52 protein-coding genes, 5 tRNA genes and 1 riboswitch (1 of these 58 cut by a window edge) are annotated in these 56116 nt (G+C 74.1%); of the genes, 28 read left to right on the top strand and 29 right to left on the bottom strand.

Annotated features, from left to right (window positions below):
* From fxsT to V6U88_RS26565, 5 genes are all read right to left on the bottom strand, one after another.
* On the bottom strand, positions 1-69 hold the 5' portion of the coding sequence (fxsT, locus tag V6U88_RS26585) for an FxSxx-COOH system tetratricopeptide repeat protein (protein ID WP_334457089.1). 3846 nt of this gene lie to the left of the window's left edge; only the first 69 of its 3915 coding nucleotides appear in the window; it begins with the start codon at positions 67-69; its stop codon lies beyond the left edge, outside the window.
* Positions 66-1232: a TIR-like protein FxsC gene (locus tag V6U88_RS26580; RefSeq protein WP_334457087.1), complete on the bottom strand. Its 1167-nt coding sequence runs from the start codon at positions 1230-1232 to the stop codon at positions 66-68. The genes fxsT and V6U88_RS26580 overlap by 4 nt, the downstream gene beginning before the upstream one ends.
* Entirely contained in the window at positions 1219-1899 is a 681-nt protein-coding gene (locus V6U88_RS26575; protein WP_334457085.1) for a TIR-like protein FxsC, read from the bottom strand. The genes V6U88_RS26580 and V6U88_RS26575 overlap by 14 nt, the downstream gene beginning before the upstream one ends.
* A gap of 130 nt (positions 1900-2029) precedes the next feature.
* The gene (locus tag V6U88_RS26570; RefSeq protein ID WP_334457082.1) at positions 2030-4363 is read right to left on the bottom strand and encodes an FxsB family cyclophane-forming radical SAM/SPASM peptide maturase; all 2334 of its coding nucleotides are present in this window, start codon (positions 4361-4363) and stop codon (positions 2030-2032) included.
* 258 nt (positions 4364-4621) lie between these two features.
* On the bottom strand, positions 4622-5524 hold the full coding sequence (locus tag V6U88_RS26565; RefSeq protein ID WP_334457080.1) for a DUF4231 domain-containing protein: 903 nt from the start codon (positions 5522-5524) through the stop codon (positions 4622-4624).
* Positions 5525-5771: 247 nt separating this feature from the next.
* On the opposite strand from V6U88_RS26565, the gene V6U88_RS26560 reads away from it, so the two are divergent.
* The 4 genes from V6U88_RS26560 to V6U88_RS26545 are packed head-to-tail and all read left to right on the top strand — an operon-like array spanning position 5772 to position 8867.
* Positions 5772-6191 carry a TOBE domain-containing protein gene (locus tag V6U88_RS26560; protein WP_334457078.1) on the top strand — a complete coding sequence of 140 codons (420 nt, stop codon included), beginning with the start codon at positions 5772-5774 and terminating at the stop codon, positions 6189-6191.
* Between the two features lie 8 nt (positions 6192-6199).
* Positions 6200-6976, top strand: coding sequence for a molybdate ABC transporter substrate-binding protein (modA, locus tag V6U88_RS26555; RefSeq protein WP_334457111.1), 777 nt, complete (start codon positions 6200-6202; stop codon positions 6974-6976).
* On the top strand, positions 6973-7800 hold the full coding sequence (locus V6U88_RS26550) for an ABC transporter permease (protein WP_334457076.1): 828 nt from the start codon (positions 6973-6975) through the stop codon (positions 7798-7800). Before modA ends, V6U88_RS26550 begins: the two co-directional genes overlap by 4 nt.
* A complete protein-coding gene (locus tag V6U88_RS26545) occupies positions 7797-8867 on the top strand; it encodes an ABC transporter ATP-binding protein (RefSeq protein WP_442934701.1) in 1071 nt (356 codons plus the stop codon). The genes V6U88_RS26550 and V6U88_RS26545 overlap by 4 nt, the downstream gene beginning before the upstream one ends.
* A 34-nt stretch (positions 8868-8901) precedes the next feature.
* Here the strand turns inward: V6U88_RS26545 and V6U88_RS26540 are convergent, their stop codons facing one another.
* Both V6U88_RS26540 and nhaA read right to left on the bottom strand, forming a co-directional pair.
* Complete coding sequence (locus V6U88_RS26540) at positions 8902-10185, bottom strand: cation:proton antiporter (protein ID WP_334457074.1); 1284 nt, start codon at positions 10183-10185, stop codon at positions 8902-8904.
* A gap of 140 nt (positions 10186-10325) precedes the next feature.
* Entirely contained in the window at positions 10326-11654 is a 1329-nt protein-coding gene (gene nhaA, locus V6U88_RS26535) for a Na+/H+ antiporter NhaA (protein ID WP_334457071.1), read from the bottom strand.
* 297 nt (positions 11655-11951) lie between these two features.
* On the opposite strand from nhaA, the gene V6U88_RS26530 reads away from it, so the two are divergent.
* Positions 11952-12605, top strand: coding sequence for a universal stress protein (locus V6U88_RS26530; RefSeq protein WP_334457067.1), 654 nt, complete (start codon positions 11952-11954; stop codon positions 12603-12605).
* A gap of 141 nt (positions 12606-12746) precedes the next feature.
* Here the strand turns inward: V6U88_RS26530 and V6U88_RS26525 are convergent, their stop codons facing one another.
* A complete protein-coding gene (locus V6U88_RS26525) occupies positions 12747-13418 on the bottom strand; it encodes a transglycosylase family protein (protein WP_334457065.1) in 672 nt (223 codons plus the stop codon).
* Positions 13417-13589, bottom strand: a riboswitch (cyclic di-AMP (ydaO/yuaA leader). Its footprint overlaps the gene before it by 2 nt.
* Positions 13590-14031: 442 nt before the next feature.
* Here V6U88_RS26525 and V6U88_RS26520 point away from each other — a divergent pair.
* Complete coding sequence (locus V6U88_RS26520; RefSeq protein ID WP_334457063.1) at positions 14032-14157, top strand: hypothetical protein; 126 nt, start codon at positions 14032-14034, stop codon at positions 14155-14157.
* Between the two features lies 1 nt (position 14158).
* On the top strand, positions 14159-15043 hold the full coding sequence (locus tag V6U88_RS26515; RefSeq protein ID WP_334457061.1) for a peptidoglycan-binding protein: 885 nt from the start codon (positions 14159-14161) through the stop codon (positions 15041-15043).
* A gap of 52 nt (positions 15044-15095) precedes the next feature.
* Here the strand turns inward: V6U88_RS26515 and htpG are convergent, their stop codons facing one another.
* Positions 15096-16982 (bottom strand): molecular chaperone HtpG, encoded by a 1887-nt coding sequence (htpG, locus tag V6U88_RS26510; protein WP_334457059.1) that lies wholly within the window; start codon positions 16980-16982, stop codon positions 15096-15098.
* Between the two features lie 80 nt (positions 16983-17062).
* Positions 17063-17734: a class I SAM-dependent DNA methyltransferase gene (locus V6U88_RS26505; RefSeq protein WP_334457056.1), complete on the bottom strand. Its 672-nt coding sequence runs from the start codon at positions 17732-17734 to the stop codon at positions 17063-17065.
* Positions 17735-17914: 180 nt separating this feature from the next.
* Here V6U88_RS26505 and smpB point away from each other — a divergent pair, with 180 nt between their 5' ends.
* From smpB to V6U88_RS26480, 5 genes are all read left to right on the top strand, one after another.
* Complete coding sequence (gene smpB / locus V6U88_RS26500) at positions 17915-18397, top strand: SsrA-binding protein SmpB (RefSeq protein ID WP_334457054.1); 483 nt, start codon at positions 17915-17917, stop codon at positions 18395-18397.
* 77 nt (positions 18398-18474) lie between these two features.
* Entirely contained in the window at positions 18475-19050 is a 576-nt protein-coding gene (locus tag V6U88_RS26495) for an ArsR/SmtB family transcription factor (protein WP_334457053.1), read from the top strand.
* Positions 19047-20318 carry an MFS transporter gene (locus V6U88_RS26490; RefSeq protein ID WP_334457052.1) on the top strand — a complete coding sequence of 424 codons (1272 nt, stop codon included), beginning with the start codon at positions 19047-19049 and terminating at the stop codon, positions 20316-20318. The genes V6U88_RS26495 and V6U88_RS26490 overlap by 4 nt, the downstream gene beginning before the upstream one ends.
* Before the next feature lie 115 nt (positions 20319-20433).
* The gene (locus tag V6U88_RS26485; protein WP_334457051.1) at positions 20434-21258 is read left to right on the top strand and encodes an MEDS domain-containing protein; all 825 of its coding nucleotides are present in this window, start codon (positions 20434-20436) and stop codon (positions 21256-21258) included.
* Positions 21255-22217: an anti-sigma factor RsbA family regulatory protein gene (locus V6U88_RS26480; protein WP_334457050.1), complete on the top strand. Its 963-nt coding sequence runs from the start codon at positions 21255-21257 to the stop codon at positions 22215-22217. The genes V6U88_RS26485 and V6U88_RS26480 overlap by 4 nt, the downstream gene beginning before the upstream one ends.
* A gap of 70 nt (positions 22218-22287) precedes the next feature.
* Here V6U88_RS26480 and V6U88_RS26475 read toward each other — a convergent pair whose 3' ends face one another.
* The gene (locus tag V6U88_RS26475) at positions 22288-22701 is read right to left on the bottom strand and encodes a type II toxin-antitoxin system Phd/YefM family antitoxin (RefSeq protein WP_334457049.1); all 414 of its coding nucleotides are present in this window, start codon (positions 22699-22701) and stop codon (positions 22288-22290) included.
* A 108-nt stretch (positions 22702-22809) separates the two neighbouring features.
* Complete coding sequence (locus tag V6U88_RS26470; protein WP_334457048.1) at positions 22810-24555, bottom strand: M28 family peptidase; 1746 nt, start codon at positions 24553-24555, stop codon at positions 22810-22812.
* A 307-nt stretch (positions 24556-24862) separates the two neighbouring features.
* On the opposite strand from V6U88_RS26470, the gene V6U88_RS26465 reads away from it, so the two are divergent.
* From V6U88_RS26465 to V6U88_RS26450, 4 genes are read left to right on the top strand one after another with little or no spacing between them, the layout of a single operon-like run.
* Complete coding sequence (locus tag V6U88_RS26465; protein ID WP_334457047.1) at positions 24863-25387, top strand: PadR family transcriptional regulator; 525 nt, start codon at positions 24863-24865, stop codon at positions 25385-25387.
* The gene (locus tag V6U88_RS26460) at positions 25384-26067 is read left to right on the top strand and encodes an ABC transporter ATP-binding protein (protein WP_334457046.1); all 684 of its coding nucleotides are present in this window, start codon (positions 25384-25386) and stop codon (positions 26065-26067) included. Before V6U88_RS26465 ends, V6U88_RS26460 begins: the two co-directional genes overlap by 4 nt.
* Positions 26064-28352 carry an ABC transporter permease gene (locus V6U88_RS26455; RefSeq protein ID WP_334457045.1) on the top strand — a complete coding sequence of 763 codons (2289 nt, stop codon included), beginning with the start codon at positions 26064-26066 and terminating at the stop codon, positions 28350-28352. The genes V6U88_RS26460 and V6U88_RS26455 overlap by 4 nt, the downstream gene beginning before the upstream one ends.
* 55 nt (positions 28353-28407) lie before the next feature.
* On the top strand, positions 28408-29292 hold the full coding sequence (locus V6U88_RS26450) for an ABC transporter substrate-binding protein (protein WP_334457044.1): 885 nt from the start codon (positions 28408-28410) through the stop codon (positions 29290-29292).
* 22 nt (positions 29293-29314) lie between these two features.
* Here the strand turns inward: V6U88_RS26450 and V6U88_RS26445 are convergent, their stop codons facing one another.
* On the bottom strand, positions 29315-30289 hold the full coding sequence (locus V6U88_RS26445) for a DUF5937 family protein (protein WP_334457043.1): 975 nt from the start codon (positions 30287-30289) through the stop codon (positions 29315-29317).
* Positions 30290-30373: 84 nt separating this feature from the next.
* On the opposite strand from V6U88_RS26445, the gene V6U88_RS26440 reads away from it, so the two are divergent.
* The 6 genes from V6U88_RS26440 to V6U88_RS26415 all read left to right on the top strand — a co-directional run bounded on the left by V6U88_RS26440 (position 30374) and on the right by V6U88_RS26415 (position 37073).
* Complete coding sequence (locus V6U88_RS26440) at positions 30374-31672, top strand: MFS transporter (RefSeq protein WP_334457042.1); 1299 nt, start codon at positions 30374-30376, stop codon at positions 31670-31672.
* A 105-nt stretch (positions 31673-31777) separates the two neighbouring features.
* Positions 31778-32455 (top strand): response regulator transcription factor, encoded by a 678-nt coding sequence (locus tag V6U88_RS26435; RefSeq protein WP_334457041.1) that lies wholly within the window; start codon positions 31778-31780, stop codon positions 32453-32455.
* A 15-nt stretch (positions 32456-32470) separates the two neighbouring features.
* On the top strand, positions 32471-33868 hold the full coding sequence (locus V6U88_RS26430; protein WP_334457040.1) for an ATP-binding protein: 1398 nt from the start codon (positions 32471-32473) through the stop codon (positions 33866-33868).
* On the top strand, positions 33865-34782 hold the full coding sequence (locus V6U88_RS26425; RefSeq protein ID WP_334457039.1) for a Gmad2 immunoglobulin-like domain-containing protein: 918 nt from the start codon (positions 33865-33867) through the stop codon (positions 34780-34782). The genes V6U88_RS26430 and V6U88_RS26425 overlap by 4 nt, the downstream gene beginning before the upstream one ends.
* Before the next feature lie 116 nt (positions 34783-34898).
* On the top strand, positions 34899-35501 hold the full coding sequence (locus V6U88_RS26420) for a TetR/AcrR family transcriptional regulator (protein ID WP_334457038.1): 603 nt from the start codon (positions 34899-34901) through the stop codon (positions 35499-35501).
* Between the two features lie 81 nt (positions 35502-35582).
* A complete protein-coding gene (locus V6U88_RS26415) occupies positions 35583-37073 on the top strand; it encodes an MFS transporter (protein WP_334457037.1) in 1491 nt (496 codons plus the stop codon).
* 141 nt (positions 37074-37214) lie between these two features.
* On the opposite strand, the gene V6U88_RS26410 is transcribed toward V6U88_RS26415, so the two are convergent.
* A tRNA-Cys gene (locus tag V6U88_RS26410) sits at positions 37215-37285 on the bottom strand.
* Positions 37286-38295: 1010 nt separating this feature from the next.
* On the opposite strand from V6U88_RS26410, the gene V6U88_RS26405 reads away from it, so the two are divergent.
* The gene (locus V6U88_RS26405) at positions 38296-39243 is read left to right on the top strand and encodes a hypothetical protein (protein WP_334457036.1); all 948 of its coding nucleotides are present in this window, start codon (positions 38296-38298) and stop codon (positions 39241-39243) included.
* Between the two features lie 260 nt (positions 39244-39503).
* Here V6U88_RS26405 and V6U88_RS26400 read toward each other — a convergent pair.
* The 5 genes from V6U88_RS26400 to V6U88_RS26380 form a co-directional block, all read right to left on the bottom strand.
* Positions 39504-39576, bottom strand: a tRNA-Arg gene (locus tag V6U88_RS26400).
* 39 nt (positions 39577-39615) lie between these two features.
* Positions 39616-40815, bottom strand: coding sequence for an RtcB family protein (locus V6U88_RS26395; protein ID WP_334457034.1), 1200 nt, complete (start codon positions 40813-40815; stop codon positions 39616-39618).
* A gap of 143 nt (positions 40816-40958) precedes the next feature.
* Positions 40959-41030: transfer RNA gene (locus V6U88_RS26390), tRNA-Gly, on the bottom strand.
* Positions 41031-41041: 11 nt separating this feature from the next.
* Positions 41042-41115 (bottom strand) — tRNA-Glu (locus V6U88_RS26385).
* A 132-nt stretch (positions 41116-41247) separates the two neighbouring features.
* Positions 41248-41320, bottom strand: a tRNA-Trp gene (locus tag V6U88_RS26380).
* Positions 41321-41676: 356 nt separating this feature from the next.
* Here V6U88_RS26380 and V6U88_RS26375 point away from each other — a divergent pair.
* Positions 41677-42306, top strand: a complete 630-nt coding sequence (locus tag V6U88_RS26375; protein WP_334457033.1) for a DUF6058 family natural product biosynthesis protein — start codon at positions 41677-41679, stop codon at positions 42304-42306.
* Between the two features lie 158 nt (positions 42307-42464).
* Here the strand turns inward: V6U88_RS26375 and V6U88_RS26370 are convergent, their stop codons facing one another.
* Complete coding sequence (locus V6U88_RS26370) at positions 42465-42878, bottom strand: VOC family protein (RefSeq protein WP_334457032.1); 414 nt, start codon at positions 42876-42878, stop codon at positions 42465-42467.
* Positions 42879-42969: 91 nt separating this feature from the next.
* Between V6U88_RS26370 and V6U88_RS26365 the strand changes: the two genes are divergently transcribed.
* Both V6U88_RS26365 and V6U88_RS26360 read left to right on the top strand, forming a co-directional pair.
* Positions 42970-43965 (top strand): helix-turn-helix transcriptional regulator, encoded by a 996-nt coding sequence (locus V6U88_RS26365; RefSeq protein ID WP_334457107.1) that lies wholly within the window; start codon positions 42970-42972, stop codon positions 43963-43965.
* Positions 43966-43974: 9 nt separating this feature from the next.
* A complete protein-coding gene (locus V6U88_RS26360; protein WP_334457031.1) occupies positions 43975-45159 on the top strand; it encodes an SPL family radical SAM protein in 1185 nt (394 codons plus the stop codon).
* 27 nt (positions 45160-45186) lie between these two features.
* Here the strand turns inward: V6U88_RS26360 and V6U88_RS26355 are convergent, their stop codons facing one another.
* Positions 45187-45351, bottom strand: coding sequence for a hypothetical protein (locus tag V6U88_RS26355; protein ID WP_334457030.1), 165 nt, complete (start codon positions 45349-45351; stop codon positions 45187-45189).
* Positions 45352-45424: 73 nt separating this feature from the next.
* Between V6U88_RS26355 and V6U88_RS26350 the strand changes: the two genes are divergently transcribed.
* Positions 45425-46246 carry an alpha/beta hydrolase gene (locus V6U88_RS26350; protein ID WP_334457028.1) on the top strand — a complete coding sequence of 274 codons (822 nt, stop codon included), beginning with the start codon at positions 45425-45427 and terminating at the stop codon, positions 46244-46246.
* A gap of 19 nt (positions 46247-46265) precedes the next feature.
* On the opposite strand, the gene V6U88_RS26345 is transcribed toward V6U88_RS26350, so the two are convergent.
* The 6 genes from V6U88_RS26345 to V6U88_RS26320 all read right to left on the bottom strand — a co-directional run bounded on the left by V6U88_RS26345 (position 46266) and on the right by V6U88_RS26320 (position 52135).
* Positions 46266-46766 carry a DinB family protein gene (locus tag V6U88_RS26345; protein ID WP_334457105.1) on the bottom strand — a complete coding sequence of 167 codons (501 nt, stop codon included), beginning with the start codon at positions 46764-46766 and terminating at the stop codon, positions 46266-46268.
* Between the two features lie 141 nt (positions 46767-46907).
* The gene (locus V6U88_RS26340) at positions 46908-47873 is read right to left on the bottom strand and encodes a M15 family metallopeptidase (protein ID WP_334457027.1); all 966 of its coding nucleotides are present in this window, start codon (positions 47871-47873) and stop codon (positions 46908-46910) included.
* Entirely contained in the window at positions 47870-49132 is a 1263-nt protein-coding gene (locus tag V6U88_RS26335; protein ID WP_334457026.1) for a D-alanyl-D-alanine carboxypeptidase family protein, read from the bottom strand. Before V6U88_RS26335 ends, V6U88_RS26340 begins: the two co-directional genes overlap by 4 nt.
* Positions 49133-49243: 111 nt before the next feature.
* Positions 49244-50032 carry a peptidylprolyl isomerase gene (locus tag V6U88_RS26330; RefSeq protein WP_334457025.1) on the bottom strand — a complete coding sequence of 263 codons (789 nt, stop codon included), beginning with the start codon at positions 50030-50032 and terminating at the stop codon, positions 49244-49246.
* A 73-nt stretch (positions 50033-50105) separates the two neighbouring features.
* Positions 50106-51353 (bottom strand): D-alanyl-D-alanine carboxypeptidase family protein, encoded by a 1248-nt coding sequence (locus tag V6U88_RS26325; protein ID WP_334457024.1) that lies wholly within the window; start codon positions 51351-51353, stop codon positions 50106-50108.
* Between the two features lie 56 nt (positions 51354-51409).
* Entirely contained in the window at positions 51410-52135 is a 726-nt protein-coding gene (locus tag V6U88_RS26320; RefSeq protein ID WP_334457023.1) for a MerR family transcriptional regulator, read from the bottom strand.
* A gap of 115 nt (positions 52136-52250) precedes the next feature.
* On the opposite strand from V6U88_RS26320, the gene V6U88_RS26315 reads away from it, so the two are divergent.
* Positions 52251-54524, top strand: a complete 2274-nt coding sequence (locus tag V6U88_RS26315) for an excinuclease ABC subunit UvrA (protein WP_334457022.1) — start codon at positions 52251-52253, stop codon at positions 54522-54524.
* A 33-nt stretch (positions 54525-54557) separates the two neighbouring features.
* On the opposite strand, the gene V6U88_RS26310 is transcribed toward V6U88_RS26315, so the two are convergent.
* Positions 54558-54818, bottom strand: a complete 261-nt coding sequence (locus V6U88_RS26310) for a hypothetical protein (protein ID WP_334457021.1) — start codon at positions 54816-54818, stop codon at positions 54558-54560.
* 184 nt (positions 54819-55002) lie between these two features.
* Complete coding sequence (locus V6U88_RS26305) at positions 55003-55410, bottom strand: protein-tyrosine phosphatase family protein (protein WP_334457020.1); 408 nt, start codon at positions 55408-55410, stop codon at positions 55003-55005.
* Between the last annotated feature and the right edge of the window lie 706 nt (positions 55411-56116).

Genomic DNA, 56116 nt, shown 5'->3' with positions numbered 1-56116 from the left:
CATGGTGCGGCCGGTGCCACCCTTGTATGAGTAGAAGGTGACGACCTGGCCCTCGCGCGGTCGCGTCATCGGTCTTCCTTCCCTCGCCCTACGTCTGATGCGCCGGCCGGACGCAGGCTCGGCCGGGGCACGGCCGGACCGTCGGGCGGATCGACCGGGCCGTGCCGGAGGAACTGCTTGCGGGCCTCGATCACCAGCTGCGGCGCGCAGCGCTCGAACTCCGCGATGTCCCGCACCGGCAGCACCTGCGGAAAGCGCGCGTCCTGCAACGTACCGGCGATCGCCTCGGGCGTCGTCTCGCCACGCTCACCCTCGGCGGCGATGACCAGCGGCACCGCCCAGCGGGGCAGCCCGTCGACCGCGTCGCGCGCCGCCTCGGCGCCGATGGCGGCGTCCACCAGCACCACGGTGGGACAGTGCGGCGCCTGGGCGCGGGCGTCGGCGAAGGCGACCACCCGGGTGGACAGGCCCAGCCGCTCGGCGGTGGCCGCGACGTAGTCGGCGACGGCCAGCTCGTGCTGGTCGCCGTAGGGCCGCCAGCCCGGGGCGTGCGGGGTGAGCGTGGTGACCACCAGCGCGGTCTCGCCGCTGTCGGCGACCGGGCTGCTGGTCACCGTCGCGGCCCGGGACGGGGCGAGCGGCTCGCTCTCCGCCACCGCGATGATCCGGTCGGCGAGCACCGCCAGGATGCTCTCGTACTGCCGGCGGTAGGCGCTGAGCTTGCACAGCGCCCGCAGCCCGTTCTCGGCGTAGTCGGCGCGTTCGGCGGCGTCGCCGACCAGCGCCAGCGCCTGCGCCGTCTCGGGCCGCTCCTCCCAGGGCGACAGGGGCAGCCAGAGCACCGGCAGGATGTGCCGGGCGGCCCGGCCGGGCGCCAGCCGGGCGAGCCGGCTGCGGAACGAGTCCCGCTCGCCGACCGCCCAGGCGTTGCTGAAGTACTTGGGCGAGTAGAGCGGCACGAAGACGTGGGCGAGGCTGAGCGCGTCGGTGAGCGTCTGCTTGAGGTCGGCACCGGGACTGACCAGCCCGTCGAAGAACCCCACGTCGAGCTCGCCGGTGCGGCGGGCGCCGCGCCGGACGGCGGCGCCGAGATCGTGGAAGAACCGGTTGACCCAGAAGTCGGTGTCGGGGCGGGCCGCCGCGGACAGCGGCACGGAGTGGGCGTAGCTGAGGAAGAAGTAGGTCTGCCGGCCGGGCGGCGCGCCGGGCGAGGACGTGTCAGACCAGGTCATGCCCGACCTCCTCGAACGTCGCGCGCAACTGCTGCATGTCGGCCGGGACCTGCGCCTGCACCCAGTGCGTGTGGTACGCCCGGGCGACGCGCTGCGCCAGGCGCCACACCACCGCGTCGTAGGCGTCCTTGCCGTTCTTGCCCAGGCTGAGCAGGCCGTAGATGCCCTCGTCGTGGTACTGCGGGGCGATGTCCGAGGGTAACCGGGTGGGCGTGAACATCTGCCGCTGCGACACGACCGGCGGCACCCGGTGCCGCTCCACCACCGACCAGTTGACCGGGATGATCGGGGTCTCCCCCGGCGAGGCCACCGCCCCGGGGCGCAGCGTGAACGGGCGGCGGGCGAAGGCGTCCCACTCGCGGGCACACCAGGCGCTGTTGAGGTACTGCGGCGAGATCAGCGGGATGAAGACCTGGCTGTGACCGGCGGCGAAGGCCAGGTCCTCCGTCCAGAGCTGCCCACCGTCGATCATCCGGTCCATGAAGCCGGCGGGACGCCCCGGCGGCAGGCCGAGCAGCTCGACCACGTGGTCGGAGAGGTCGACGAAGAGCTGGAAGACCCGGTGGTTGGTGTCCCGCGGGGGCGCGGCGACGCGGTTCTTCGTCCGGGCGTAGCTGAGGAAGAACACGGGCGCCCCTGGGTCGACCCGGAACTCTTCCTCGCTCACCTGCCGCTCCCGCCCGCCGTGGGACATCCTCGACCGTCCACAGTATCGGCGTACGCAATACCGCGGTGTCCCCGTCACCCGCGCCGGAGCCGGTCGGTCCGTCCGGCGGCCAGCTCGGCGGCATCGGGGGTCACGACCAGCTGTCCAGCGTGCCGCGCATCCGCTGCGCGAACCGCTCGCCGGCGGCGGTCAGCGCGCCGAGGTCGAGCAGCGCGCCGAGCGCGCCGTCGGTCCAGTCGCGGTAGCGGCGGTAGGCGGCCGCCGCCACGCCGCCGGGCCGGCGACGCCAGACGTCGGCCACGGCCAGGTGCGCGTACGTGCCGTGCAGGACGCCCTCCACCGGTCGGGGGTCCGCCCGCCACGGCACGTTCAGCCGGCGCCGGTCGTGGCGGTCGAACAGGTCGCACACGTCCAGCACCGCGTGCAGCTTGAGGTGCTGCACCTCGTGCACCAGCAGCACCGCGAGCGCCGCGTCGTCCGGGGCCGGCGCGACGGCGACCGCCCCGAAGGCGGCCCCGGCGGCGGCGCTGCGCTGCATCCCACCCTCGTCGGGCCGCAGCGGCACCACCGCGCGCAGCAGCGTCCGCAGGCCCGGGGAGTAGCCGCCGGCCTCGACGTCGACGCGGCACAGCGCCCGGGCCAGCTGCCGGGTCCACCCGTCGGCGGCGGCGGCCGGCAGCCGGGCCGCGACGGGCAGGTCGAAGCAGTCCCGGTACGGGTCGGTGTCCTCCAGCAGGACGTGGTACCCGTCGGCGGTGGCCGCCCGCACCGGCCACCAGCCGTCCGGGGCGCCCGGCCGGTCGGGCCGCACGGTGAGCCGACGCCGGCCGAGGCGGGTCGTGACACCGCCGTCGTGGATGGCCAGCGTGGCCGTCCGGTCGTCGGCGTCGCCGGTCAGCGCGCCGAGCGTGGGCAGGCTGATCATCCCGTCGCGCACCGGCACGGTCAGCTCGACGTCGGCTCCGGCGCGGATCGCGGCGGCGGCCGCCACGCACGCCAGGTACGACAGGTCAGCCGTCGCGTCGTCGCGGCAGCGCTGCGCCCACCGGCGGACGAACGGATGCTCCAGCACGGCGCACACGGCGTCCGGCGCGGTGAGGTCGAGGTCGACCAGCACCTGCCAGCCGGCGGCGGCCGGCTCGTCCTGCGCCACCCGGGAGCTGAGGTCGACCAGGAGCGCGCGCACCAGCCCGAGGTGGACCGAGGCGAGGTGGCGGGCGGACTCCACGGTGCCGTAGCCGGAGCCGAGGTCGTCGAGGACCGTCGGGCTCAGCGAGTCGGTGGGCTGGCGCTGGGCCGGTACGTCGGTGGGGGTCATCGCGTGGATCAGTTCCTTCAGGTCCGCGCAGTACGCCGAGGGGTTGTCGAACCCGGTGCCGGGCCGGTACCGGTGGGCGAACAGCCCGCCCCCGCACTGCCGCACCACCGCGCAGGCGCGGCAGGTGGCGCAGAGACCGGCCAGCCCGGTCTGCCGGATGGCGATCATCGGGTGGGCGGCGGCGTCGTCGACCCGGTGGCGGAAGACGTCCAGGCCGGTGGCCGGGGCGCCGTCGTACGCCGACTTGAGGGAGTCGACCTGCTCGAAGGTCCCGTCCGTCTCGATGACCACCAGGTCGGCGAAGCCCAGCCCGACCGCCTCGGTGCGGCTGGTGCCGCCGGAGGCGGTGGAGAGCAGGGACTCCAGCAGCCGGATCGGCACCGGCCGCCCGTCGGCCAGCCAGCGCCGGTGGACCGCGAGCAGCCAGTCGGCGTACGGGGTGGGTACCCCGTCGGGACGGGCCGGGGGGCGCTCCCAGTTGGCGTGCGGAAGCAGGAAGTCGATCTGCGGCGGCTCCTGGGCGAGCAGCGCCTGGTAGACGGCGACCGGGTCGTTGGCCAGGTCGATGGTGCAGAGGATGCCCGCGTAGCTGGACCGGTATTCGGGGCGGCGCAGCAGCGCCAGCCCGCGCAGCACGGCGGCGTGGCTGCTCTGGCCGCTGGCGTAGCGCCGGTGCAGGTCGTTGGCGGCCAGGTCGCCGTCGAGGGAGATGCCGACCTTGACGTCGTACGCGACGAGCACGTCGCAGATCCGCGGGGTGAGCAGCACGCCGTTGGACTGCATCCGCAGGTCGAGCCGGGCCACCGGCTCGACCTGCCGGCGCAGCTCGGCGGCGGTGGCGGCCAGGCCGTCCGCGCCGGCCAGCAGCGGCTCGCCGCCGTGCAGCACGACGCGGACGGTGTCGAGCCCGTGCGCGGCGGCGTGCTCCGCGATCCGGTGCGCCGCCTGCTCCAGTGTGGACGCCGCCATCACGTGCGGCTGACGGCGCCAGGACTGGTCGGGATGCTGGTAGACGTAGCAGTGGTCGCAGGCGAGGTCGCAGCGGCTGGTCAGCTTGAGCACGTACTGACTCAGCGGGCTGACCCGCCCGGTCGGCTTCCGGCCCGGCCCGCCGGCGTCAGATCGAAGAGCCGAAGCCTGCGACATCGACGCCGGTAGGGCGATCCACCCTGCGGTCGTGGGTGCGGGCGACGGCGCGCGCCCGGGAGAGGGAGATCTGGCCGAGCGGCGTGTGCCGCAGGTCGTGAAGTGGTGGCGAGGGCGGGGTCGAGGTCGGGGTCGGTTCGGGACGGACTGCGATGCGATCCACGTCGGTTCCCCCAGTTACGTTGATGGGCGGTCGACATCCACGGCAGTGACGGTCAACGACACCATCGAAGATAATATATTGCACGGGCTGTGATGTCACTGCTGCGCTGCGCCATCTTCTTCGATCATCTTCGCCATCCAGCCCTCGTTCGAGACCGAGATGATCCGCTCGGCCTCGGCGACGAACGCGTCGTCGTCGGTCCAGCCGTGACCGGTCTCGCGGGTCAGGCACAGCCGGGTGAGCTGGTCGGCCGTCCGGGCGAACTCGATCTGCTGGGCCTCGTACTGCTGCGCCGCCCCGTAGCCGACCAGGGCGGTCGTCGCGGTCGCCGCGACGCCGAGCCACGCGGTCAGGCCCAGGCCGTCGCCGAGCACCCCGACGGTCGCGGCGAGCAGGGCGCTGGCCACCGTCACCGCCGTCGCGGCCCACCGGATCCGCGCCGCCAGCCGCGCCATCCGCTCCGCCATCGGCGCGTAGTAGCCGGCCACCTGCCCCCGTACCCGGGAGGTGAGGTAGCTGGGGACGTCGCGCACGTCCGGCAGCGGCCGGGCGACCGGCGCGACGCCGAGGGTGTGCGCGACCAGGTCACCGGCGTCGTCCAGCACGGTGTCGGCGCGCCGCAGCAGCACCCGGTCGCGGTCCGCGCCGGCGAACGGCGCCACCCCGGCCAGGTAGCGGTGGACGTCGGCCTTCAGCGCCTCGGAGACCGACCGCAGCCGGGTCCACGCGTGCACCGAGTCCCGCGAGGTCCACCGCGCCGCCACCGGGACCAGCAGCAGCGCGGCGCCGGCGAGGATCGCCAGGCACCGGCTGGCCGTCCGGTGCGGGTCGCCGAGCTGGGTGGCCAGCGAGCCGGCGACGGCGGCGCCGATGGTGAGGGCGGCGACGGTGCGACGGGCGCGCGCGACCCGGCGCTTCTCGGCCGTCGCGGCCTGCGACCAGACACTCTGCCGCTGCCAGACCGTGGTGACCGCCGCCGACGCATCGAAGTTCGCCACGCCCGCATGGTAGGCGAGCCATGCCCGCACCCCGGGACATCAGACGGTTGGGCGCACGGGCGATCGCGGTGCGCCGGCCCGGCAACCGGCGAGCTTCACGCCGGGCGCCGCCGCGCTCGGCGTCGGGCGGCGCCCGCCCGGCTCGCCGGCCGCACCGCAGATGCGGCCGTCAGCCCGCCAGCATCCTCGGGTACGCGAGGGAAGTCGCCACTTCCGCCACGCAGACGCGAGTCGCTAGGGTGACCGGGTGACCGTGTTCCGGATCAGCGAGGCCGCCGAACTGCTCGGCGTCAGCACCGACACCGTGCGGCGCTGGGTGGACGCCGGGCGCCTCGCGGCGACCCGGGACGAGCACGGCCACCGGCTGGTCGACGGCGTCGAGCTGGCCGGCTTCGTGCGGGCCCAGGCCGCCGAGCCGGACGGGCGCGCCGAGTTCTCCTCGGCCCGCAACCGGCTGCGCGGCATCGTCACCGCCGTCGTCCGGGACACGGTGATGGCCCAGGTCGACATCCAGGCCGGTCCGTTCCGGGTGGTCTCGCTGATGAGCCGGGAGGCGGTCGACGAGCTGGGCCTGACGGTCGGCTCGACCGCCGTCGCCGTGATCAAGTCGACCACGGTCGTGGTGGAACGGTCCGCACCGCCCGGCCCCCGCGGGAGGAACAGCTGATGACGAGGATCCGCGCGGCCCTGGCCGTCCTGCCGATGGTGGCTGCCCTGGGCCTCGCGGGCTGCGGCGACGACACCGACGACGGCGGCGCCGGCGGGATCGCCGGCCCGGTGACGGTCTTCGCCGCCGCGTCCCTGACCGGGTCCTTCACCACCCTGGGCCGGCAGTTCGAGGACGCCCACCCCGGCGTGCGGGTCACCTTCAACTTCGCGGGCAGCTCGGGGCTGGCCACCCAGATCACCCAGGGCGCCCCGGCGGACGTGTTCGCCTCGGCCAGCCCGAAGAACATGGCCACCGTCACCGACGCGGGCGCCGCCGCCGGCTCCCCCACCGTCTTCGCCCGCAACCAGCTCGTCATCGCCGTGCCGAAGGGCAACCCCGGCGGGGTCGCCGGGCTGGCCGACCTGACCCGGCCCGGCGCCAAGGTGGCGCTCTGCGCCGAGCAGGTGCCCTGCGGAGCTGCCGCCACCCGGGCGCTCGCCGAGGCCGGCGTGAGGCTGACCCCGGTGACCCTGGAGCAGGACGTCAAGGGCGCGCTGTCCAAGGTGACGCTCGGCGAGGTCGACGCGGCGCTGGTCTACCGCACCGACGTCCGGTCCGCCGCCGCCAACGTGGACGGTGTCGAGTTCCCCGAGTCCGCCCGCGCGGTCAACGACTACCCGCTGGTGGTGCTCAAGGACGCGCCGAACCCGGCCGCCGCCCGCGCCTTCGTCGACCACGTCCGCTCCGACCAGGGTCGGGCCGTGCTGACCGACGCCGGCTTCCAGCCGCCCGCCGGGTCGTGACCGCCGCACCGCACGGCCCGGCACCGCGTACCCGGCGACGGCCCGGCCGGCGGGTGCCGGTCGCGCTGCTCGTACCGGCCGGGCTGGGGCTGCTCTTCCTGGTGCTGCCGCTGGCGGGGCTGCTGGCGCGTACCCCATGGGCGACGCTGCCGCAGCGGCTGACCGCGCCGGGCGTGCTCACCGCGCTGCGACTGTCGGTGCAGTGCGCCACCCTGGCCACCCTGCTCTGCCTGGCCTGCGGCGTACCCCTGGCCTGGCTGCTGGCCCGGGCGCGGTTCCCCGGCCGGCGGGTGGTGCGCGCCCTGGTCACCGTGCCGCTGGTGCTGCCACCGGTGGTCGGCGGTGTGGCGTTGCTGCTGGTCTTCGGCCGCAACGGGCTGCTCGGGCGGTGGCTGGACGACGCCTTCGGCCTCACCCTGCCCTTCACCACCACCGGCGTCGTGCTCGCCGAGGCGTTCGTGGCGATGCCGTTCCTCATCATCGCCGTCGAGGGCGCGCTGCGCGGCGCGGACAGCCGCTACGAGGAGGCCGCGGCCACCCTCGGCGCGGGCCGGTGGACCACCTTCACCCACGTGACCCTGCCGCTGATCGCCCCCGGCGTCGCCGCCGGGGCGGTGCTCTGCTGGGCCCGGGCGCTGGGCGAGTTCGGCGCGACCATCACCTTCGCCGGCAACTATCCCGGCCGCACCCAGACCATGCCGCTGGCGGTCTACCTGGCCCTGGAGACCGACCTGGACGCCGCGATCGTGCTCAGCCTGATCCTGCTCACCGTCTCGGTGACGATCCTCGCCGGACTGCGCGACCGCTGGATCAGCAGCCCGTGACCGGCCCGCTGCTGGACGGCCACCTGGTCGTCGACCGGGGCACGTTCCGCCTGGACGTCCGGGTGAGCGTCGCCGCCGGCGAGGTGGTCGCGCTGCTCGGCCCGAACGGGGCCGGCAAGACCACCGCCCTACGCGCCCTGGCCGGCCTGCAACCGCTCACCGCCGGGCACGTCCTGCTCGACGGCGTCGACCTGGACCGGCCCGACCGGGCCCGCTGGATACCGCCGGAGCGGCGCCGGGTCGGCGTGGTCTTCCAGGACTACCTGCTCTTCCCGCACCTGAGCGCGCTGGACAACGTCGCGTTCGGCCCGCGCCGCCAGGGCCTCGACCGGCGGGCCGCCCGGGAGCAGGCGGCCGGCTGGCTGGACCGGGTCGGGCTCTCCGGGCACGCCCGGAGCCGGCCGCGGCAGCTCTCCGGCGGGCAGGCCCAGCGGGTGGCCCTGGCCCGCGCGCTCGCCGTACGCCCGAGGTTGCTCCTGCTCGACGAGCCGCTCGCGGCGCTCGACGCCCGGACCCGGCTGGACACCCGGGCCCACCTGCACCGGCACCTGGCCGACCACGACGGCGCGACGCTGCTGGTCACCCACGACCCGCTCGACGCGCTGGCCCTGGCCGACCGGCTCGTCATCGTCGAGGACGGCCGGGTGGTGCAGGAGGGGGACGCGGCCACCGTCACCGCCCGGCCGCGCACCGACTTCGTCGCCCGGCTCGTCGGGCTGAACCTCTACCGGGGCCACGCCGACGGGCACGGGGTACGCCTGGGCGACGGCTTCGTCCTGGCCACCGCCGACCGGCTCGACGGCGACGCCTTCGTGGTCTTCCGGCCCGCCGCCGTGGCCCTGCACCCGCACCGGCCCGACGGCAGCCCGCGCAACACCTGGCCGGCCACCGTCAGCGGGGTGCAGCGGCACGGGGACAACCTGCGGGTGCAGCTCACCGGCCCGGTCACCGCCGCCGCCGACGTGACCCCGGCCGCCGCCGCCCAGCTGCGCCTGGAGCCCGGGCAGCGGGTGTGGGCGGCGGTCAAGGCCAGCGAGACCCGGGCGTACCCGGCCGGAGCGGCGTAGCGGTCGGGCGGACCCGCCGCCGTGCCGGGCCGCGCTACTTCGGGCCGGCCTGGTCGTCCCCGGCGGACCGGGACTCGACCGCCTCGCCGGGCGGTGCCGTCGGCGCGGTCGACCGGCGGGTTCCCCGGACCCGGCGCAGCACGCCGTACCAGGCCGGGGCCTCCCGGGCCTCGTCGAAGGCCCGGGCGATCACGACGTCGGTGGAGGAGTGCGCCAGGATCGAGACGACGATGGTCAGGGCCACCAGGTGGAACACCTCGTCCGCGGCGGGGATGCCGGACTCCAGCACCAGCAGTCCGTAGACCACCGAGGCGAACCCCTTCGGGCCGAACCACATGGCGGCGGCCTGCTCCCGAGGGCTCAGCCCGGAGCGCAGGAAGGAGATCCACAGCGCGACCGGACGGGCGACCACGATGGCCAGGATCGCGAAGACCCAGCCCGTCCAGCTGATCTCGCCGAGGAACTGCACCGAGATCAGCGCTCCGAAGACCAGCAACGCGGCCAGCTTCAGCAGCTCGGCGACGTTCTCCCCGAAGTGCTCGAACGCCGCGCGCTCGCGCGGCCCGAAGGTCGCCACGGTGATGCCGGCGGCGAACGCGGCCAGGAACAGGTTCCCGTGGGTCGCCTTGCCCAGGGCCAGCACGAGCAGGCCGATCGCCACCCCGTTCAACGGGGCGTACGCCGCCGACGCGGCCAACCAGCGGGTCCGCTCCAGCGCGATCGCCAGCAGCGGCACCAGCACACCGATCAGCAGCCCGAGCGCGAGCTCGGTGCCCAACTCCCCCAGGTGCAGGTCCTCGGAGCCGGCGGCGACGGCCAGCAGGAGCACCACGAACGGCAGGGCCAGGCCGTCGTTGACGCCGGACTCGACGTTGAGCAGGTGCCGCAGCCGGGCCGGGACCTTGTCGTTGCCGACCAGCGCGGCGGCGAACACCGGGTCGGTGGGGGCCAGGATCGCCCCGATCAGCAGTGCCTCCGGCCAGTCCAACCCGGCCACGTAGTGCGCCAGCACCGCGGTCACCAGCAGCGTCAGCGGCAGACCCCAGCCGAGCGCCCGGCCGGGCAGCCGCCACGCCGCACGCAGGTCGGCCCAGCCCACCCGCATCCCGTCGGTGAAGAGCACCGCGAACAGCGCCAGCTCCGCCAACTGCGCCACGATCGGGGAGTCCGCGCGCAGGTGCAGCACCCCGGTGGTGTCCTCGCCGAGCACGAAACCGGCGACCAGGAACAGTGCCGCCGTGGAGAGGATGGTGCGATGCGCCAGGGCCGACACGAGCACGGCGGCCAGCAGGACGGCGGCGAAGGAGAGCAGCAGCACGGGTCAGCCTCCAGGGGCAGGGGTCAGCACGGTGCCGACCAGACTTCCCGGCGCTCCACGGTTCCCGTTGATCATAACGGCCCGGCCACCCCGGGCGTCGCGATGGCCGGACGGGCACGCCCGTCCGGCCACCGCCGTGCTCACCGACCGGTGGACCGGTCGGGCTCGGATTCGTAGACGTCCGGCACGCCGTCCTGGTCGACGTCGACCCGCTCGGCCTCGTGGACCCGGCGGTAGACGCGGCTACGGGCGCGGAGGATGACGGTCGCCAGGAGCGCCGACAGCAGCGACCCGGTGAGCACGGCGACCTTGACGTGGTCGTCGCGTTCGCTGCCCAGGCCGAAGGCCAGCTCGCCGATCAGCAGCGACACCGTGAAACCGATGCCGCCGAGCAGTGCCAGGCCCAGCACGTCGAGCCAGTTGAGGCCTTCGTCGGGGGTCGCACGGGTGAAGCGGGACACCAGCCAGGTGGCCACCACGATGCCGATCGGCTTGCCGACGACCAGGCCGACCACGATGCCGATCGCAACCCGGTCGCTCAGCGAGGTGACCAGGCCGGAGAGACCGCCGACGGTGACGCCGGCGGAGAGGAACGCGAAGATCGGTACGGCGATCCCGGCGGAGATCGGCCGGAACAGGTGCTCGAAGTGCTCGGCCAGGCCGGGGCCGGCGTCCGGGTCACCGGCGTCCGCGCGGCGGATCACCGGGACGGTGAAGGCCAGCAGCACTCCCGCCACGGTGGCGTGCACCCCGGATTCGTGCACCAGCGTCCAGGTCACCGCCGCCAGCGGCAGCAGCAGCCACCAGGAGCGGACCCGACGCTGCACCAGCAGGGCGAAGATCGCCAGCGGGACCACCGCCCCCAGCAACGGGACCACCGAGAGGTCGGCGGTGTAGAAGACGGCGATGATGACGATCGCCATCAGGTCGTCGACGACGGCGAGGGTGAGCAGGAAGGTGCGCAGCGCCGACGGGAGGCACCGACCGACCACGGCGAGCACGGCGAGGGCGAACGCGATGTCGGTGGCCGTCGGAATGGCCCAGCCCTTGCCGGCGCCGGGGCCCGCGCCGGCGGCGATCAGGTAGTACAGCACGGCGGGTACGATCACCCCGCCCACGGCCGCGGCGACCGGCACGGCGGCGCGGTGCGGATCGCGCAGGTCACCGGCGACGAACTCCCGCTTGAGTTCGAGCCCGGCGACGAAGAAGAAGATGGCGAGCAGGCCGTCGGCCGCCCAGGTGGCGAGGCTGAGGTCGAGGTGCAGCGCGGACGGGCCGACCGTCAGGTCGCGCACCCACCGGTAGCCCTCCGCCCAGGGCGAATTCGACCAGATCAACGCCAGCAGCGCCCCGGTGAGCAGCAGCGCGCCGCCCACGGTCTCCTTACGGAGGATGGCGGAGATGCGGCTGGTCTCGCCCCACGAGTGTCGGGCGAACAGGCTGGTACGGCGCCGGGTGGCGTCGGTCACGGAAACTCCTCGTCGGCAGGGGTCGCGTCATCCATCGCCGACCAGACTTCCCGGCACACCTGGGCCAACCCTATCCGCCGCCGCGGCGGACACATCGACCGTCGCGACGGCCCGCGCTCGTGGTCCGGCGCGGTGACTGTCCTGGTACCCGACGGCCGCCCGACGAATCATGCCGGGTGGTCCAGCCCGTCGCCGCGCGCCAGCCGGCGAGAAGAGTGACCCGAGTCGACGAGTCATGCGCATCCTCCCCGGCCGGGAGCGGCGGCTTACCCGGGGGCGGGTCGGGTATGCACGCGCGTGGACCAGTGGTGGTGGGTGCTCCTCGCGGTGGTGGTCTGGCTGGCGACCGGCCTGCTGACCGCGGCCGTCTTCGTCACCCGCGGTGGGCACCGCAACCTGCTCTGGTACCTGGTCGGGGGCCTGCTGGGGCCGCTCTTCGTACCCATCGCGGTAGAGCGTGGCCGGGCGGGTACCCGGCGGGTCGAGGTGCGGTCCCGGCCGCCCGCGCCGACCGGGACGGGACTGCGGGTCCTCGTCGGCGTGGACGGCTCCCCGGACTCCGACCGGGCCCTGCGCGCCGTCGTGCGCGCGCTGGGCGGCACCGCCAGCGAACTGGTGCTGGTCGCGGTGACCAGCCCGGACCTGGTCGACGTCGAGGCGACCGAGGAGGACCGCCGGATCCGCCGGATGCTCGACGACCGGGCGGACGCGCTGCCGGCGGAGTTGCCGCAGCCGAGCATCGAGGTGGTCGTCGGTCATCCGGCCGACGGGCTGCTGGCGGTGGCCGAGGCCCGCGACGTCGACCTGCTGGTCGTGGGTCGGGGCGGTCACGGGCTCGGCGAGCGACTGCTCGGCAGCGTCGCCGAGGACCTGGCGCACCGTTCTCCCCGCGCCGTGCTGCTCGGCAGCCTGCCCGACCGGGCCGGGTCACCTCCGGCCCGGGACGGTTGAACCGGGCGCGACGAGCACGCCGGCGACCGTCGCCGGGCCGGCGCGGACCCGTGAGCGCCCGGCCGCGGGCGGCGGCCGGGCGCTCACGTGTTCGGGTGTGACCTGCCCGTCCGGCCCCCTGCGGGGCCGGACGGGACGGGATCAGAGGGCGAGCTTCTGACCCGGGAAGATCAGGCCCGGGTCGGCGCCGACGACACCCTTGTTGCGCTCGTACAGCGGGCGCCAGCCACCGGCCAGGCCCCGGGCGTCGGCGATCTTCGACAGCGTGTCGCCCGGCTTGACGACGTGGACCTTGCCCGTGCCGGCCGGCGCGCTGCGCCGCTGGCTGCGGCTGCTGGGCTGTTCCCCACGCGACGAGCGCTCCTTGGTGGTGGCCCGCGTGGCGCGCCGCTCCGACTTCTGCGACTTCTGCGACTTCTCGGAGCTGCCGGCGTAGCTCTTGGTGGAGCCGCCCTTCTTGCCGCAGGTCGGCCAGGCGCCGATGCCCTGACCGTCGAGCACCTTCTCGGCGATGGCGATCTGCTCGCCCCGGCTGGCCAGGTCGGCGCGGGAGGCGTACTTCTTGCCGCCGTAGCCGGACCAGGTGCTCTGCGAGAACTGCAGGCCGCCGTAGTAGCCGTTGCCGGTGTTGATGTGCCAGTTGCCGCCGGACTCGCACTGGGCGATCGCGTCCCAGTTGACGCTGGCGGCGCTCGCCGGCGACGCCGGTGCCAGCACGGCGGCGACTCCGGTGACCGCACCGACGGCGAGCGTGCCGAGGGCGATGCGGCGCGAGCTGACCCGTCGGTGACGGGCGGTGTATTCAGTTGCCATGTGGATTCCTCCACGCCGACGAGGTGAGCTGTCGGGTTCGGGCCGAGGAGCCCGGCCGCCGTGGCGGCTTCACCCCGAGGTGACGTGCACCGAGGAACGTGTGGGTCCCCCGCTCCATGCCCGGTGACAAGGTCCCAGCGGCCGGCGGCATGGATTAGGCGTTACCGGCCGTGGTGTCCGCGATCGCGAACACCAACGACGTTAGGAACCGTTTCGGCGGATTGCCCACCTCTTGTGAAGTTCTTCACCCGGCTGAGCGACGGCGCCGTGCTTCGAGTTGCGGGTTGGTCGGCGGTGCTCTACAAGGGCCGGTCGGGAACCTGTCACGACTGGGCCGAAAGCCTCGCTCCGAGCGGCGGATCAGGTGCCGTCCCCTCGCCGTTTTCGCTGGTCAGGCGGCCTCGATCGGTGGCCCGCGCCGCTGGACGGTCAGCGTTGCCGCTGATTGGCGACTCATGTCTGGGCAGCCCGGCCGCCGACTCGGACGGTAGGGAGCAGAGCGCGGCCGCGGCGCCGACGCGTCGGACCCGCCGGTTGCCGGGCGCCGGTGCCCTGGCCAGCACGATCCGCCCCGGTTCGCGGCGGTCGACCATCCGCGAGAGGAAGGACCTTCATGGACGCCGTAAGCATCGACACCGACTACCTCGTCGCCACCTTGGACGAGGACGACGACCCGGAGAGCCTGGCCGGCGACGAGGTCGACTTCGACCTGGCCGCCGCGCTGGAAGAGGAGGAGTGAGATGGGCGTGCACCTGGCGCCCGCGCTGCGGGTGCTGCGCGAGGAGATAGACACCCGATGGCCGCAGCGGGACCGCAAGTCCGACGGCTGGTTGGGCGACGCCAGTCACCAGGCGCGCCGCTCGGACCATAATCCGGACAGTGACGACCAGTCGGTCAACGCGGTGGACGTGGACGTCGACGGGATCGACCCGCTGCTGGTCGTCCGGCAGGCCGTCAGCCATCCGTCCACCCAGTACGTCATCTACGACCGGAAGATCTGGAGCCGTACCCGCAGCTTCCGGCCGGCCCGGTACACCGGGCCGAACCCGCACGACAAGCACCTGCACGTCAGCGTCAGCCACCAGCGGAGCCTGGAGGACAGCCGCCACCCGTGGGGCATCGCCACCGCCACGACTGCGCGGCTCGGCGACCGGTTGCTGCGCGCCGGCTGTCGGGGCGGCGACGTCCGGGAGTTGCAGGCCGTCGCCAACCGCCTCGGGGCCCGGCTGACGGCCGACGGGGTGTTCGGGCCGGCCGTGGCCGCCTGGGTACGGTCGTTCCAGACCGCCCGGAAGCTCACCGCCGACGGGGTGGTCGGCCCGCGTACCGTGGCGGCCCTGCGCGCGGCCGTCAAGCCGGCCCCGTCGGTGCCCAGCGGGCGACCGGCGACGCCGGTGTCCGAGGTCAGACCGGGCTCGCGGACGCTGCGGCGCGGCAGCAAGGGCGGGGACGTGGCCTTCGTCCAGCGGTTCGTCGGCGCGAAGCGGTGCGGCCCCGCGAGCGGCGCCTTCGACGCCAAGACCGAGGCCGGGGTGCGCTGGTACCAGGGCATGCGGGGGCTGACCGTGGACGGGGTGGTCGGCCCGGCCACCTGGGCGGCGATGGGCGTGCGGGTCGGTTCCTGACTGAGCAGGCGGCCCCGGCCCGGCGCTGCACCGGACCGGGGCCGTCGTCGCGTCAGAGGGTGCGGGCCAGCCGGTCGGCGAGGAGCCGGGCGAAGCGGGCCGGGTCGGCCAGGTCGCCGCCCTCGGCGAGCAGCGCCATGCCGTACAGCAGCTCGGCGGTCTCGGTGAGCGCCGCGGAGTCGCCACCGCGCTCGTGCGCGGCGCGCAGGCCGGTGACCAGCGGGTGGGTCGGGTTGAGTTCGAGGATGCGCAGGACCTTCGGCACCTCCTGCCCCATCGCGCGGTACATCTTCTCCAGCGTCGGGGTGATGTCGTGCGCGTCGCCGACGAGGCAGGCCGGCGAGGTGGTCAGGCGGGACGAGAGCCGCACCTCCTTGACGCTGTCGGCGAGCGCGCCGCCGAGGAAGCCGAGCAGGGCGGCGTACTCCTTGGTCTGCTGCTCCCGCTGGGTCTCGGCCTCCTCGCGTTCCTGCGCGGTGTCCAGGTCCACCTGTCCCTTGGCGATCGAGCGCAGCGGCCGGCCGTCGAACTGCGCCACCCGCTCCACCCAGACCTCGTCGACCGGGTCGGTGAGCAGCAGCACCTCGTAGCCCTTGGCGCGGAACGCCTCCATGTGCGGGGAGTTCTCCAGCGTCGCCCGGGTCTCACCGGTGGCGTAGTAGATCTCCTCCTGGCCGTCCTTCATCCGCTCGACGTAGTCGCGCAGGGTGGTCTGCTCGGCGGCGTCGTGGGTGGAGGCGACGGAGACGACGTCGAGGATCGCCTGCTGGTTGTCCGGGTCCTCCAGCAGCCCCTCCTTGACGACCCGGCCGAACTCCGACCAGAACGTCCGGTACCGCTCGGGGTGCTCGGCGCGCATCTCCTTGACGGTGGCGAGCACCTTGCGGACCAGCCGGCGGCGGACGATCTGGATCTGCCGGTCCTGCTGAAGGATCTCCCGGGAGATGTTCAGCGACAGGTCGTGCGCGTCCACCACGCCCTTGACGAAGCGCAGGTAGTTGGGCATGAGCGCGGCGCAGTCGTCCATCACGAAGACCCGCTTGACGTAGAGCTGCACTCCGCGCCGACCGTCGGCCAGGTACAGGTCGAACGGGGCGTGCGTGGGGATGAAGAGCAGCGCCTCGTACTCGAAGACGCCCTCGCCCCGCATGTGGATGGTCTCCAGCGGGTCGGCCCAGTCGTGGCTGACGTGCCGGTAGAAGTCGCGGTACTCCTCCTCGGCGACCTCGTCGCGCGGCCGGGCCCAGAGCGCCTTCATCGAGTTGAGGGTGGCCGGCTCGGCGTCCGGCGCGACCAGCCGGATCGGCCAGGCGATGAAGTCGGAGTACCGCTTGACGATCTCGCGGATCTTGCCGTGGTCGGTGTAGTCGGCGAGGTTGTCCTCGCTGTCGGCCGGCTTCAGGTGCACGGTCACCGACGTGCCCTGCGGAGCGTCCTCGACCGTCTCCACGACGTAGGTGCCCTCGCCGGTGGACTCCCAGCGGGTGCCCTCGGCCTGGCCGGCGCGCCGGGTCAGCAGGGTGACCTTGTCGGCCACCATGAACGTCGAGTAGAAGCCGACGCCGAACTGGCCGATCAGGTCCTGGGCGGCGGCCTCGCGGGACTCCTTCAGCTTGCGCAGCAGCTCGGCGGTGCCGGAGCGCGCGATGGTGCCGATCAGCGAGACGACGTCCTCGCGGGACATGCCGATGCCGTTGTCCCGCACGGTGAGGGTACGGGCCGCGGTGTCGGTCTCGATCTCGATGTGCAGGTCGGCGGTGTCGGCCGCCAGGTCCTTGTCGACGAGGGACTCCAGCCGCAGCTTGTCCAGCGCGTCGGAGGCGTTGGAGACGAGTTCCCGCAGGAAGACGTCCTTGTGCGAGTAGATCGAGTGCACCATCAACTGCAGCAGTTGACGCGTCTCGGCCTGGAACTCCAACGTCTCGGTCCGGCTGCTCACACCAACCTCCTCATCGGGTCGTCACGGGTCCCCGGGTCGGGATCCGCGGGAGAAGGATACGAGCCGTCGTGGTCGCCCGGTCACCGCCGGTCGTCACCGGGGCGGCGGGCCAGCAGGCAGGCCTGCGGCGTGGCTTCCCGCCGCCCGCCCACCTCCTGCGGCTCGCGGCACAGCCGGGCGTGCACGTCCAGCCCGGCGGCGTGCAGCAGCCGCGCCACCTGCTCGGGCCGGCGACGGTGGAAGGTGAGGGAGACCGGACGCCCCCAGATGTCGGCGCGGTGCATCGGCTCGTCGCCGACCTGGAAGGCCAGCAGCAGGTGCCCGCCGGGGGCGAGGACCCGGTGGAACTCGGCGAACGCCGCCGGCAGCCGGTCGTCCGGCAGGTGGATGACCGAGTACCAGGCGACCAGGCCGGCGAGCGCGCCGTCGGGCAGGTCGAGTTCCAGCATGGATCCCTCGGTGAAGCGCAGGTCGGGGTGGTCGCGGCGGGCCTGCGCGAGCATGCCCGGCGACAGGTCCAGGCCGGCGGCGTCCAGGCCGAGGTCGTGCAGGTGCCGGGTGATCCGTCCGGGTCCGCAGCCGACCTCCAGCACCGACCCGCCCCCGTCGGCGAGCACCAGCTCGGCGAAGGCCGCCAGCATGGCCCGCTCGAGCGGCAGGGCGGCCAGCTCGTCGCGGATGAACTCGGTGTAGTCGGCGGCCATGGTGTCGTACGAGGTGCGGGTGGCGGTGAGGAAGTCCGGCTCGGTCACGATCGCCGACCCTACCGCCCGACCGTGGCCCACCAGTGGACCTTGCGGCCCGGCCGGGTCGCATTCGTGCGTGACCTGACCGGCAGCTTCCGCAGGGTGTGGCCGTGCAACCGGTGACCCGGTCACGTCGGTGCCGGCGGTATCCTGCACCCGGTCCGCAGCCCACCACAGGAGGTCGTCGTGTCGAGGGACACGGAGCGCCGGCTCATCGCCTCCAACAAGAAGGCGCGGCACGACTACACCGTCCTCAAGACCTACGAGGCGGGGATCGTGCTGGCCGGCACCGAGGTGAAGTCGCTGCGCGAGGGGCGGGTGTCGCTGGTCGACGCGTTCGCCCAGGAGCACGACGGCGAGATCATGCTGCACGGCCTGCACATCGCCGAGTACGGCTACGGCACCTGGACCAACCACCAGCCCCGCCGGACCCGCAAGCTGCTGCTGCACCGGGTGGAGATCGCCCGGATCCTGGAGAAGCTGCGCGACGGGGGCGTGACGCTGGTGCCGCTGTCGATGTACTTCAGCAACGGCTGGGCCAAGGTCGAGCTGGGTCTGGCCCGCGGCCGCCGGTCGTACGACAAGCGGCAGGTCCTCGCCGAGCGCGACGCCAATCGGGAAATCGCCCGCGAGCTGGGCCGACGCCTCAAGGGCCGCCGCCCCGCCTGAGTCACCCGCGCCGACCGCCGCCCCGCAGTTCAACAAGACTTCTTGTACATCATTTCTTGTACGTCTAGCCTGTCGGCATGCCGGAGGACGAGTCGACACTGCACCTGACCGACCCGCGAGCCATGCGCGCCCTGGCCCACCCCACCCGCCTGCGGCTCCTCGGCGAGCTGCGGGTACGCGGCCCGCTGAGCGTCGGCATGCTCAGCGAACTCGTCGACGAGGCGGTCGGCTCGGTCAGCTACCACCTGGGCAGGCTCGCCGAGCACGGCTTCATCCGGGAGGCCCCCGAGCACGCCCGCGACCGCCGGGAACGGTGGTGGCGGGCGGCGCACGACCGCACCAACTGGGAGCCGGTCGAGGTGCTGCACGACCCGGAGCGCAAGCTCGCCTCGGACCTGCTGCGCCGGGCCGCCTTCCAGCGGTACGTCGAGCGGTTCCAGGCCTACCTCGACAGCGAGGCCACCCTCGACCCCGACTGGGTACGCGGCACCACCAGCAGCGACCAGATCATGCACCTGACCCCCGACGAGCTGATCGAGCTGCGCGCCGAACTGGCGGCGCTGGGTGCCCGCTGGCGGGCGCGCAGCGACCCCCACCGGCCCGACGCCCGCACCGTCACGCTGATCTGGCAGGCCTACCGGGGGCCGCAGTGAGCGCCGCGCCGCGCCGGTGGGGTCCGCTGCTCGGTCTGCTCGTCGGCCACACGGTCTCGCTCACCGGCAACATGCTCACCTTCATCGCCCTGCCCCTCTACGTGCTGGCCGAGACCGGCTCGCCGGCGGCGACCGGGCTGACCGGGGCGTTCGCCGCCGCGCCGGTGGTGCTCGGCGGCGCCCTCGGCGGCGTGCTGGTCGACCGGATCGGCTACCGGCGGGCCAGCGTCCTGGCCGACCTGGTCTCCGGCGCCACGGTGGCCGCGATCCCGCTGCTCGACGCGACGGTCGGTCTGCCGTTCTGGGCGCTGCTCGCGCTGGTCTTCGCCAGCGGACTCCTCGACACCCCCGGGCAGACCGCCCGGATCGCGCTGCTGCCGGAGGCGGCGACCGCCGCCCGGGTGCCGATCGAACGGGCGATCGGCTGGTTCGAGGCCACCGAACGCGGGTCCCGGCTGCTCGGCGCGCCGGTGGCCGGGCTGCTGGTCGCCACCCTCGGCGCGCTGCCGGTGCTGGCCGTGGACGCCGCCACCTTCGCCGTCTCCGCGCTGGTGGTGGCGCTGCTGGTGCCCCGCGGCATGCGCCCGGCCGCGCCGGCGCAGGAGGAGTCCGGCGGCTACTGGCGCAACTTCGCCGCCGGGGTCCGGTTCCTGGTAAGGGAGCCCCTGCTACGCGCGGTGGTGCTGCTGGTGCTGGTCACCAACTGCTTCGACGCGACCAAGAGCAGCGTCCTGCTGCCGCTGGTGGCCGAGCGCGAGCTCGGCGGGGCCACCGCGTTCGGGCTGCTGGTCGGCGCGATGGGCGGTGGCGCGCTGGCCGGCTCGCTGCTGTTCAGCGCCGTGGGTCACCGGTTGCCGCGCCGGGCCACCTTCGTCACCACCTTCGCGATCGCCGGCGGGCCGCCCTTCTGGGCCCTGGCCGCCGCGCCGCCGCTGCCGGTGATGCTCGCGGTCTTCGCGGTCTCCGGGCTCGCCGCCGGCGCCATCAACCCGCTGATCGGCGCGGTCAAGCTGGAGCGGGTGCCCGCCCACATGCGGGCCCGGGTCTACGGGGTGGTGGGCGCCGGCGCCTGGGCCGCCATGCCGCTCGGCGCGCTCGGCGCGGGCCTGGCCGCGGACCGGTTCGGCCCCACCGCCACCCTGCTCACGGTCGGCACCGCCTACGTCCTGGTCGTGCTCGTCCCGCTGCTGGGCGGACCGTGGCGGCGGATGGGCCGGCCGGCGACCGCGCCGGAGAAGCGTCCGGACCTGGCCCCCACGGCCGGCTGACTCCCGCCGGGTCGCGGTGGCCGGTACCACCAGGGCGCGGGCGCTCCTGCCCCGGCCGGCCGGGCTGCGCCGACCGGCCATCAGCGGCATAGACTCCCGGCATGAGGCGGAGAGCGTGACCAGCGGATCGGCACGCTCCGTGCCGCCGGGACACGTCTGCTGGAGCTACGACGACCCGGCGGTCTTCGACGCCCGGGCCCAGCGGTTCCTCCTCGCCGGCCTCGACGCCGGCGAACGGGTCCGCTACGTCACCGCCGAGCCGGAGGACGTCGCCGTCGCCCGGTGGCGGGACGTCCCGCGACTGCGCGCGGCGCTGGGCAGCGGCGCGGCGGAGGTCGTCTCGGTGCGCGACACCTACGGCGAGCGGCACGTCGTGGACCCGGCCGACCAGGTCGCCACCTACGCCACCCTGACCGACGCGGCGCTCGCCGACGGCCACGCCGGCCTGCGTGTGGCCGCCGACGCGACGGCGCTCGTGGTCACTGCCGAGCAGCGCGACGCCTTCGCCCGCTACGAACACCTGGTCGACCGCTTCATGCGCGCCCGGCCGATGGTCGCCGCCTGCGGCTACGACCGGCGGGCGCTCGGCGACGCGGCGATCGAGGAGCTGGCCTGCCTGCACCCGTCGGCCGACCCGGGCACCACCCTGTTCCACCTGTACGCCGGGGCCGACGACCTGGTCCTCACCGGCGAGCTGGACACCTCCAACCACGACGTCTTCGACGCGGCGCTCACCCGCGCCCACCTCGACGGAGCCCCCGGAGACCTGGTGATCCGCGCCGACGGGCTGCGCTTCGTCGACCACCGGAACCTGACGCACCTCAACCGGTACGCCGCGCGGCGCGGCGGCACCGTGACCCTGCACACCCCGCTGACCTCCGCAGCCCGGCTGGTCGAGCTGCTGGGGCTGCACCGGATCAGGGTCGAGGTGGCCCGATGAGGACCGGCGCGGCCGCGGGGCACAGCGGCTACTTCCACGAGGCCGTCTGCTACGGCTCCGACGAGGAACTGCTCGCCGTCGTGCTGCCCTTCCTCACCGGCGGGGTGGCCGCCGGCGAGCCGACGCTGGTCGCCTTCGGCGAGCGCAACACCGCCCTGGTGCGCGCGGCGCTCGGCCCCGACTCCGGGGTGTCGTACCTGGGTGGCGGTGACGTGTACGCCCGGCCGACCGCGGCGATCAGGTCGTACCGGCAGCTGCTGGCGGAGCACGTCGCCGCCGGGGCGGGGCAGATCCGCATCATCGGTGAGCTGCCCCCGTCGGCGTTCGGCCCGACCTGGGACTGGTGGGCCCGCTACGAGTCGGCGATCAACCACGCGTACGACGACTTCCCGCTCTGGAGCATGTGCGCGTACGACACCCGCAGCACCCCGGCCGCGATGCTGGCGGACGTGCTGCGCACTCACCCGCGGACGGCCACCCCGGACGGGCGGCACGTGCCGAACGAGGGCTACACCGCGCCGGAGGCGTACCTGCGGGAGAACCGGCCGATGGTGCCCGACCCGTTGCAGGCCGACGCCCCGGCCGTCGAGCTGCGCGACCCGACACCGGCGCAGGCCCGCGAGGTGGTGCACGAGGCCGGTCACGGCCGGCTGAAGGCCGACGACGTCGAGGACCTGGCCGTGGCCGTGAGCGAGGTGGTCACCAACGCGCTGCGGCACGGGCGGCCACCGGTGCGGTTCCGGCTCTGGGCCGGCGAGCACCGGATCGTGGTGAGCGTCGACGACCGCGGTGACGGGCCGAGCGACCCGTACGCGGGCCTGCTGCCCGCGCGGGGCGCGACGTCGGGTGGACTCGGGCTGTGGATCACCCACCAGTCCTGCAACCACGTCGCGATGCACCGCGGCACGGACACCTTCACGCTGCGCCTCACCGCCGGCAACCCGCACTTCACCGCCTGACGCACTTCATCGCCTGAGGTGCGGCGGCCGGCGGGTCAGTCCGCGCCGAGCCGGGCGGCGGAGGGGCGGGTCAGTCGCGCAGCAGGTCGGCGTGGACGGTGCGCAGCCGGTCGAGGGCACGGTCGCTGCCCGGCGGGACCCGCCGGTCCAGCTCGGCCCAGACCTCGGCGAGAGCGGTGGTGACCGCCCGCAGCTCGGCGGCGTGCCGGCGGGCGCCCTGCCGGTGCGCCTCCTCCAGCCGCCGGGCCCAGCCGGCGGTGACCGCGGCGAGGCGCTCGCCGTCGGCCCGCGCCTGGGCCGCGGTGCGGGCCGCGGCGGCGGGCACGATCGCGGCGACCGGACGGGAGTCGCCGTCGCGGGTGACCAGGGTGACGGTGTCGGTCAGCTCGGCCATGGCGATCAGCTGGGTGAGCCGGGTGCGCAGCTCGCGCAGCGGCAGGGAACGGGGTCGACCACTGTGGTGGGTCAGCGCGGGGGCAGCCATGCCACTCATGCTGAGACGGGGGTACGACATTTACCGTCGTGACGGTCCGGCGGGGCGACCGTGCTGCGTTAGGGGGCGGGGCGGGCGGCCCACCCCGCCCCCGGTCGGTCAGCTCGCCTGCAGGGTCACGTCGTCGATGACGAAGCTGGTCTGCAGGGACGAGTCCTCGGTGCCGGTGAACTTGAGGGTGACGGTCTGGCCGGCGTACGCGCCCACGTTGAACGAGCGCAGCACGTAGCCGCTGGCGGCGTTGAGGTTGGAGTACGTCGCCAGGGTGGTCGTGCCGACCTGCACGGTCAGCCGGTCGTACGCGGTGCCGGTGGTGGTCTCGGCGGTGTCGATGTGCAGGTAGAAGGCGAGGGTGTACGTCGAGCACCCGGCCGGCACGGTCACCGACTGCGAGAGCGTGTCGGTGTGGGTGCTGCCGTACCCGTCGAGCCACGCCTTGTACGACCCGGTGCGGGCCGGCTGGCTGGCCGAGTTGGTGATCACGCCCGAGCTGGCGGTCCACGGGGACGTACCGGACTCGAAGCCGCCGTTGCCGATCACCTGGCCGCCGGCGCAGCCGCCGGTGCCGGTCACGGTGAGGGTGTAGGTGGCGGTGCGGGTGACCGATCCGGTGCCGGTGACCGTGATGGTGAAGGTGCCGGTGGTGGCGGTCGACGAGGCGCTGACGGTCATCGTGGCCGAGCCGCCCGAGGTGACCGACGACGGGCTGAACGACACGGTCACGCCGGCGGGCGCGCCGGAGGCGGAGAGCGCCACGGTCTGCGCGCTGCCGCTGGTGGTGGCGGTGCTGACGGTGGCGGTGGTGGACGCGCCCCGGGCCACGCTGGCCGAGGTCGGGCTCACCGACACCGAGAAGTTGTTGGTCGGGGTGCCGGTGCCGACGGCGAGCTGCCAGATGGCGTACGCGACGCCGTCGGCGTTGCGGTTGAGCACGGTCGCGCTGATGTTGTTCGTGGTGTCGCAGGAGCGGTGGTAGCAGGGGTCGTACGCGGAGTTGGCGGTGCCGCCCCACTTGGTCGCCTGGGCGCTGGTCTTGCGGGCGCTGGCGCCGGCGGCGTACCCGGAGGTGGGGATGCCAACCTGCTGGAACGAGTAGTCGTCGGAGCGGCCCTGTCCCTCGACGTTCTCCTCGGGCTGCAGGCCCAGCGAGTCCCAGTACGCCTTCAACGGCGCGGCGGTGGTGGAGGTGATCCGGTTGATGAAGTAGCCGCCGTTGGTCGAGCCGACCATGTCGAAGTTGTAGTAGCCCTTGATGTAGCCGCGCTGGGTGGCGTTGAGCGAGTTGACGTAGAACTCGGATCCGTTGAGGCCCTGCTCCTCGTCGGTCCACCAGGCGAAGCGGACCCGCTTGGTCATCGACGGGTTCTGACTCGCTAGGACCAGCGCGTTCTCCAGCAGGGTGGCCGAGCCGGAGGCGTTGTCGTTGATGCCCGGGCCGGCGGAGACGCTGTCCAGGTGCGCGCCGAACATGACGACCTGGTCGGCGGGGCCCTGCGGCCACTCGGCGATCAGGTTGTTCGACCGGTAGGTGCAGGAGGAGCAGTACTGCTCGCTGACCGTGTAGCCGGCGGCCTGGAGCCTGGTCTTGAGGTAGTTGACCGACGCGGTGTAGCCGGCCGACCCGGCCCGCCGGGTGCCGCCGTTGTTGGTGGCGATGCTCTGGAACTGGGTCAGGTGGGCCTGAACGTTCGCCACCGAGATGTCCGGCGCGGCGAGGGCGGCGAGCGGGGCGGCCGGGGCGGCGGCGGCCGGCGGGGTCGCCGTGGCCGGCGGCGCGGCCAAGGTCATCGTCAGGGCGGCGAACACGGCGAGGGCGAGGCCCTTCGTCGGCGTGCTGCGTCTCATGCGAACTCCTCGTGGGGGTCGGCGGGCGTGGCCGGATCCCTGGCGGGGGTCAGGTCGGGGTGGACGGGATCTCGCGGCCCGGGGGTCAGGCCATGGCGGTCACGCCGGGAAATGAAACACTGACATGTATCAATCTCTGGGTCAACCGGCCGAACGGTGTCACAATCCCGGCCCGCCGACCGGCCCACCCGGCCCCTGAGTCGGCCAAGCCCCGCCGACCTGCGGCGACGGGCCCGACCGCGACGGGCGTCGCGGTATCCACCCCGCGTACACACCGCGCGTATACGCGGTGTGTATAGTCCGGCCCATGTCCATCGGCCAGACCTTCCTCGGCCTGCTGGAGGAGACTCCCCGGCACGGCTACGACATCAAACGCCTCTACGACGAACGCTTCGGCCACGCCCGGCCGCTCGCCTACGGCCAGGTCTACGCGACCCTGTCCCGGCTGCTGCGCAGCGGCCTGGTCCAGGTCGAGGCGGTCGAGCCCGGCGAGGGCCCCGACCGCAAGCGCTACGCCATCACCGAGGCCGGCGTCACCGACGTGCGGCACTGGCTGTCCAGGCCGGAGAAGCCCGAGCCCTACCTGCAGAGCACCCTCTACACCAAGGTGGTGCTGGCGCTGCTGACCGACCGCAGCGCGGCGGACCTGCTCGACGTGCAGCGCGCCGAACACCTGCGGCTGATGCGGGAGCTGACCCGCCGCAAGCGCGACGGCGACCTCGCCGAGCAGCTGATCTGCGACCACGCCCTGTTCCACCTGGAGGCCGACCTGCGCTGGCTGGAGCTGACCGCCGCCCGTCTCGACGAGCTCGCCATGGAGGTGCGCAAGTGAACCCGACCCCGCTGCTGGCCGCCGAGGACCTGCACCGCCGCTTCGGCGCCACCGTGGCGCTGGACGGCGCGTCGCTGCACGTCCACCCCGGCGAGGTCGTCGCCGTGATGGGCTCCTCCGGCTCCGGCAAGTCCACCCTGCTGCACTGCCTCGCCGGCATCGTCCGCCCCGACGGCGGCCGGGTCCGCTACGACGGACGGGACCTGGCCGAGCTCTCCGACGCCGAGCGCAGCGCCCTGCGCCGGGAGGCGTTCGGCTTCGTGTTCCAGTTCGGCCAGCTGGTGCCCGAGCTGACCTGCCTGGAGAACGTGGCGCTGCCGCTGCGGCTGGCTCGGGTGGGCCGCCGGGAGGCCGAGCGCCGGGCCCTGCACTGGCTCGACCGCGTCGAGGTGGCCGAGGTGGCCGGCAAGCGGCCCGGCGAGGTCTCCGGCGGCCAGGGGCAGCGGGTCGCGGTGGCCCGGGCCCTGGTCGGCCGACCCCGGGTGGTCTTCGCCGACGAGCCGACCGGCGCGCTGGACTCGCTCAACGGCGAACGGGTGATGCGCCTGCTCACCGAGGCCGCTCGGGAGACCGGGGCGGCCGTGGTGCTGGTCACCCACGAGGCGCGGGTGGCCGCGTACGCCGATCGGGAGGTCGTGGTGCGCGACGGCCGCACCCGCAAGCTGGAGGCGGTCGCATGAGCGCCGCACGACGCCTGCGGGGCGCGACGGCCGACCTGGCGATGGGTGCCCGGATGGCGGTCGGCGGCGGCCGCGACGGCTGGACCAGGGCGGTGCTCACCGCGCTCGGCGTCGGCATCGGCGTGGCGCTGCTGCTGCTCGCCGCGTCGGTACCCGGCGCCCTGAACGCCCGGGAGGCGCGCGGCGACGCCCGCGACGACCTGCGGCTCGGCCAGGAACTCGCACCGGCGGCGAACACGCTGCTGGTGTCCATGGTGGAGACCGAGTTCCGGGGTACTCCGGTGCGCGGCCGGCTGGTGCGCCCGGAGGGACCCGACGCACCCGTCCCGCCGGGGCTGACCCGGCTGCCCGCGCCCGGCGAGGCGGTGGTCTCCCCCGCCCTGCGGGACCTGCTCGACTCCCCCGACGGCGCGCTCTTCGCACCCCGCCTCGGCGGCGCCCGGGTCACCGGCACCATCGCCGACGACGGGCTGGCCGGTCCGGGCGAACTCGCCTTCTTCGCCGGTGACGACCGGATCAGCACCGAGCAGGGCGCCATCCGGCTGGACCGCTTCGGCGGGGGGCTGCCCGGGGAGGGCTTCGGGCCGGTGCTGCTGCTGCTCGTCGCCGTCATCTTCGTCGTGCTCCTGCTGCCCATCGCGGTCTTCCTCGGCGCCGCGGTGCGCTTCGGCGGCGAACGCCGCGACCGGCGGCTCGCCGCGCTGCGCCTGGTCGGCGCCGACGCGGTGATGATCCGCCGGATCGCCGCCGGGGAGGCCGCCGCCGGCGCGCTGCTCGGGGTCGCCGTCGGGGGCGCGCTGTTCGCCCTCGGCCGCCAGGTCGTTCCCCTGGTCACCCTCTTCGACATCAGCGTGTACGCCTCGGACGTCCGCCCGCCCCTGCCGCTGGTGGGGATCGTCGCCCTCGCCGTACCGGCGCTGGCGGTGCTGGTGTCCATGGTGGCGCTACGCGCCGTCGTGGTGGAGCCGCTCGGGGTGACCCGGCGCGGCGTGCCGGCCCGCCGTCGGCTCTGGTGGCGGCTGCTGCTGCCCGCCGTCGGGCTCGCCCTGCTGTATCCGTTGACCGGCATCCGCAACGACGGCTCCGCCGCGAACCGCTACCAGGTGGCGGCCGGCGCCGTGCTGCTGCTCGTCGGCACGGTGACGCTGCTGCCGTGGGCGACGGAGCTGCTGGTCCGGCGGCTGCGCGGCGGACCGGTCGGCTGGCAGCTCGCGGTGCGGCGGATGCAGCTGGACAGCGCCACCTCCGCCCGGCTGGTCAACGGCATCGCGGTGGCGGTGGCCGGCACCATCGGGCTGCAGATGCTCTTCGCCGGCGTGGGCCGGGAGTTCACCACCGCGACCGGGCAGGACACCTCCCGGGCGCAGGTCCAGGTGCAGTTGCCGGCCGGCCCGGACACCGCCGGGGCGGTCCAGCGGCTGACCACCGCCGCCGGGGTCACCGGCGCGAACAGCACCCTGATCACCACCGCGGCCATCGGTGGCGCGGAGGACGACCTGGTGGAGGTGCGGGTCGGTGACTGTGCCGCGCTGGCCGAGTTCGCCCGGCTCGACCGCTGCGCCGACGGCGACACCTTCCTGGTGCGAGCGCCGGGGGATACGGCCACCGCCGCGCCCCGCGCGACGCTGACCGTCGACGGGACGGCGTGGCGGCTGCCGACCGACGCCCGCAGCGTCCCGTCCCGGCCCACCCCGGCCGGATGGGAGCAGAGCGGTGTGCTGATCACCCCGGCCGCCCTGTCCGGGGCGACGCTGGGCGAGCTGCGCGGCGAGGTGTTCCTGCGGCTCGACCCGGACGTGCCGGACGCGGTGGAGCATGTCCGCAACGCCGCGGCGACGATCGACCCCACCCTCGCGGTGACCACGCTGACCGACGTACGGGAGAGCGACCGGTTCACCGACGTCCGGCGCGGCCTCTACATCGGCGTGGTGGTGACCCTGCTGCTGATCGCCGCGAGCATGCTCGTGGGCACCCTGGAACAGCTGCGGGAACGCCGCCGGCTGCTGGCCATGCTGGTCGCCGTCGGCACCCGCCGCGGCACCCTCGCCTGGTCGGTGCTCTGGCAGACCGCCGTGCCCGTGCTGGTCGGCCTGACCCTCGCGGTGGCCTTCGGGCTCGGCCTCGGAGCCGTGCTGCTGCGCCTGGTCCAGGCCCCGGTGACCGTGGCGTGGCCCGTCGTCGGGCTCTCCGTCGCGTTCGGCGCCCTGACCGTGCTGGTGGTCACCGGGCTGAGCCTGCCGCTGCTGTTCCGGCTGACCCGGCCGGACGGGCTGCGCACCGAGTGACCGCCGGCCCGGGGCCGCACCGCGCCACGCGGGCGGCCCCGGGCAGGATGGGGGCATGCGCCTGGTGTCCCTGCTGCCCTCCGCTACGGAGATCGTCTACGCCCTCGGCCTCGGCGACGACCTGGTCGGGGTCACCTTCGAGTGCCAGGTGCCGGCCGCCGACCGGGCGGGCAAGACCGTGGTGGTCGGCGGCACGGACACCCGCGGCATGACCCCGGGCGAGATCGACGCGCACGTGCGCGCCCGGCTCGCCGCCGGCGCCGACCTCTACACGCTGCACGCCGACGCGCTCGCCGGGCTGGACCCGGAGCTGATCCTCACCCAGGACCTGTGCCGGGTCTGCGCGCTGCCCTCCGGGCACGTCGCGGACGCCCTCGACCACCTGGGCTGCCGCGCCGAGGTGCTCTCGCTCGACCCGTACACCCTCGACGAGGTGCTGGGGAGCATCCTCGCGGTGGGCGACGCGGCCGGCGTACCGGAGCGGGCGCGGACGCTGGTGGACGGCCTGCGCGACCGGCTCGCGGCGGTCGCGGCGGCGGTCGCCGACCGGCCGCGGCCCCGGGTGGCGTTGGTGGAGTGGACCGACCCGCCGTTCACCGCCGGGCACTGGATTCCCGACCTGGTCCTCGCCGCCGGCGGCGAGCCGGTGGCCACCCGCCCCGGCGCCCGGTCGGTACAGGTCGACTGGTCCGAGCTGCGCGACGCCGCCCCGGAGGTCGTCCTGGTCACGCCCTGCGGCTTCCACCTCGACGGCGCGGTGACCCAGGCCGGGGCGGTGGCGGAGCACTTCCCGGGCACGCCGGTCTGGGCGGTCGACGCCGACGCGCTGGTCGTCCGCCCCGGCCCGCGCCTGGTCGACGGCGTGGAGGCGATCGCCGCCGTCCTGCACCCGGACGCGGTACCCGCCCCGCCCGCCGGCGCGGTGGCCCGGGTGGCCTGAGCCGACCGGCGGGCCGCGCCGGTCAGCCGGCGCCGTCGAGCAGCGCCTCGGCCGAGGTGGTCCGGGCGTAGAGCAGGAACCGGCCGGCACGATGGGTGCCGACCAGCCCCGCGTCGCGCAACGCCGTCAGGTGCTGCGACACGGTGGCGGGGGCCAGCGCGCAGCGGCGGGCCAGCTCGGTCGTCGAGGACGGCACGTCCAGCTCGTACAGCAGCGTCGCCCGGGTCCGGCCGAGCACCCGGCTCAGCGCCTCGCCCGGCGGCAGCGTCGACCGCTCCCAGAGCGTCCCCGCCGCGGCCGCCGGATAGCGCAGGGTCGGCTGCCCGGACGGCTCGACGAGGTTGGAGAACGGCCGTGGCCAGGTGAAGACCGACGGCACCAGCAGCACGCCCCGGCCGTCCAGCCGCACCGAGCCGGACGTGGTGACGTGCGCGACCGACAGCGTCCCGTCGTCCCAGGAGACGTAGCGGTCGAGGTGGTTGAGGAGCCCGTGCACGCCGTCGGTCGCCATCCGCCGGGCGCCGAGCAGCACCTCCCGCTCCAGCAGCGTCCGCATCCGCGGCCAGTACGGCGCGAGCGCCACCTCGGCGTAGTCGCGGACCTGCGCGGCGAGGCGGGCCAGCCCGGCCTCCGGGTCGGCGTGCAGGGCGTCCAACCGGGGCGTACGCGGCACCGGGTCCCGGTCGAGGCAGGCCCGTACCACGTCCGGCGCGGTGGCAGTGAGGGCGGCCAGCTCCAGCTCCAGCGTGGGCTGGGAGGTGGTCGGCGGCGGGCACACGAAGAAGGGGATCACCACGGTGGGGACCGGCACCAGGTCGGCGAGGAGCCCCCACCGCACCGCCGCCAGTCGCGGAACCACCTGCCGCGCCCAGGGCAGATGCACCGGGAAGCGGTCCGCGTCCTTCACGATCCGGACGCTCGCCACCACCTCCCACAGCGGCGACACCGCGAACCTGGTGTTGGCCAGGTCCGCCACCGACAGCGCGGCGCGCAGCACCTCGTACCTCCCCCTCCGTGCGATGGATTCGGCCTGCGCCGAATCCATGGCCCTCGGGCCGGGCGGCTTGGCAGCGTGGCCGGCATGATCACCGATCGCACCACCGCCCGTTGGTCCCCGGCCTTCCGCCAGTTGTACGCCGTCACCGTCGCCGACGGCATCGGCCACCAGGTCTCCCTGCTGGCGGTGCCGGTGCTCGCCGTCGCGGTCCTGCACGCCACCCCCGGGCAGGTGGGTCTGCTCGGGGTGCTCGGCACGGCGGCGTTCCTGTTGATCGGCCTGCCCGCCGGGGTCTGGGTGGACCGGTCCGACCGCCGCGCCGTCATGATCGGCGCGGACGTGGTCCGGGCGGCGTTGTTCGCCTCGGTGCCGCTGGCCTGGTGGGCCGGCTGGCTGACGATGGGCCAGCTCTACCTGGTGGTCCTGGTCGCCGGCGCCGGCACGGTCTTCTCCGAGATCGCCGCGCAGAGTTACCTGCCCGCCGTGGTCGGCCGGGAGCGGTTGGTCGCGGCGAACTCGACGCTGATGAGCACGCAGGCCACCATCCAGATCGGCGGGCGGGCCCTCGGCGGATTCCTGGTGCAGTCGGTCGGCGCACCGGTGGCCCTGATCGGCAACGCCGTCGCGCACGTGCTCTCCGCCGTCGTCCTGAGCCGGTTGCGACCGGACGCCGTGCCGGGGCCGAGCGCGCCGACGCCCGGCGGCTTCGGCCGCCAACTCGCCGAAGGGGTCCGGCACGTCCTCGGCAGCGCCCTGCTGCGGCCGTTGGCGCTCTCGTTGGCGAGCATCAACCTCACGGTCAACCTGATGACCACCATGCTGCCGGTGGTCTTCCTGCGCGACCTCGGGCTGGGGGCCGGCCCGCTCGGGCTCTTCCTCGCCGCCGGCGGGGTGGGCGCCCTGCTCGGCGCGGTGACCGCCCGCCCCCTCGCCGCCCGGATCGGCCACGGGCGGGCACTCTGGCTGCCGGGACTGCTCGTCGCGCCGGCGGGCCTGCTCGTGCCGCTGGTCGACACCGGGGTGACGCTCTGGCTGGCCGGCTTCGGCTGGCTGGCGATCGCCTGGCGGACCGGCATCGGCAACGTGATCGGGGTGAGCCTGCGCCAGGCGGCCACGCCGGACGCGTTGCTCGGCCGGATGAACGCCGTGTTCCGCTTCCTGCTCTTCGGCGCGATCGCGGTGGGCGCGGCGCTCTCCGGCCTGCTCGGCCAGTACGCGGACGTCCGTACCCCGCTCTGGATCGGCGCCGTGGGCGCCGCGCTGACCTGGCTGCCGGTCTTCTGCTCCCCGCTGCGCGCCCTCGCCGCGCCGCCGACGGTGGCACCCCGGGAGCCGGCTGCCGGCGCGGACCGCGCCGCCCCGGCGACCCGGACCGGCCGTTGAGGACTTTCGGTTCGACCGACGGGGGGCCGGCGTCGAGCGGCCCCCCGGCACCGGCCGTTGCGCCAGGGCCGTCCGAGCACGTCGCGGGGCTACCCTGAGGACGTCATGGACGGCCGCGTGCTGCTGGTCGAGGACGATGCCTCCATCAGGGAGGTCACCGCCCTCGGTCTGCGGCGGGCCGGTTTCCGGGTCACCACCGCCGTCGACGGCCGCGCCGCGCTCGCCGCCTGGCGGGCCCAGCCGGTCGACCTGATCGTGCTCGACGTGATGCTGCCCGGCCTCGACGGGCTGGAGGTGTGCCGGGAGATCCGGCGCACCAGCGCGGTACCGATCCTGATGCTCACCGCGCGCACCGACACCATCGACGTGGTCGTCGGGTTGGAGTGCGGCGCGGACGACTACCTGCGCAAGCCGTTCGACCTGCCGGAGCTGGTGGCGCGGGTCCGCGCCGGGCTGCGCCGGGCCAGCGCCGTCGTCGAGGAGAACACCCTGACCGTCGGCGGGCTGGAGATCGACCCCCACCGCTTCATGGTGCGCAAGGCGGGCCGGGAACTGACCCTGACCGCCACCGAGTTCCGCCTGCTGCTGGAGCTGGCCCGCCGGCCCGGTCAGGTGTTCACCCGCGAGCTGCTGCTGGACCGGGTGTGGAACCACTCCCACCTCGGCGACTCCCGCCTGGTCGACGTGGCGGTGCAGCGGCTGCGCGCCAAGCTGGAGGACGACCCCGCCGAACCCCGGCTGGTCCGCACCGTACGCGGCGTCGGCTACAAGCTGACGGCCTGACGGGAGGGTGCCGCGATGGCCACGGGCACCGTACCGCCGGGCCGGCTCCGCCGCCGGCTGACGGTGGCGTTCGTGCTGGTCGCCGGGGTCTCCGCCGGGGTGCTCGCCGGTGGGTCGTACCTGATGCTGCGCCAGGCGCGGCTGGACGGCTCGGTGCAGCAGGCGGCGGCCGACGCCCGTTACCAGCTCGTCCTGGCCGGGCAGTTCGTGCCGCTGACCGACGTCCGCCGCACCGAGCTGCTGACCAGCTTCGAGAGCAGTGGCCGGCACGTCCTGCTGATCGCCGGCGACACCCGCGCGTCACACCCCGGGTACGCCCCGACCCCCGGCCCGCAGCTGCGGGCCGCCGTCGCCGACGGGCAGCTCGGGTACGAGCGCCTGGCCGGCGCCGGCGGGCGGCACCTGCTGGTGGTCGGCGGGCGGATCCCCGGCTCCACCGCCGAGCTGTACGCGGTCACCGACGAGAGCGACCTGAGGGGCGGGCTGGACCAGCTGCGCACCGCGCTGACGGTCGGTTGGCTGGCGGTGGTGGTGCTCGCCGCCGGCGTCGGGCACTCGCTGGCCCGGCGCACCCTCGAACCGGTGGGCCGGGCCAGCCGGGCGGCCCGGGCGGTGGCCGAGGGGCTGCTGGCGACCCGGCTGCCGGTGCGGGGCCGGGACGAGTTCAGCGACTGGGCCGCCGCGTTCAACGAGATGGCCCAGGCGCTCCAGACGAAGATCGACGACCTGTCCCGGGCCGAGGCCCGGGAGCGGCGGTTCACCGCCGACGTCGCGCACGAGCTGCGTACCCCGGTGACCGCCCTGGTGGCGGCGGCCTCGCTGCTGGCCGACCAGCTCGACGCGCTGCCGGCCGACTCCCGCCGCGCCGCCGAGCTGCTGGTCGCCGACGTGGTCCGGCTGCGAACGCTGGTCGAGGAGCTGATGGAGATCTCCCGGCTGGACGCCGGCCGGGAGGCGCTCAGCCTGGCGCCGGTGCCCGCCCTCGCCCCGCTGCGCGACCTGGTCGCGGCGCACGGGTGGGCCGACCGGGTCGTCGTCGCCGGCGACGAGGCCGTGCTGCGCACCGACCCGCGCCGGCTGGAACGGGTGCTGGTCAACCTCGTCGGCAACGCCGTCACGCACGGCGAGGGCGAGGTCCACGCCCGCGCCACCCGGGCCGGCCCCCTGCTGGTGTACGAGGTCAGCGACCAGGGGCCGGGCATCGCCGCCGAGCACCTGCCGCACCTGTTCGACCGTTTCTACAAGGCCGACCCGGCCCGCTCCGGTCGGGGCAACGGACTCGGCCTGGCCATCGCCCGGGAGAACGCCCGGCTGCTCGGCGGCCGGCTCACCGTGCACAGCACCCCCGGGGTTGGCACCACCTTCCGGCTGGCCCTGCCCCTGACCGACGCCGACCCGGGAGGCGACCCGTGAACCGGCTGCCCGCCCTCCTCGTCGCGCTCGCGCTGCTGCTGGTCGGCTGCGCCGACGCCCGCTCGGGCACCCTCGGGCCGGCGCCCCGCGCCGCCGCGCCCAGCACCGCGACGCCGCCCGCGCCCACCTCGACCGCCCCGCCGGTCACCCCCGCCGCAAGCACCCCGGGGGCCGCCGTCACCATCCCGCCCGGCACACCGGTCACCCCGCCCCGGACCGGCACGCCCGGCCCGGCCGGCACGGGGAGCGTGACCGTGCAGCTCTGGTTCACCCGGGCCGGGGCGGTGGTGCCGACCCGGCGTACCCGACCGGCGACCGTCGCCACCTCCCGGCTGGCGCTGACGGAGCTGGCCGTCGGCCCCACCCGCGCCGAGGCCGCCGTCGGCCTGGCCACCCTGGTCCCCGGCGGCGTCGAGATGGTGCGGATAGCCGACGGCACCGCGACCGTCTCCCCTCCCCCGGGCTTCGCCGACACCGACGCCCGGACCCTGCGGCTGCGGCGGGCGCAGGTGGTCTGGACGCTCACCCAGTTCCCCACCGTGCGGCGGGTGGCCTTCGCCGGCGCCGACGTCGTGCTGGCCCGCACCGACCTCGCCGACCTGCTCCCCCGGATCGTGGTCACCGAACCGGCGATCGGCCAGCGGGTCGCCGGCCCGGTCACCGTCGCCGGCACCGCCGACGTGTACGAGGCGACCGTCTCGATCCGCGTCCTCGACGGTGGCGGGCGGGTCATCGGCACCGGCTTCACCACCGCCACCTGCGGCAGCGGCTGCCGGGGCGACTACCGGGTCGGGGTCGCCTACCGGCTGGCGACCGCCGGTCCCGGCACCGTCGAGGTGTACGAGGTGTCGCCCCGCGACGGGTCCCGCACGCACGTGGTGGCCGTGCCGGTGGCCCTGGCCGCGACCAGCTGACGTCAGCACAAAACGGACGCGTTTTCCGCCGAGGCTGCGAGACATCTCATAAAGATCGGCGTTGGCGCATCCTCCGCACTAGCCTGAGTACGACATCGTTTCGCTCGGGGAGGATCATGCGCCAGGGAAACATCCCGGCCCAGGCGGGCACCACGGCCTGCGGGGAGCGCCACCCCGAGCTGCTCGACACCGTCCTCACGCTGATCCGCGAGGTCGGCTACGACCGGCTGACCATCGACGCGGTCGCCGCCCGGGCCCGGGTGAGCAAGGCGACCATCTACCGGCACTGGCCCGGCAAGGCCGACCTGGTCGCCGCCGCACTGCGACACCGGCACGTCGGCGTGCACACCCCCGCCGACACCGGTTCGCTCCGCGGCGACCTGCTGGAGCTGCTGCGCACCACCGCCGCGATCTGCACCGCCGACAGGGACCTGATGCAGGCCCTCACCCTCGCCATGCGGACCAGCCCCGAGCTGGAGCACCTGATCCGGCAGCAGGTGATGCCCGCCGGCCGGGTGGCCAGCGTCGCCGTCGTCGTCCGCGCCGCCGCCCGCGGCGAGATCCCCGCCGAGGCCGGCGAGCGGGACCTCTTCCACGACCTCGCCCCGGCCATGGTGTTGTCCCGGATCCTCGCCCACGGCCTTCCCGCCGACGAGGACTTCCTCACCCAGCTCGTCGACCAGGTGCTCGTCCCGGTGCTCCGGTACCGCGCCGACTGACCTTTCGGCCGTCCCGGGTCACGACCGACCCGGCGCGCCCGTCAACCGCAACGCCACACCGACGTCACGGAAGGCTGCACCATGCCCGGTTCCACCCTGACCGCCCCCGGCGCGCCCGACGCCGGGGCGCCGGTCGCGCCACACCCACGGCGCTGGCTGGTCCTCGCGGTCATCGCGATCTCCCAGCTGATGGTCGTGCTCGACGCCACCATCGTGAACATCGCCCTGCCGGAGGCCCAGGCCGACCTCGGCATCTCCGACGCCGACCGGCAGTGGGTGGTCACCGCCTACACCCTGACCTTCGGCGGCCTGCTGCTGCTCGGCGGGCGGATCGCCGACTACTGGGGCCGCAAGCGCACCTTCCTCGTCGGCATGGTCGGCTTCGCCCTGGCCTCCGCCGTCGGCGGCCTGGCCACCACCGGCGGGCTGCTCTTCGCCGCCCGCGCGCTCCAGGGCGCCTTCGGCGCGCTGCTCGCCCCGGCCGCCCTGGCCCTGCTCACCGTGCTCTTCACCGAGGCGAAGGAGCGGGCGAAGGCGTTCGCGGTCTACGGCGCCATCGCCGGCGGCGGGTCCGCCGTCGGCCTGGTGCTCGGCGGCGTGCTCACCCAGTACGTCGACTGGCGCTGGTGCCTGCTGGTCAACATCCCGATCGCCGCGGTCGCCCTGTTCGCCGCCATCCCGCTGGTGCCGGAGAGCCGCGCCCACGGCGACACCCGCTACGACATCCCCGGCGCCGTCGTGGTCACCGCCGGCCTGGTCTCCCTCGTGTACGGCTTCACCAAGGCGGCCGAGGACGGCTGGGACGCCTCCGCCACCATCGGCTTCATCGCCGCCGGGGTGGCGCTGCTCGCGGCCTTCGTGGTGATCGAGCTGCGGTCCAGCCACCCGCTGCTGCCGCTGCGCATCCTGCTGGACCGCAACCGGGGCGGGGCGTACCTCGCCTCCACCCTGATCGGGGCCGGGCTGTTCGGGGCGTTCCTGTTCCTGACCTTCTACTTCCAGCAGACGCTCGGGTACTCGCCGGTCGAGGCCGGCCTCGCGTCGCTGCCCATCACCGCCGGTGTGCTGCTCAGCGCCGGTGCGGCCAGCCAGCTGATGCCCCGGGTCGGGGCGAAGCCGCTGATGGTGACCGGCGCCGCGCTGGCCGCCGCCGCCATGCTGTCGCTGACCCAGATCGACGTGGACAGCTCCTTCCTGGCGCACCTGCTGCCCGCCCAGGTGGTGCTCGGCCTGGGCCTCGGCTTCACCTTCGTGCCGCTGTCCAGCCTCGCGCTGGTCGGCGTCCCCGAACACGACGCCGGGGCGGCCAGCGCCACCCTCAACGCCACCCAGCAGATCGGCGGCTCGCTCGGCACCGCCCTGCTCAACACCTTCTTCACCAGCGCGGTCGCCGCGTACCTGGCCACCCGGGTCCCCGACCAGGCGACGATGGCCCAGGCCGCCGTCCACGGCTACTCCGTGGCGTTCGCCTGGGGCGCCGCGCTGATCCTGCTCTCCGGCCTGGCCACCGTGCTGCTGATCAAGGTCCGCAAGGAGGACCTGGCCACCAGCGGCACCGTGCACATGGGCTGACTGCCCGTACCGTCGCGGCGACCCGGCACGGGTCGCCGCGACGGCGGCGGTCGCCGGACCCGGGGTCGAACCGGGCGGGCCACCGTTATGAGCAGCGGCTGGACCCACGTCCTCCGGCGGTACCACAGTGGACGGCAGTCGAGACCGAGACGGGATTCGAACCCGTGTGTACGGTTTTGCAGACCGCCCCCTGGCCACTCGGGCACTCGGTCGGGTTGGTGGAGCGATGCCTCCGGCTGGACTAGGCTGGCGATATCAGCAGCAGCGTGACCGCAGGCTCGTACGTCATCTCACCCCGGACCTGCCGACAGAGCGTCGCACGTCATTCGTCATCAGCCAAGTTATTCAGCTCCCATGACGCCGTTGCGACATTTAGCCCGCGCCAGCCTGCTCGCCGCGCAGTGCGGAAGCGATGACACAGGCAACAGACAACGTCGCACTTGGCGATTTCCTCCATGAGGCGCGCCATGCTCAGGCCATTCGAAGCCCTTGATATCGAGAATGCCTTAAGCTCACCCTCACGGTGATCGAACTCCATGGCAAAGAAGGGGTACTGGACGCCACAGTCCGCGCAGGGACGCGCCTTCGTCTCAGCAATCAGCTCGGCGCGTTCCCTGCGACGCTTCGCGTTGCGCTCGCGATAGACATCTCTGTTCTCCTCCTACCATCGACGCTTGGCCGCCTGGGCAGCTGCACTATTTCTTCCCACGCCTGTGCCACGGTTCCAGCCTCTTCCCTTGAAGTGGGAGATGTCGAGGTGCAGAGACTCTGCCCTGGCCTTGAACGACGCAAACGAGTTTCCACTCGGACTTACCCCAAGCCGCAGGGCAACTTGGCGCCAGGAACTCACCGCCGCGACCGCAGCCCTCAAGTCATCGTCACTCCAACGGGGCTTAACACCAGGCATGCCTGCTCCAAGCGAGGGATCGGGCCTCAAATTGAGGATTAAGCGTCACGTCTTGTTGATTGACGACCCGGAGATTTTAGCGGGGATCGAGGGATATGTCTGTCCCAGGTTTGCCGTAGGAGAAAGTCTTGCCCACGCAGCGAGGCGAGGTCGTCCAGGCCCGCGGTGCCCCCCATGGCGGCCTGGCACACTTCGACACGAGAGGTGCCGCTGCTCGCACCTATCGACTGCCGCTCCCGTCCCTATACGTGACCGGCGAGTGCGATGCCGCACCGGCGGAGGATGGGTTGCGTCCGACTTGTAACCTCGGCCACCATGAACGGCGCACTGGCCCTACTGGCCTTCCTCAGCGTGCCGGTGTACGCGAGCCTCGCGTTCGTCTTCTTGCGCCAGGTAGGCATAGCGCTAGCCTTCTGCACACCCCTGCGAGACTGGTATCGGATGTGGGCGGTACCCAAGGGAGACTTCCGATCTCTCATCTCCCTGCCGCTACTGTCAGCGGGCGCCGGCGTTGGCGGGGGTATCGGCGTGAACGTCGTCACCGATGCGGATATGGCGCCGTGGTGGGAGGCCGGGGTGCTAGCGGTCGCACTCGGCGTCCTGGCGCCGCCCTTCTTCGGAGTGCTGGCGGCGATCGAGCAGCGACCTGTGTCGCCCGCTCGTCGGCTGGCCTGGCGTCTCTCTGCGGTCTCGGCGGAGCTGGATGCTCCATTCCCACCCGTCGGCCACCTGTCCCACCTGCGAGCGGAAGTGGACCGGTACAGCCGGGTCGCGGACCGCCTGGTTGACCATCGCCTTTTACTCGGTCCTCGCCATCTCGCGGGAGACGCGTCCAAGTTTTCTTCCGAATTCAAAGAGGTTCTCCGAGAGGCTGGCGGCACCGTCGGGTGGGCCGTCATCGCCCTCCTGACGGCGTCGCCCCTGGCCTGGCCGCTCATCGCCTTGGTTAACTACTCGCAGGGGCGGCGACCTCACCCCGCCTTGTTACTGGCACCCGCCCTCTTGGTGGTGATCGTGGTGGGCACCGCAGTCCTCGCCAGGATCAATGACCACACCCGTCGGCGCCGCTTTGGCAGCTACTTGAGGGTCCAGTGCGGACAGATTCTGCTGCAGGTCGATCGCCTGTCGAGGCGTTACCCGGAAGACCGCGACCTTCGGGTCACCCGTTCCCTCGGCAAAGCACGATCTGCGGCTGCACCACCAACCCTGATCCGGCCCGCGCGGCTGCGAACTCGTCCAGTGCGGTCGTCGCAGCGTCCATAACGCTGGCCTGATCGCTGGACATCGAGCGCCGTAGCCAGACTGCGGACCGCTGGACCCAGGGCAGTCCCCTGCTGGCGTTGCTAGTCCTGCCGGCCCATCTGGCGCGTCCATGGGCAGGATGTTGTGTCTGCGGCCGATGGTCTAGGTGTTCTGTCCACCCAACGCATGAACTCTGATAGGCAGGTCTGCCGCAGGGAGGCGATGACGCAGGTGATCGGCGTCTTTTCGGCCACCGTAGCCGCCGGTGCGGATACGGACCGTGCCCCGACCAGGATTCGAACCTGGACTCTTCGGTTTCGTAGACCGACGCGCTCTCCGCTGCGCCACCGGGGCGTACGACCGGCATCCACCCCCCGCGGACGCCGGTCGTGCCTAACCCTTCACGCAGACCACCTGCTTGAGGTGCGCCACCACCTCGACCAGGTCGTCCTGCTGCGCCATCACCTCGGTGATGTCCTTGTACGCGCCGGGGATCTCGTCGACCACCCCGGCGTCCTTGCGGCACTCCACCCCGGCGGTCTGCTCGACCAGGTCGGCGGTGCTGAACGTCCGCTTCGCCTGCCCCCGCGACATCCGCCGCCCCGCGCCGTGCGACGCCGAGCAGTACGCGTCCGGGTTGCCCTTGCCGCGCACGATGTACGAGCCGGTGCCCATCGACCCCGGGATGATGCCCAGGTCCCCCCGACCGGCCCGGATCGCGCCCTTGCGGGTCACCAGCACGTCCACCCCGTCGTAGCTCTCCTCCGCCACGTAGTTGTGGTGGCAGCTGATCGGCTCCCCGTACGCGACCTGCGGGAACTGCTCGCGGACCACGCCGCAGAGCAGCGCCAGCATGACCGCCCGGTTGCGTCGCGCGTACTCCTGCGCCCACCACAGGTCCCGGCGGTACGCGTCCATCTCCGGGGTGCCGGCGAGGAACACCGCCAGGTCGCGGTCGGGCAGGTCGGTGTTGTGCGGCAGCTTCCGCGCCACCCCGATGTGCCGCTCGGCGAGTTCCTTGCCGATGTTGCGGGAGCCGGAGTGCAGCATCAGCCAGACCTGGCCGGCGTCCGGCCCGCCCTGCTCGACGCAGACCTCGATGAAGTGGTTGCCCCCACCGAGGGTGCCCATCTGGTGCTGGGCCCGGCTCTCCAGCTGCGCCACCCGGCGGTCCAGCTCACCGAACCGCTTCCAGAAGGCGTCCCAGCCGGCCTGCTCGAGGCCCCGGATCCGGCGCGGGTCGACCGGGTCGTCCCGCTTGGCGAAGCCGACCGGGACGGCCGCCTCGATCGCCGCGCGCAGCGGTGCCAGGTCGTCCGGCAGGTCGGCCGCGGTGAGCGAGGTACGCACCGCGGACATCCCGCAACCGATGTCCACGCCGACCGCGGCGGGCGAGACGGCCTGCCGCATCGCGATGACGGAGCCGACGGTGGCGCCCTTGCCGAAGTGCACGTCGGGCATGACCGCGACGCCCTGCACCCAGGGCAGCGCACCGATGTTGCGCAGCTGCTGCGCGGCCTGCGGCTCGATGCCGTACGGGTCGGTCCAGACCCGTACCGGCGCCCGGGTGCCCGGCAGCGGGGTGAATGCCATCGTCTTCTCCTGGTGTCGTGGGATGCCGCCCCGGGGCGGGGCGGCGGAAGGCTCGTGGACCGCCCGGGAATCGAACCCGGCGGGAGTGGCTTGCAAGGCCTCTCTGCGCCCCAGCGCGCAGCCCGTGAGGTGGGAGTGTTCCGAGCGGCTGGCCGGGTTCGAACCGGCGATCTTCGCCTTGGCAAGGCGACGCGCTACCACTGCGCCACAACCGCATGTCACTGCGTAGGCCGTACGGGGCTCGAACCCGTAACCTCCCGGTCGAGAACCGGGTGAGCTGCCAGCTTGCTCCAACGGCCCGTGCGGGGTGGTGGTGCCACCCCGTGTCGTACCCCCGGCCGACGCGCTCGCGGCGCCGGCCGGGGTCGTACTCATGCCATCCACTGTGGAGTTGAGAAGCAGCGAGGTCGCCGGCGGTGCCGGGACATGACGCAGGGGTGACAGGACTCGAACCTGCAACCGTCGGGTTTGGAATCCGGTGCTCTGCCAGTTGAACTACACCCCTCGGGCGGGTGCCGGGTGACGAAAAAGCCGCCCGGTCCCCGGTGGGGTGGGCGGCTGCGCTGTCGCGCTGGCGCTATCCGCGCCGCCACCCTCGTCGCCAGCCACACCGGCCCTGGAGCAGGCCCCGGGCTCGTTCGCCCGCGGGCAGCATGGCACCGCCGCGCGGCATGGACCGCGTGGTTTCGGTGCTGTTCTGCTGCTGCACGGTGGGCTCCCCGGCTTGATCGGCGTGACGTTGCGGTATTGACGGTAGGCGAGGCGTCCGGGTGCCCGCAACGGATATTCCGAGGATCCTTCGGTGATCGCCGAAGGATTCCGCCGCTACCGTCGCAGCCCGGTGCGAGGGAGGAGACGTCGATGGGGTTGGCGGAGCGGGTGGCGCAACGCTTCCGGGAGGTCAACGGGGACCATCCGATGACGGCGGCCGACGACGCGTACGTCGACGCGCAGTTCGTGGTCCTCGAGGAGCTCTGCGCGGCGCACGGGCGTGACGTCGACGCCGTACGCCGGCTGATGCTGGACCGGCGGTTGCCGCTGCCGGGCTACCTGCGCTCGGACGGCGCGCAGATGGTGCCGGCCGACCTGTTCTCGCTGGCCGACCGGGCGGGCGGGCCGGAGGCGCTGCGGGCCTGGTTCACCGCGCACTGGGCGGACGCGGCGCAGGGCGCGGCGGAGTGGGACGCCTACCTCAGCGGCCAGTACGTGTGCCTGCGGTCGGTGACGCCGGAGACGATCCGGCGCAAGGACGAGCTGACCGCGGCGATCCGCGCGGCGGTGGACCGGCCGGAGCCCGGCGCGGGGTGGGCGCGACGGTTGCACGCGCTGGTGGACGAGTTGGACGGGCTGGAGCCGGCCTTCACCGGCTACGACCGGCTGCGCTTCGGCGGCCCGACCTCCCGGGACAGCTGCATCGACGCGGTACGGGCGCGCTTTCCCCGTCCACCGGCCGCCGGGTGCGCACCCGGCCCGGCCGGTTCAGCGGGGTGACCGCCGTGCGCAGCTGCGCGGGGGTCAGATCGGTCCGGTCGGCGAGTTCCCACAGCGGGCCTCCGAATGGTGGACGAGCAGGTCCCGCAGGTCGGCGGGGAGGGCCGGGTTTCGGGCCAACCCGGCCAGCGCCTCGTCAGCCACCCGTCATCCCTTCGTCATGATCGCTTGGAGAGCATCTCAAGGTAGTGCGGGTTGGTCATCACGCCCAGCACGTTGCCGAACGGGTCCACCACGGACGCCGTGACGAACCCGGCACCCCGCTCGCGGATCGGGTCGTGCTCGCGGGCGCCGGCCGCCAGCAACCGGGCCACGGTGGCCGGCAGGTCGTCGACGTGCCAGTAGACGATCGCCCCGGCCGGGCCGGTGGTCGCGCCGGGCGGGGCGTACCGGCTGTCGATCAGGCCGAGTTCGTGCTGGTGGTCACCGAGGCGGAACTCGTAGTACCCGGGCCGCCCGTCGGCGCCGGCCCGCTCGAAGTACGGCTCGACGCCGAGCAGGTCGGCGTACCAGGTCTTCGCGGCCGGCAGGTCGTCGGCCCAGAAGCTGACGGTGGCGATGCCTCGCAACATGGTGGTTCCTCTCCTCGATCGGTTCCTCGCCACGCACGCTACGGTCGATTGCGGAAGGTGCGGTTCCGCGATGGCGGGCAGACTGTCCGGCATGGTGGAGACCTCGGTGCGGTTGCTGCGGTTGCTGTCGCTGCTCCAGTCGGGGCGGGACTGGCCCGGCGGCGAGCTCGCCGCCCGGCTGGGCGTGACCACCCGGACGGTGCGCGCGGACATGGAGCGGCTGCGCGCCCTCGGCTACCGGGTCGACTCGCGTCCGGGCGCGGCGGGCGGCTACCGGCTGGGGCGGGGCAGCGCCCTGCCGCCGCTGCTGCTCGACGACGAGGAGGCGGTGGCGGTCGCCGTCGGCCTGCGGGCCGCCGCGGCGGGCACCGTCACCGGCATCGAGGAGACCTCGCTGCGGGCGCTGGCCAAGCTGGAGCAGTCGCTGCCGTCGCGGCTGCGGCACCGGGTGGACGCGCTACGGGCGGCCACGGTCTCGGCGGCCGGGGGCGGTCCGACGGTGCCGGTGGCGACGCTGACCGACATCGCCGCGGCGATCCACCGGCGGGAGCGGCTGCGCTTCGACTACGTCCGCCGTGACGGCGCCGACAGCCGGCGGGAGGTGGAGCCGCACCGGCTGGTCTACACCGGACACCGCTGGTACCTGCTGGCCTGGGACCCGCAGCGGGCGGACTGGCGGACGTTCCGCGCGGACCGGGTCCGCCCGCGGTCGCCGAACGGCCCGCGTTTCGCGCCCCGGGAGGTGCCCGAGGCCGAGGTCGACTGGCGGGTGCGGCGGGGCGTCGGCTCCGTCGCGTGGCGGCACCCCGCACGGGTACGGCTGCACGCGCCCGCGGCCGTGGTCGCCGGGCTGCTCACCCCCACGGCCGGCCTGTTGGAGCCGCTCGACGAGGAGACCTGCCTGCTGGAGACGGGCGGCAACTCGCTGCACGACCTGGCCGGCTTCCTGGGCAGCCTGGACGTCGGGTTCGAGGTGCTCGACCCGCCGGAGCTGCGTGACCTGCTCGCCACCCTCGCCGCCCGCTACGCGGCGGCGGCGTCGGACCGGTCGGGCCGCCCGCCGTTGGTTCCGCCCCGGAACGGGTAACCGGCCCGGATGCAGCCGGACAGCGTGGACGTCGACGAGCCGCTGGCGGTGGACGTACCCCCGGCTCCGCACGACGCGAGCGGCGAGCAGGTGCCGATCCGCGACCTGGCGGGGCTGGCCCCGCCGCCCCGGCCGGCGCGGCGGTGGACGCCTCGGCGGGTGGTGGCCACCCCCGCGGCGCTGGAGCATCCGCACGGGCGGCGGATCGTCGGGCGGGTCGAGGCGCTGGGCATCGAGGTGGAGCGGTTGCGCGCGAACCGGCTGACCGGCCTGCGCGGGGAGACCGAGCGGGAGACGTACGCCCGGGCCAAGTCGACCATGGCGATCGTGGTCAGCCCGCCGTCGCGCCGTCGGCTGCAACCGATCGCGCCCAGCGCGGACTGGCGGGTGGACCTGGCCGAGGGCTGCCCGGCGCACTGCCAGTACTGCTACCTGGCCGGGTCGCTCTCCGGCCCGCCGGTGACCCGGGTGTACGCCGACCTCGACGACATCCTCGACGGGCTCGCCGACTACGCCGGCCGGGGCACGGTGACCAGCCGGAACGTCCGGCGCGCCGAGGAGGGCACCACGTTCGAGGCGTCCTGCTACACCGATCCGCTGGCCCTGGAGCATCTCACCGGCAGTTGGCGGCGGGCGGTGGAGCACTTCGCCGGCTGGGACGCCTCGGTGCAGTTGCGCTGGACCACCAAGTACGACGACGTGGGCACCTTCGTCGGGCTGCCGCACGCCGGGCGGACCCGGGTGCGGTTCAGCGTGAACTGCCTGCCGGTGAGCACCCGGTTCGAGGGCGGTACGAGCCCGGTGCCGGCCCGGCTGGCGGCGCTGCGCCGGCTCGCGCTCGACGGATATCCGGTGGGGTTGACCATCGCGCCGATCATCGCGCTGCCGGACTGGCGGACCCACTACGGCGAGCTGCTGGACCTGGTCGTCGACGCGGTGGCGGGCGTGCCGGGGCTGGACCTGACCGCGGAACTGATCACGCACCGGTTCACGCCGGGCAGCCGGGAGGTGCTGCTCGGCTGGTACCCGCGTACGAGGTTGGAGATGGACGAGGCGAGCCGCAGCCGCAAGCACGGGAAGTTCGGGGCGGTGAAGTTCGTCTACCCGCGCGAGACGATGGCGGAGCTGCGCTCCTGGTTCACCGCCGAGCTGGCCGCCCGGGTGCCGTCCTGCCGGATCCTCTACTGGACCTGACGCCTGGCACCAGCGGGGGCGGCCGGCTCAGCGGACGATCTTGAATGGGAACCTCGGGGTGTTCAGGCTGCCCATCAGCCGCAGCCAGACCGGCAGCAGCATCTCGGTGCCCCGAACTCCGCCGCCGAGGCCCTCGTCGCGGCCACCTGCGCGCCGCGTCCAGCCGACTGACCGGGCTTCGCCGACCTCCACCGGGCCGACGCCCCCGGCACGCCGTCGGCAGGGGCGGTGGAATGGACAGCAGCGGCGCGTAGCATCCACGCCCATGGCGCGGATCCGCTGTGACTTCTTCTCCGAGGCGCTGGGCATGGGGACGTCGATGACGGTGCTCCTGCCGGAGCGCGGCTCGACGCAGATCGGCATGGCCGGCGCCGCCCCGGCCGGCGATCCGCCGGTGCTCTACCTCCTGCACGGCCTGACCGACGACGACACCATCTGGACCCGGCGCACCGCGATCGAGCGGTACGTCGCGCCGCTGGGCCTGGCCGTGGTGATGCCCCAGGCGGGGCGGAGCTTCTACACCGACGAGGAGCACGGCAACCGGTACTGGACGTTCCTCAGCGAGGAACTGCCGCAGGTGTGCCGGTCCTTCTTCCGGCTCTCCGAGCGCCGGGAGGACACCTTCGTGGCCGGCCTGTCGATGGGTGGCTACGGCGCGGTGAAGTGGGCGCTGCGCCGACCGGACCGGTTCGCCGCCGCCGCGAGCCTCTCCGGCGCGCTGGACGTGGTCAACCGCCGGGACCACCCGACCAGGCCGGTCGACCGGGCCGTCTGGCACACCGTCTGGGGTGAGCGGGATGCGCCGGGCAGCGACGACGACACGGTCGCGCTGCTCGACCGGGTCGGCGGCGACGTGCCCGCGCTCTACGTCGCCTGCGGCACGGAGGACTTCCTCTACGAGGACAACGTGCGCTTCGTCGAGGCGGCGCGAGCGCGCGACGTCCCGGTGACCGTGGACTACTCCCCCGGCGATCACGACTGGGCGTACTGGGACGAGAAGATCCGTGACGTGCTGGCCTGGCTGCCGCTGGCCGGCGCGCGACCCGACGGCGGCGAGGCCCCTGCGCCGGGCAGCGCCCGCCACTGAGCCGGGTACGGCCGCGCGGTCAGACCCCGACGGAACCGTCGATGCCCTCCCGGAGGAAGTCGGCGTGGCCGTTGTGCCGGGCGTACTCGTGCATCATGTGCAGCATCACCAGCCGCAGTGAGACGTCCTCGCCCCAGCGCGCCTGGTGCCCGGTGACGTCGAGGGACTCGGCCTCCCGCTCGATGCGGCGGGCGTGCTCCACCTCCCGCTGCCACACCTCGAAGGCCTCCGCGCCGGTCGAGCCGGTCGGGTCGTACGCCTCCTGGTAGTCGCCGGTCTCGGACCAGATCAGCGGCACGTCCTCGGCGTCGATCACCCGCCGGAACCAGGCCCGCTCCACCTCCGCCATGTGCCGCAGCAGGCCGAGCAGGGTGAGCGTCGAGGGTGGCATGGACCGGCGGCGCAGTTCCTCGTCGGTCAGGCCCCGGCACTTCATCGCCAGGGTCGCCCGGTGGAAGTCGAGGAACGCGCGCAGCGTCTCCCGCTCCCCGGCGAGCAGGGGCGGGCCGGTCCGTTCCATCTCCACGAAGGCTCCTCCACCGGTGGCGACCCCACGGCGTCGACCTGCCCGCCGAGGGTTGGCAGTGATCATCGCAAGCCTAGCCCCAAATCACCCTGAGGTGATCATGGGGCGGGCGCCGCCGCCGGCCCGCCCGCGTGTTCAGCGCGGCCGCAGCGACGACACCGCCACCGGGAAGTCGAAGTAGGTCTCCGGGTACGGGTCGTCGGCGTGGCGGTAGTGCCACCACTCCCGGTCGTAGTTGACGAACCCGTTCTGCTTCATCAGCCGGCGCAGCAGCTGCCGGTTCTGTCGCGGCGTGCCGGTGACGCGCGGGTCGTCGGTGTGGGCCAGCGAGTCGAAGCAGTCGAAGCCGGTACCCATGTCGACGCCGCCGTCGGCGAAGCGTTGACCGGCCGGCGCGGTGCAGGCCACCAGCGGCTGCCCCGGGCGGTACGTGGCCCGCGGCGGTGCCGGCACCGGCTCCAGGGTCAGGTCCACCGTGCTGCCGCTGCTGTGCGAGGTGGGCGCGCCGATGTAGCCCTCGTCGAAGAGCTTCGACTTGGGCACCTGGGGGTAGAACTCGGCCTTCGTCCGCTGGTCGGCGGGGTCCTTCGCCCAGCGGACGAAGTCGTCGGCCGCCCGCTGGGGTCGGTAGCAGTCGTACACCCGCAGGCTGCGGCCCTGGGCGCGGGCGGCGAGCTGCACCCGGCGCAACGCCTCGGCCGCGGTGCGGGTGAGCAGGCAGAGTGGTTCGGGATAGCCGTCGACGGGCCGGCCGACGAAGTTGTGCGCGGTGGCGTACCGGATGTCCACCGCGATGCTCGGGTCGACCTCGGAGAGGAGCACGAAGTCCGCCGGGGCGGGTGAGCCGCTCGGCGACGGCGTGACCGCGCTGGGCTGCGGCGCCGGGGCGGGCGGCCGCTGGCAGCCGGCGACCGCCGCCACCGCCAGCAGCAGGGCCAGCGTCCGGGCGACCCGCCGCGCCACCCGCGCCGGCACCGCGCCCGGCCGGTCCCGGGCGGGTGTCGCCGGGCCGGCGCGGTCCCGGGCGGCGGGTCTGCCCGCGCCGGTGCGGACCCGGGCGGCGGGTCTGCCCGCGCCGGTGCGGACCCGGGCGGGTGTCACGCCCGACGCCGGGCGGCGGCCCGCCGGCGACGCCGTCCGATCAGCACGCCCGCGACCGCCACGGCGAGCAGCGCCGACGCCGCCCCGGCCAGCGGCCCGGTCCGCGTCCACCGGTCTTCGAGCGGGTCCACCCGGGCCGCTCCGCCCGCCTCGGCCAGCGCGGGCGGGGTGGCGGTGGGCGAGGCGGACGGTGGCGAGGCCAGCTCGCCGGGGCGTACCAGCCGGCCGACGGCGGCATCGCGGGGCAGCGAGAAGCCCCAGTCCAGGAGGGCAGCGCCCTGCTCCCAGCCGCGCCGCTCGGTCGCCTCCGCGCCGAGCAGGGTCACCACCAGCCGCCGGCCGTTGCGCTCGGCGGCGCCGACGTAGGTGTGCCGGGCCAGGTCGGTGTAGCCGGTCTTGCCGCCCAGCGCCCCCGGATAGCGGTAGAGCAGCTGGTTGTCGTTCTGGATCTGGAACGCCTTCTCGCGCAGCGCCGGCTGCGCCGGGACGACCGCCTCCAGGGTGGCGTCGTAGCGGCGGAAGGCGGGGTCGGCGAAGCAGGCGCGGGCGATCAGCGCCAGGTCGTAGGCGCTGGTGAACTGGCCCGGCCCGTCCAGCCCGGACGGGGTCACCGCGTGGGTCTGCAACGCCCCGAGGCGCTGGGCCTCGGCGTTCATCGCCCGGACGCCGCCGGCCTGTCCGTCGGGGCCGCCGCCGAGCCGGGCCAGGGCGTTGGCCGCCTCGTTGCCGGACTTGAGCAGCAGCCCCAGCCAGATCGTCTCGATCCGGTAGCGACCGCCCTCGACCAGCCCCATCGCCGAGCTGCCCGGCTCGACGTCCAGGTCCTCCGGGGTCACGGTGACCACCCGCTCCGGGTCCAGCTTCGGCAGCATGGCAGCGGCGAGCAGCAGCTTCTGCACGCTGGCCGGGGTGGCGTACTCGTGCGGGCCGCAACCGCCGAGCACGGCGCCGCTGTCCAGGTCCGCGACCAGCCAGGAGGTCGCCGGTACGGCCGGCGGCGCGGGCGCCCGGGCGGGTCGCACCAGGCCGGCGGTGGCCAGGGCGGCCCCACCGACGGCGCGCTGCGCGGGATCCGCCGGGGGTGGCGCGGGTCGCGGTGGCCGGGACACCGACGGTACGGGTGGGCAGGGGCCGGTGGTGATCGCACCGGTCCCGGTGGCGGCGGTGGCCGGGCCCGCGGGGGCGGCCACGGCCGGTGTCCCCGCCGGCGACAGCAGGACGGCGGCGAGGGCGGCGACGATCCGAATGCAAGCTCTCACTCTCCGAAACGGTAGTGAGACACTGCGGCCCGGTCCGCCGATCCGGGGAATCACCGCCGGCGGGGCGGACCGGGCCGCTAGAGTCGCGGCCCGGCCGCCGACCCGCTCGCGTCAGTGCCGCCGGGTGACCTTGCAGATCTCCACCGGCTCGGCCGGTGCGCCGTCGACCGGTGCCGGGTCCTCCGGGGTGGGCGCGATCCCGGCCGCGGCGATCCGGTCGAGCGTGGCGAGACCGGCCTCGTCGACCGAGCCGAAGACGGTGTAGTTGGGCCGCAGCGCCGAGTCGGCCTGCACCAGGAAGAACTGGCTGCCGTTGGTGTCCGGCCCGGCGTTGGCCATGGCAAGGGTGCCCCGGGCATAGAGCCGGCGGACCCCGGTCGGGTCGGTCGGCGCGGGCGGCAGGTCGGTGGGCAGCTCGTCGGCGTACCGGTAGCCGGGGCCGCCCGAGCCGGTGCCGGAGGGGTCACCGCACTGGAGCACCTTCAGCGTCGGGTACGCGGTCAGCCGGTGGCAGGGCGTGCGGTCGTAGAAGCGGTGCCGGGCCAGGTGCAGGAAGCTCTGCACGGTGCACGGGGCCTGCTCGCGGTCCAGGGTCAGCCCGATCGCGCCCTGGTTGGTGCGCAGGGTGACCCGGACGGTGCCCCGGTCCGGCGTCCGCCGGGGGTCCGGGGGCAGCGGCACCGGCCGGGCCGCCGGCTCGTCGGGCGTCTCGGTGTACGCGCACGGCCCGTTGGTCGTCCGCGGCGGCGCGGACGCGTCGGTGCCCGGTGCGGCGACCGCGGCGGTGCCGCCGGCGACGACCAGCGCGGCCGAGGCCAGCGTCACGCCGGCGATGCGGCGCAGCGCCGGGGCCACGGGCAGCCGCGGCGGGGTGGCGTGCGGTCGGGGTTCGCTCGACACGTGGGTCCTCCCTGGACTCGTGGTACCAGAAAGACCGGAGTCTATGGAGGTGTCGGCCGGTTGTCGACGCCGGTCAATCCCATCGGACCGCGCGGCGGCGCGGCCGGCAGCGACGCCGCCCGAGGGCCAGCAGTGCGGCGAGCAGCCCGACCAGTCCCGCCGAGCCGCCGACCACGGCGCCGCCGAGCCACTCCGGGGCACCGCCGGACGGCCGGCCGGCCGCCAGGGGCGCCCCGGCGTCCGGGGCCGCCGACGGGTTCGGGGCCGCGTCGTCCGCGGTGACCTCGCCCGGCTCCACCAGCCGGCCCACCGAGGAGTCCGGCGGCAGCGAGAAGCCCCAGTCGAGCAACCGCGCCCCCTGCTCCCAGGCCCGTACCGGCCGTCGTTCGGCGTTGAGCAGGGTGACCACCAGCCGCCGGCCGTTGCGCTCGGCCGCGCCGACGTAGGTGTGCCGGGCCAGGTCGGTGAAGCCGGTCTTGCCGCCGAGCGCCCCCGGGTACTCGTAGATCAGGGGGTTCTCGTTCTGGATCTGGAAGCCGGGCTTGCGCAGGGCCGGCTGGGCGGGAATCCGGGCCCGCTCGGTGAGCGCGTACCGCAGGAAGGTGGGGTTGTCGAAGCAGACCCGGGCGATCAGCGCCAGGTCGTACGCGCTGGTGAACTGGCCCGGCCCGTCCAGGCCGGAGGGGGTCACCGCGTGGGTCTGCAGGGCGCCGAGCCGGCGCGCCTCGGCGTTCATCTCCCGTACCCCGGCCTGCGCGCTGCCGGCGCCGAGCCGGGCCAGCAGGTTCGCCGCCTCGTTGCCGGACTGGAGCAGCAGCCCCAGCCAGACGGTCTCCACCGGGTACCGGCCGCCCTCCAGCAGCCCGACGGCGGAGCTGCCCGGCTCGATGTCCAGGTCGGCCCGGGTCACCGTGACCACCTGCTTCGGGTCCAGCTTCGGCAGCATGGTGGCGGCGAGCAGCAGCTTCTGCACGCTGGCCGGGGTGGCGTACTCGTGCGGGCCGCAACCGCCGAGCACCGCCCCGCTGTCCAGGTCCGCGACCAGCCAGGAGGTCGCGGTCACCGGCGGCGGCGCGGGTGTGCCGGGCGGGACGACCAGCCCCGGGGTCGCCAGGGCCTCCCCGCCCACCGCGCGCTGCGCGGGCACCGGTTCCGGTGGCGTCGGGCGGGGCGGGCGGGTCACCGCCGGTGCCGGCAGCTTCGGGCAGGGCGCGGTCACGGTGGGGGCGAGGGCCGCCGGCGGCGCGGCGTACGCCGGCACGGCCGTGGTGGTGCCGAGGAGTACGGCGACGGTGGCGGTGGCCAGGACCCGGGCTCTCATGGTCAGGCACCATACCGAGCGCCCCGCGGGTGACCGGCGCGGCTCACTGGGGGCGGTCAGCCGGGACCGGCGAGCCCGATCTCGGCGAGGTAGTCGTACAGGGTGGCCGAGGCGCGCAGCCGCCGCAGGCTGCGCCGGTGCAACTCCTGCTCGCGCCGGGCCAGCTCGGCGTGGACCCGCTGGGGGCGGCCGGTGGTGCGCATCTCGTCGAGGACGGCGGTCACGATCTCGAACGGGTAGCCGCCCCGGCGCAGCAGGGCGACGACCTGCGCGGCACGCAGCTCCGCCGCGTCGTACAGCCGGTATTTCGTGCCCGCCTCGCGGGCCGGCCGCAGCAGCCCCCGCTCCTCCCACAGCCGCAGCTGGGAGGTGCGGACGCCGACCAGGTCGGCGACCTCGCCGATCCGCGCGCCCCGGCGGGGCGCGGGCACCACGACCGGCGGGCTGACCACCACCGTTTCGAAGGCGCCGAGGACCCGACGGATCTCCGTCCGCTCGCGGTCCAGTTCGGCGTGGCCGGCGTCGAGCGCGGTGAGCACCGCCGCCAGGTCGCGCCGGTGGACCGCGACCATCACCTCCCGGGTACGCGCCCAACCGTGCCCCTCGGCCATCCGGCGCAGCACGGCGAGCGCGCGCACGTGCGCGGCGGTGAGCACCCGGTAGCCGCTCGGGGTGCGGTCGGCCGGTGGCAGGACCCCCTCGTCGAGGTAGTTGCGCACCTGTTGCGCGGAGATCCCGGCGGTCGCCGCGACGTCGACCACCCGCAGCCGCCTCTCCGTCACCGGGTCACCCTAGCGGCTACGACGTCGTTTGAGACTTTGGGCGCCATATCGCACCGCTCTGCTCGGCGAATCTCGCCGAAGCTTTCACACGGACGTCAATGAGACGATCGAATCCATGGAGCAGCGAGGGCGGAACGCCGCCGACAGCCACGACGTCATCGAGGTACGAGGTGCCCGGGAGAACAACCTCACCGGGATTTCCATCGACATCCCCAAGCGCCGGCTGACCGTCTTCACCGGGGTCTCCGGGTCCGGGAAGTCGTCCCTGGTCTTCGGCACCATCGCCGCGGAGTCGCAGCGCCTGATCAACGAGACGTACAGCGCCTTCCTGCAGAGCTTCATGCCGAGCCTCAGCCGCCCGGACGTGGACGCGCTGCGCAACCTGAGCGCGGCGATCGTGGTCGACCAGGAGCGGATGGGCGCCAACTCCCGATCGACGGTCGGCACGGCGACCGACGCGTACGCGATGCTGCGCATCGTGTTCAGCCGGCTCGGGCAGCCGCACGTCGGATCGGCCGGCGCGTTCAGCTTCAACCTCGCCGAGGGGATGTGCCCGACCTGCGAGGGGCTGGGCCGGGTCTCCGACCTGGACGTGGACGCGATGGTCGACGTGGAGCGCTCGCTCAACGACGGGGCGATCCTGGTGCCGAACTTCGCCGTCGACTCGTGGTACTGGCAGACCATCGTCGGCTCCGGCCTCTTCGACCCCGACGTCAAGTTGCAGGACTTCACCCCGCAGCAGTGGCAGGACTTCCTGCACAAGCCCGCCACGAAGATCAAGATGGGCAGCAACAACTGGACGTACGAGGGGCTGGCGGTGAAGGTGCGCCGGCTCTACCTGGCCAAGGACCGCGAGTCGATGCAGCCGCACATCCGGGCGTTCGTGGACCGGGCGGTCACCTTCACCACCTGCGCCGACTGCGGCGGCGCCCGGCTCAACCCGGCGGCGCTCTCCTCCCGGATCGCCGGGCGCAACATCGCCGAGTGCAGCGCCATGCAGATCAGCGACCTGGCCGAGTTCGTCCGCGCGGTGGACGACCCGTCGGTGGCCCCGCTGGTGGCCACCCTGCGCGAGACGCTGGACTCGCTGGTCGAGATCGGCCTGGGCTACCTCAGCCTCGACCGCGAGTCGGCGACCCTCTCCGGGGGCGAGGCGCAACGGGTGAAGATGGTCCGGCACCTGGGCTCCAGCCTCTCCGACGTGACGTACGTCTTCGACGAACCGACCGTCGGACTGCACCCGCACGACATCGCCCGGATGAACGACCTGCTGCTGCGCCTGCGCGACAAGGGCAACACGGTGCTGGTCGTGGAGCACAAGCCGGAGACCATCGCGATCGCCGACCACGTGGTCGACCTCGGCCCCGGTGCCGGGTCGGCCGGCGGCCGGATCTGCTACACCGGCGACGTCGCCGGCCTGCGCCGCTCCGACACCCTCACCGGGCGTCACCTCGACCACCGGGTCACCCTGCGCCACCCGGTACGCCGTCCGACCGGGCAGCTGCCCATCCGCGGCGCCGACCTGCACAACCTGCGCGACGTCGACGTCGACATCCCGCTCGGGGTGCTCACCGTGGTCACCGGGGTCGCCGGCTCGGGCAAGAGCTCGCTGATCCACGGCTCGCTGCCGCGCCGCAGCGGGGTGGTCGTGGTGGACCAGTCCCCCATCCGGGGTTCCCGGCGCAGCAACCCCGCCACCTACACGGGCCTGCTCGACCCCATCCGGACCGCCTTCGCCAAGGCGAACGGGGTCAAGGCGGCCCTGTTCAGCGCGAACTCCGAGGGCGCCTGCCCGACGTGCAAGGGCATCGGGCTGGTCTACACCGACCTGGCGATGATGGCCAGCGTCGCCACGGTCTGCGAACGGTGCGAGGGGCGGCGCTACACCGACGAGGTGCTGACGTACACGCTGCGCGGGAAGAACATCAGCGAGGTCCTCGCGATGTCGGTCACCGAGGCCCGGGAGTTCTTCCCCGGCGGCCAGGCGCGGACCGTGCTGGACCGGCTGGCCGACGTCGGCCTGGGCTACCTGAGCCTGGGCCAGCCCCTGACCACCCTCTCCGGCGGGGAGCGGCAACGGTTGAAGCTGGCCATCCACATGGCCGAGAAGTCGAGCACCTACGTGCTGGACGAGCCCACCACCGGCCTGCACCTGGCCGACGTGGACCAGTTGCTGGCCCTGCTGGACCGGCTGGTCGACGCCGGCAACACGGTGATCGTCATCGAGCACCACCAGGCGGTGATGGCGCACGCCGACTGGATCATCGATCTCGGCCCCGGGGCGGGGCACGACGGCGGTCAGGTCGTGTTCACCGGCACGCCCGCCGACCTGGTCGCCCAAGGTGACACCCTCACCGCCCGCCACCTGCGCGAGTACGTCGGCGGGTAGCGGCTCCGGCCGGTGGTCACCGGCGCACGGCACTCAGCCGGTGGTCACCGGCTCGCCGGCGCTCAGCCGTTGGCCACCGGCACTCCGGCCGGCCCGGTCCCGCCACCGCTGCACCACCAGCACCACCGGACCGACCATCAGCATGCACAGCGCGGCGGTCACCAGGAAGACGTCCAGGAAGAGCGTCGCCAGCACGCTGAGCACCGTCAGCGAGACGGTGGCCCGCCCGACGTGGCCGGGGGTGGACAGCGGTCGGCGGTGCGTACCCCGGTAGGGGGTGACGGGTGCGGCCATGGTGGTACCTGCCTTGCCTGGAGAGCGACCGCGACGGCGACGGTCCCCCGCCGCCGGCCCGGTGCCGCGCCGACCGGGCGCGGCGGATCATGGTGGCCCCGGTGGTACCCGCGTTGAGCTGCGGGAACCCTGGAGTAACCAGTACCACAGCCGGTGCCCGCGCGCCCGGCACGCGCCGACGCGGTCAGCGCAGCCCGCGCAGCCAGCGCCGCTGCCAGGGCGTCTCCACCGCCCGCGGGTGGTACCGCTCGCGTACCCAACCCACCGCCCGGTCCGGCGGAAGGCCGTCCAGGATCGCCAGGGCGGCCAGCGCCGTACCGGTCCGGCCGACGCCGCCCCGGCAGGCCACCTCGACGCGCGCGCCGTCGTGCGCCCGGCGCAGGGTCTCCCCCAGCGCGTCGAGGGCGTCGGCGCGGTCCAGCGGCAACCAGAAATCCGGCCAACGGATCCGGCGGTGCGGCCAGGCCGGTGCCGGGCCCGGGGCCAGGAGCAGGGCGAAGTCGGCGGGCGAGGCGGGATCGCCGATGCGGCGACCGCGCGCGGTCACGCCGCTGGGCAGTACGACCACTCCGGTCGTCTCGGACCAGTCCACCCAGTGATTGTGCGGGAAAGACAACGCCGCCCCCGGCCCTGGTGGGTCGGGGGCGGCGCTGGGGTGTCGGTGTGCAGGTCGCCTCTCGGCGAGTGGCGCGACGCGGCTCCAGCCGAACGGTATTCCGCGAAGGCAATTTAGGTGAGGCCCGGGGACACTGGACACACCGACACCCGAGTCAACAGGCTACCCACCCCAACTGTTCCAACACCCCTTGTGACCGCCACCACTATTGCCCGCTGCGGGACGTGGCCGCCAGTTGCTGGCTGGTCCCCCAAGGAGCGGAGGCGACGAAACGCCGAGCGTCGCCGCCGGCGACCGGTGGAACACCATGGGTGTCTCCGGCAGCGGGAAACACCCATAGCGTTCCACTCGCCGGTGGGGCTGCCCCTCGCGCCCCACTCCGGGCGCCCAGCCGCTCCGGTCACTCCCCTTCCGCGCACTCCCACCGGTCGCCCCCGCTCCGCGTTCCCCGCCCCATCCCTCGTTGATCATGACGTTAGCGGCAGCCAGGGAGATCCACGCCGCCGCTAACTTCATGATCACCGGGGTGTGGGTGGGGGGTGGATATGCCGCTGGCCGGCACCCCCGTGGGGGTGCCGGCCAGCGTGTCGTTTACGTGCGGTCAGTTGTTCCAGTGCTTGGCGACGAGGTCGGCGGCCTGCTGCTCCCACTGGGCGTAGTGGAAGGGGTAGGCCGAGACCTG

Origin of the sequence: Micromonospora sp. CPCC 205739 (assembly GCF_036906795.1) — a bacterium.
In the GTDB taxonomy this organism is placed as follows: domain Bacteria; phylum Actinomycetota; class Actinomycetes; order Mycobacteriales; family Micromonosporaceae; genus Micromonospora.
Note: the sequence above shows the minus strand (reverse complement) of the source record. Positions and strands in the feature narration are given on the sequence as shown.

What these genes read in the sequence shown, in the direction of transcription:
- V6U88_RS26580 (WP_334457087.1), bottom strand. Translation starts at nt 1,232, where the DNA reads ATGACCTGGTCTGACACGTCCTCGCCCGGCGCGCCGCCCGGCCGGCAG.
- V6U88_RS26570 (WP_334457082.1), bottom strand. Translation starts at nt 4,363, where the DNA reads ATGTCGCAGGCTTCGGCTCTTCGATCTGACGCCGGCGGGCCGGGCCGG.
- V6U88_RS26525 (WP_334457065.1), bottom strand. Translation starts at nt 13,418, where the DNA reads ATGGCAACTGAATACACCGCCCGTCACCGACGGGTCAGCTCGCGCCGC.
- V6U88_RS26520 (WP_334457063.1), top strand. Translation starts at nt 14,032, where the DNA reads ATGGACGCCGTAAGCATCGACACCGACTACCTCGTCGCCACCTTGGAC.
- V6U88_RS26515 (WP_334457061.1), top strand. Translation starts at nt 14,159, where the DNA reads ATGGGCGTGCACCTGGCGCCCGCGCTGCGGGTGCTGCGCGAGGAGATA.
- V6U88_RS26495 (WP_334457053.1), top strand. Translation starts at nt 18,475, where the DNA reads ATGCCGGAGGACGAGTCGACACTGCACCTGACCGACCCGCGAGCCATG.
- V6U88_RS26480 (WP_334457050.1), top strand. Translation starts at nt 21,255, where the DNA reads ATGAGGACCGGCGCGGCCGCGGGGCACAGCGGCTACTTCCACGAGGCC.
- V6U88_RS26475 (WP_334457049.1), bottom strand. Translation starts at nt 22,701, where the DNA reads ATGGCTGCCCCCGCGCTGACCCACCACAGTGGTCGACCCCGTTCCCTG.
- V6U88_RS26470 (WP_334457048.1), bottom strand. Translation starts at nt 24,555, where the DNA reads ATGAGACGCAGCACGCCGACGAAGGGCCTCGCCCTCGCCGTGTTCGCC.
- V6U88_RS26465 (WP_334457047.1), top strand. Translation starts at nt 24,863, where the DNA reads ATGTCCATCGGCCAGACCTTCCTCGGCCTGCTGGAGGAGACTCCCCGG.
- V6U88_RS26455 (WP_334457045.1), top strand. Translation starts at nt 26,064, where the DNA reads ATGAGCGCCGCACGACGCCTGCGGGGCGCGACGGCCGACCTGGCGATG.
- V6U88_RS26450 (WP_334457044.1), top strand. Translation starts at nt 28,408, where the DNA reads ATGCGCCTGGTGTCCCTGCTGCCCTCCGCTACGGAGATCGTCTACGCC.
- V6U88_RS26440 (WP_334457042.1), top strand. Translation starts at nt 30,374, where the DNA reads ATGATCACCGATCGCACCACCGCCCGTTGGTCCCCGGCCTTCCGCCAG.
- V6U88_RS26435 (WP_334457041.1), top strand. Translation starts at nt 31,778, where the DNA reads ATGGACGGCCGCGTGCTGCTGGTCGAGGACGATGCCTCCATCAGGGAG.
- V6U88_RS26430 (WP_334457040.1), top strand. Translation starts at nt 32,471, where the DNA reads ATGGCCACGGGCACCGTACCGCCGGGCCGGCTCCGCCGCCGGCTGACG.
- V6U88_RS26420 (WP_334457038.1), top strand. Translation starts at nt 34,899, where the DNA reads ATGCGCCAGGGAAACATCCCGGCCCAGGCGGGCACCACGGCCTGCGGG.
- V6U88_RS26415 (WP_334457037.1), top strand. Translation starts at nt 35,583, where the DNA reads ATGCCCGGTTCCACCCTGACCGCCCCCGGCGCGCCCGACGCCGGGGCG.
- V6U88_RS26405 (WP_334457036.1), top strand. Translation starts at nt 38,296, where the DNA reads ATGAACGGCGCACTGGCCCTACTGGCCTTCCTCAGCGTGCCGGTGTAC.
- V6U88_RS26395 (WP_334457034.1), bottom strand. Translation starts at nt 40,815, where the DNA reads ATGGCATTCACCCCGCTGCCGGGCACCCGGGCGCCGGTACGGGTCTGG.
- V6U88_RS26375 (WP_334457033.1), top strand. Translation starts at nt 41,677, where the DNA reads ATGGGGTTGGCGGAGCGGGTGGCGCAACGCTTCCGGGAGGTCAACGGG.
- V6U88_RS26370 (WP_334457032.1), bottom strand. Translation starts at nt 42,878, where the DNA reads ATGTTGCGAGGCATCGCCACCGTCAGCTTCTGGGCCGACGACCTGCCG.
- V6U88_RS26365 (WP_334457107.1), top strand. Translation starts at nt 42,970, where the DNA reads ATGGTGGAGACCTCGGTGCGGTTGCTGCGGTTGCTGTCGCTGCTCCAG.
- V6U88_RS26360 (WP_334457031.1), top strand. Translation starts at nt 43,975, where the DNA reads ATGCAGCCGGACAGCGTGGACGTCGACGAGCCGCTGGCGGTGGACGTA.
- V6U88_RS26350 (WP_334457028.1), top strand. Translation starts at nt 45,425, where the DNA reads ATGGCGCGGATCCGCTGTGACTTCTTCTCCGAGGCGCTGGGCATGGGG.
- V6U88_RS26345 (WP_334457105.1), bottom strand. Translation starts at nt 46,766, where the DNA reads ATGGAACGGACCGGCCCGCCCCTGCTCGCCGGGGAGCGGGAGACGCTG.
- V6U88_RS26325 (WP_334457024.1), bottom strand. Translation starts at nt 51,353, where the DNA reads ATGAGAGCCCGGGTCCTGGCCACCGCCACCGTCGCCGTACTCCTCGGC.
- V6U88_RS26315 (WP_334457022.1), top strand. Translation starts at nt 52,251, where the DNA reads ATGGAGCAGCGAGGGCGGAACGCCGCCGACAGCCACGACGTCATCGAG.
- V6U88_RS26310 (WP_334457021.1), bottom strand. Translation starts at nt 54,818, where the DNA reads ATGGCCGCACCCGTCACCCCCTACCGGGGTACGCACCGCCGACCGCTG.